The sequence below is a fragment of the Aminobacter ciceronei genome (assembly GCF_014138625.1).
GTDB lineage: Bacteria > Pseudomonadota > Alphaproteobacteria > Rhizobiales > Rhizobiaceae > Aminobacter > Aminobacter ciceronei.
The window spans coordinates 107,195-163,190 of the sequence record NZ_JACJHY010000008.1 but is presented as its reverse complement, the minus strand read 5'-3'; the positions used below and the strand labels follow the sequence as shown (position 1 = coordinate 163,190).

Below are 55,996 nucleotides of genomic sequence, written 5' to 3'. Positions count from 1 at the left end.
ACGCAGGCTTTGCACATAATCGACAGGCGTGTAGCCGGTCGCCGCCTTGAAGCGGCGCTTGAAGGTGCGCTCGGGCAGACCGCTTTCGGCGACCATGCGCGTCACCGGATTGGCGCAGGCGTAATTGTCGGCGATCCAGAGCTGGCAGTTGCCGATTGCCGCATCCTCGTGGCGCCTGGGCTTGGCCATCGCGGCGAAAGGCAACTGGCCGTCGCTGCGGTCGCCGAGCAGGAACACTTTTGCGATGCGCGCTGCTTCCTCCCTGCCGCTGTAGCGCGCGATCAGGTGCAGTGCGAGGTCTTCCCAGGACGACGCGCCGCCGGTGGTGATCAGCTGTCCCTCAGGGTCCATGTCGCAGACGATGCGCTCGGGCCGGAATCGCACCAGGGGATAGTTGTCGCGGAAGATGTCGGCGGCGATCCAATGCGAGGCTGCGTCCTTGCCGTCGAGCAACCCCGCCTCGGCGAGGAAGATCGAGCCTGTGCACACCGAGCAGATGGTGGCGCCGGCGGACAGCTGCGCCCGGACCCATTCCATCTCATCGCCCCATCCGAGCGCCGCGCCACCCTCGAGCGGCAGCGCCAGGTCGGTGACGATCACCACGTCGGTATTCTCTGTGTCGGCGAATGTCGCATGCGGCTGGATCGGTGTGCCGATGGCGCAGGTGAACGCCTCCTTGCTTCGTGCCACGATCTCGGCTGAGATGGGCCGCGCCCTGGTCTGCTGCCCGGTCAGCCGGTCCCAGATCGAGCCCACCGCCGACAGCACCTCGAACAGCCCGTATACCGCCGCCGGTGTCGTCTGCGGCAAGGCAAGCAGGCTGATGCGGAGGGGTTCGGCCTGGGTTTTCATGTGCCATCAGTGGCACGTATGCCTCGTTTTTGTCCAGTATCGCTCTCGCGATCCGACTTCGACGTCCCTAGTGTCCGTCCAAGCCGCCCAGCGGGCGCGAGGAGATCGAAATGCCAGATCACATCAACACGACCAGCCGGCGCCGCTTCCTGCTCTCCGCAGCAGCGCTCGCCGTTTTGGGAGCAACCCAGGGGAGTCAGGCGATGGCCAGCGAAACCACCACAAAGACCGTCCGTTCCAATGGCGTCGAGATCGCCACGGAGGCATTCGGCGACCCGTCGGCGCCGCCCGTGCTGCTGATCATGGGGGCGATGGCCTCGATGCTGTGGTGGCCGGAAGAGTTCTGCCGCCGCATCGCCGCCAGCGGCCGCTATGTCATCCGCTACGACAACCGCGACACCGGCGTGTCGACCAAATTCCCGCCTGGCAAGCCACCCTATTCGATGGACGACATGGCCAAGGACGCCATCGCCGTGCTCGACGGCTACGGCATCGAAAAGGCCCATGTCGTCGGCATGTCGCTCGGCGGCATGATCGCCCAGATCCTGGCGTTGTCGGCGCCCAGCCGCGTCGCTTCGCTGACGTTGCTGTCGACGACGCCCATCGGCCTCGATCTCGACCTGCCGCCGCCGACACCGGCCTATATGGAGCATGCCGCGACGGGCGAAAACGTCGACTGGTCGAACCGCGCCCAGGCGACCGCATTCATCGCCAGCGAGGCCCGGGTGATCGCAAGCACAGCACATGCGCATGACGCGGTGAAGACGCTTGCCTTCATCGAGCGCGACCACGACCGCTCAGGCGGATATCTTTCGGCCACCAATCACTTCATGCTCGAGGGCGGTGAGACCTTGAAGGGCAAGCTTCCCGGACTGGAGGCGCCGCTTGTGGTCATTCATGGCACCGCCGACCCGATCTTCCCGGTCGTCCACGGCAAGGCGATCGCCGATGCGGTTCCAGGCTCTACATATCTCGCCGTCGCCGGCGGCGGCCACGAGCTGCACGAGGATGACTGGGGTATCGTCATCCCGGCCATCGTCGACAACAGTGCGGTGCCTTTCTGAGACGCAGCCATCGTTGCCTGAAGCGCCCGGCCCCGCCGGGCGCGGCTTGGGCCAGACAGCCGCGATCGCGCGGACAGCCGCCTCAACAGGTGCGAAACCCGTTCACGGCACCCGCCGGGGCGGCTATAGCAGGGCATCCTCGATGCATTGGAGCCTGCCATGACCGACACAAGGACCGCCACCACCGACACGGTGCTCGATCGCTTCCTCCGTTATGTCGTCATCGACACCCAGTCCGATGCGAGCTCGCCGAGCCAGCCCTCGACCGAAAAGCAGAAGAACCTCGGCCGCCTGCTCGTCGAGGAGCTGTTGGCGATCGGCCTCACCGACGCCCATCTCGACGAGCATGGTTATGTCTACGCCACCGTGCCCGCCAATACCGAAAAGCAGATCCCGGTCATCTGCTTCTGTTCGCACATGGACACCGCGCCCGATTTCACCGGCACCAACGTCAAGCCGCAGATCCTGCGCAACTATGCCGGCGGCGACATCCAGCTTGTCGGCGACCCGCAGCAGGTCATCCGGGTCACCGAGCACCCCGAGCTGAAAAACCAGATCGGCAACGACATCGTCACAACAGACGGCACCACGCTGCTCGGTGCCGACGACAAGGCCGGCATCGCCGAGATCATGACGGCGGCACAGTTCCTCGTTGCCAACCCCGACATCAAGCATGGTGCGATCAAGCTTTTGTTCACCGCCGACGAGGAGATCGGCCGCGGCGTCGACAAGGTCGATTTCGCCAAGCTCGGCGCTGAATTCGCCTACACCATGGATGGCGAGACCGCTGGCCACATCGAGGACGAGACCTTTTCGGCCGACGGCGTCGACATCACCATTTCAGGCGTCGCCATCCATCCCGGCTTCGCCAAGGGCCGCATGGAAAACGCCATCAAGATCGTTGGCGCCATCGTCGACCGGCTGCCGAAGGAGCTTTCGCCCGAAACCACCGAGGGCCGCGAAGGCTTCCTCCACCCCACTGCGCTGTCGGGCTCGATGGAAAAGGCCTCGCTCAGCTTGATCGTGCGCGATTTCACCGAAGCTGGCCTCGTCGCCAAGGAAAAGCTGCTCGAAGACATCGTCAAGGACGTGATGAAGGCCTATCCCGGCTCGACCTACAGCTTCACGGTCAAGGAGCAGTACCGCAACATGAAGGTGGTGCTCGACCGCCATCCCGAGATCGTCGACAACGCGCTCGAAGCCGTCCGCCGCGCCGGCATGGAGCCGTTGCGCGGCAGCATCCGCGGCGGCACCGACGGCTCGCGCCTGTCCTTCATGGGCCTGCCCTGCCCCAACATTTTCGCCGGCGGCCACGCCTTCCACTCCCCGCTGGAATGGGTCAGCCGCCAAGACATGGAAAAGGCGGTGACGACGATCGTGGAGCTGGCGAAGGTGTGGGAGGAAAGGGCGTAAGGGGGCGCCAGGTTGGTTTTGCGCCAATATCTGCAATCGCCTGCTTATACGTCGCAGTTTGGGCAGATTGCGGATTAGCCCTCAAGACGGTGAAACGAAAAGGCCCGCCGAGCGGCGGGCCGGGCATTTGCGGTCTTGAAACCTAGAACGCCGTGTTGAAGCCAACCGTACCTTTGAAGCCGTTGCTGCCCTCGAAACTGGTCGAAGCCAGCGCTTCGCCGTAGAGGGCGTATTTGCCTCCGGCCCAGCGGTAGGTGCCGCCAATGCCGAGTTCCGCGCCGAAGGAATCGGGCTCGAACGCGACCTTGGTACCCGCCACGTCGACCGCCGTTCCGTCCAGGAATTCGTAGGTAAGATTGGCGATGCCATAGACATGGCTGCGGCTCGCGCCGCCGCCTGCGTCATAGTCCAGCGCCAGGCCGATCCGGCCTTTCAGGCTGTCGCCGGCCACCAGCGACACCTTGGCGCCGAACGGATCGGCGAAATCGTCGAAATCGACGGAGGTGTAGGCAAGCTGGGCCTGCGGGGTCACCGACCAGGTGCCGCCGACCGACAGCTTGCGGCCGGCTTCGATGCTGAAGGCATAGCCAAGGCCTTGATTGCCGTCGACGAGCTTGCCGACGGTGTCGGCGGCAACGTCGCTCGACAGGCGGCTAACAGAGGCCTGTCCGTCGACATAGATGCCGTTGCTGCCATACCAGGTCAGCGTCGCGCCGCCGCCATAGGCAACTGTCGCATTGGTGCCGTTGCCGAGGCTGGAGCCGATGTCGGCGTTGACCCGGCCATATTGCGCATTGATGCCGCCGATCAGCCTGCCTGAGCCGGTTTCGGCGAACAAGCCATCAATGCCTGCCTGTACGAGATAGCGGTTGCTGTCATAGGAGGTGCCAGTGGTCGAAACGCCCTCGACATGGCCATGCGCGCCTTCGATCCGCGTCCAGAAATTGCGCGGGCCGGCCTCACCTCCGGCGCTATCCGTCGCTTCACTCGCCCCGGGCCAGTAGCGGTCGCCGACGCGCTGCTGCAGCGTCGGCAGCTCGGCCAAGCCAAGCAAGACGATCGGATAGTTCTCATAGACCGGCACCGTCGGCGCCAGCGTATCGGTCATGCGCAGGTACCAGTCGCCGTCTGTGGGATCGGCGATGCCGTTCTGGAACAGGCCGTAGAGATAGGCCCCGCCGATCGCCGGACCAGCCAGCACGAAGGCATCGGCGGCGGATGTGCCCGCCACGTCGACAATCTTGATACCGTCGCCGGTCGTTTCCGCTCCGGCGCCGCCGAGATTGGTGACGAAGATTCTGGTCGCACCGGTTCCGAGGATCGAGTTGCCTGTTATGGCGAGAAGATCGGTGGGCGAGGCATCGTTGCCGAGGACGGCCTCGATCAGCAGGGTGCCGCCATTGCTCGTGTAGTTGCCGGCGACAGTCAGCGTGCCGATGCTGTTTCCGGGCGCAATGGTGCCGCCGGCATAGTTAGCGGTGTTTCCGACCGAGCCCACGCCTGCCAGGACGCCGCCGCGCACATCCATGATGCCGCCGAGGACGCCGTTGACGACGAGCATGCCGCCATGGACACTGGTCAGCCCGTTGAAGCCGGTCTGGTTGGCGTTGAAGATGGTGCGGCCGGCGAGCTGGTTGATGGCGCCGCTGCCGTTGATCGGCAGGTCGAAAATGTAGCCGGTTTCGGTGTGGTTGAAGTTGATCTCGGCACTGGCCGCGAGGGTTATCGCCGACGCCTGGAGCGTTCCGGCACCGGTCGCCGCCTGGCCAACCGCGCCGCCGATGTTCAGCGCTGCGTGGCTGCTGGCATGCACGCTACCGACGACAAGGGCCGAGTTGCCGTTGTTCACTACCACCCTGCCGTCATCGGCAAGGGTCAGGGCACCCTTGCCCCTGGTTCCGAGAGTGACCGCGGTCCCGTTGAGCACCGACCCGTCCCCGGAAACAAGGACACTGAAATTTGGGAGGACGCCGCCTGGGCTGGTGGAGATGTTCACGGCCGTCCCGGTCATGACGCCGCCGTCCAGGATCGAGAGCGAACCCTGGTACATTGCTATCGTCGAGCCCGAGTCCCATCGGGATCCTTCGCCGGACACCTCAGCTGTGACCAGTGCGGTGTTGAAGCTGAGGTTTCCAACGCCGCCGAAGGAGGTGTTGCCGGTGATGTCGACCACGCCGCCGTCGCGAACGTAGATGTAGCTGGTGCCGTTAGTGGACGTGAAGCCGCCGGCTTCCAGCGTCGAGCCTTCGCCCATGACGTTGATGGTGGCCGTGCCTTGCGAGCCTGGCGTGTGAACCCTTATGCCCCCCGTCGTCGTGTAAACGGCGCCATTCTCGATGGTCAGGGTCGATTGGCTTCCCGCGCCGCCGCTCAAGTCATTCGGGTCGGTGCCTGTCGCGACCAGCCGGGTGCCCTGACCTGACAACGTCAGGCTCGCCACTTGGCCGTCCCCGCCGGCAATATCCAATTGCGACACGGTTCCACCGGCGGAAGAGCCGAATGTGACGTCGCTGCCGCCAGAGATGAGCGTGTGTCCATCGTTGATGCTGATTGTCGTAATGCCGGAGCCAGCGGCCTCGTTGATGATGAGTTCGCCCCCGCCGACCTTCGAAAGCAAACCCGTGTTCAGGCTGCCAGTGCCCTGGATCTGGCCTGAGAGCGTCAGGCTCGCGCCGCTCGCGACGTTGAAGACCGCAGCCGAACTGTAGGAGAGCGTATTGGCGCCGGTGGCGATCGTGATCGCCTTTCCGGCGATCGCGGGAGGCGGGCTGGTGATCTGGAAACTGGATGTCAGCATGATTGTCGATGCTGCATCAGGGCTCGCCTGGGCGTCCGCTATCGCCTGGTAGAGTTCCGTCTGGTTCGAGGCGACGAAGTTCGCTGCCCTTGCCGCGGGAAGTGTTCCCCCCATTGCCAAAGCGGCAATGCAGACGCCTGAAAGAAGTTTGTATTTGCTGGTTGATTGGGTACCCGGTGCGCCCCCGTTCGCGCAAGACTGCTTCATTCCAATTCCCTGTATGCACTGCCTGAGATTCGTTACATTGACGCCAATTGCAGTTTCTTGACAAGGAAAAGTGGTCTCGTATCTGAGAAAGACTTAATGAAATCTGACCCGCTCGGTACGCAGGCTCTGCGATATTTTCAAATTAGCTCTCGATAATATTATGAATCTCCGATAAATCCGGACGTTCGTTCGCTGTCTCGTAGGTGAAGCTGCTTGAGGATCCTACCTAGATCACGTTCAGCTCGCGGAACGCTCGCCCTTCCGCGATGCGCTGGTAGCCGAAGGCCGAACAGTCGATGGTACGGTAGGTGCCATGGACAAGGAGCTCGGCGAGCGCCTTGCCGACCGCCGGCGCCTGCTGCAGGCCGTGGCCGGAGAAGCCATTGGCGAAAATGAAGTTCTGAACCTCGGGATGCGGGCCGATGACGGCGTTCTGGTCGAGCGCGTTGTAGTCGTAGTGCCCGACCCAGGCTTGCGTCGCCTTGATCGCCTCGAAGGCCGGCACGCGGGTGGCCAGCACCGGCCAGATCACCTCCTCGAACAGCCCCCAGTCGGGGTTGAAATCCGTGGGGTCGGCAGCCAACTCGCCATCCTCACTTTCGGCCCCGCCCGTGATGTAGACCGAACCTTCGGGGCGGACATAGACGCCGGAGGGGTCGACCATCAGCGGCATGTCGGCGAATTTTTCGCGCGCCTCGAAGACGAAGACGTTGCGTTTGCGCGGCTCGACCGGCAGAGCGAGACCGGCCATGGCGGCGACCTTGCCGGCGTTCGGCCCGGCGGCGTTGAACAGCGTGCCGGTTTCCAGCCGCTCGCCGGTGGCAAGCGTCACTGCCGTAACGCGGTTGCCTGAGCGCTCGATGCCCGTGACCTCCGACGTGATCATGTCGATGTTCTTGGTCTTCAGCGCCTTGCGGAACAGGCCGAGCATGGCATGCGCATCGAACCAGCCTTCGCCTGTGCGGCCATAGGCGCCGGCGGAAATACCCTCGGTCGAGATCCAGGAGAAGCGCTTCGCCAGCTGCTCGGCATCCTCGAGCACGATGTCGGCGCCCTCGGCCATCTGGGCCTCGTGGTTGGCCTTGAGAATCGGCAGGCCGTTGTCGCCGGCGAGGATGAGGTAGCCGCCCTCGCGGAAGCCGATATCGGCGTCAGGGCCGAACTCCTCCTTGAGCCGTCGGAACAGGCCAAGCGTGAACTGCGACAGGCGGATGTTTTCGGGGATCGAGAATTGCTGGCGGATCGAGGCGCAGGACAAAGTGGTCGCGGCATGGGCAAATTGCGGGTCGCGCTCGATCAGGGCAATCGAGCCGGTAAAACCCTCCTCGCGCAGATAATAGGCGATCGAGCTGCCGACGATCGCGCCGCCTGTGATGACCACGTCGTGGCGTGCCATGGAGTGTTCCCGTCTGTCTGTGATGGAGGACAAAAGCAGTTACGCCGTCGTCCGGCAAGGACTTGCAAGGGCCAGCATTGCCGGGCAAGAAGACCAGATGCAACATTCCCTGCCCCGCCCGCGCCGCTCGGTGCTGTTCGTGCCCGCCACCAACGAAAAGGCGATCGCCAAGCTTGCGCAGCTTGCCTGCGACACCGTCATCTTCGACCTGGAAGATGCCGTGCTGCCCGAGCAGAAAGCCGCGGCGCGCGACAGGCTGGCAAAATTCTTCGCCGAACGGCCGGCAGGCGCGCGTGAATATGTCGTGCGCATCAACGGGCTGAAAAGTCCGTGGGGGGCGGACGATCTTGCTGCCGCCAGCGGCTGGGCCACCGATGGCGTTGTGCTGCCCAAGATCGAGACGCCGCGTGACCTGCTGGAAGCCAATGACGTGCTCGACGAGGCCGACGCCCCCGACACGCTCAAGCTCTGGGCGATGATCGAGACGCCGCGGGCGCTGGTCAATCTCGCGGCCATCGCCGAGCTCGGCCGCGATCCTTCGGCACGGCTGTCGTGCCTGATCGCCGGGCTCAACGACCTCGCCAAGGACACCGGCGTCAAGCTCACGCCGGACCGCCGCTATGTCCAGCCCTGGCTGATGCAGATGGTGCTTTGCGCGCGAGCTGGGGGGATCGACATGCTCGACAGCGTGTCCAACGATTTCCGCGATCTCGATGCCTTCGCCGCCGAATGCGGCGAGGCCGCCGCCATGGGATTCTCGGGCAAGACCGTCATCCACCCGGCCCAGATCGGCCCGGCCAATGCGGCGTTCTCGCCGTCGGTCGAGGCACTTGCCGAAGCGCGCGCCGTCGTCGATGCCTTCGCGCTTCCTGAGAATACGTCCTCAGGTGTAATCTCGCTCGGCGGCAAGATGGTCGAAAGGCTGCACCTTGCGGAGGCCGAGCGGCTTCTGGCGCGGGCAGCGCAGCTCGAAAGCCTCAGGCACTGAAAGGGACACCGCCATGAAACTCTACCGCTTCCTGACCGGCCCTGACGACGCCACCTTCTGCCACAAGGTCACGGCTGCGGTGAACAAGGGCTGGCACCTGTTCGGCTCGCCGACCTATTCCTTCGACGCCGAAACCAGGACGATGCGCTGCGGCCAGGCGGTGGTGAAGGATGTCGAGGGCGCCGAATACACGCCTGACATCAAGCTCGGCGACTACTGATCTCAGGTTCTGCCGCTATTCGGCGGCTTCCTCCAGCCGCTCCATATCCTCGTCGGACAGGCCGAAATGGTGGCCGATCTCGTGGATCAGCACATGGGTGACGATGTCGCCCAGCGTCTCCTCGTTCTCGGCCCAGTAGTCGAGAATGGCGCGGCGGTAGAGCGTGACGCGGTTGGGGCCCTCGCCAGTCTGTGGGTTCCAGCGCTCGGCGATGCCGCGGCCCTCGAACAGGCCGAGCAGGTCGAACGGCGTTTCCAGCGACAGGTCGTCCATGATCTCGTCGGTCGGGAATTCGGCCAACTGAATGACGACCTCGCCGGTCAGCTGGCGAAACTCCTCCGGCAGATGCGCATAGGCTTCGAGCGCCAGAAGCTCCATCTCCTCGATCGAGGGCGAAAGCTGGTCGTGCCAGGCGCGGGTCTTGTAAATGCGGGCCATTCTTTGTCCTTTTGGGGGGGCATATAGCCTTTTGCCGCCGCGCTTACGAGGCCTTTGCCGCTCGGGCGCCAAATTAGCGGCGACAGCAGAAGGAGAGGAGAGGAATAAATTCTCCTTGAATCGGCTTGACTCTCCAGGGCGCCTCTGGAATCTATAGGAACATAACAGGAACAACTAAGGAAGCAGATCGACATGGCGACCAGCGCCGTGGCGCGGGATGTCGTTTTTGCCTTGCGCCAGAAGATAGCCAAAATCGAGGGAACGCTGGCTGAGAGGCTGGTCTCGCCTGCCGACGGCCAGCCGGTCGCGGGACTGCTGGTCCGCCGCAACGGCCAGGCCTCGGCGCGCGACTTTTTCCTGCCGACGGGTGTCGAGCGGCTCGACGAGGTGCTTGGCGGTGGCCTGCCGAAGGCGGCGCTGACCGAGATTCATGGCAGCGAAACCCGCAATGCCGGTGCCGCCGCGGGGCTGGCGTTGTCGCTCGTCAGCGGCATGCTGAAGCAGCGGTCGCGGTCCAGCGACCTGGTGTTGTGGGTTGGCACGACAGAGATGTTCCGCGAGGCGGGGTTGCCCTACGCACCGGGCCTCGCCAGCTTCTTCGGCATACCGGCCGAAAGCCTGCTGCTTGCCGAGGCGCCGAAGGCCGCCGACGTGCTGTGGATCGCCGAAGAAGCAGCCCGCATCGAGGAGATAGCAGCCGTCGTCGTCGAATTGCGCGGCAACCCGCGCATTGTCGACCTCACGGCGACGCGGCGCCTGCACCGCCGGGCCCAGGACAGCGGCCGGCCCGTCCTCCTGCTGCGCCAGTCGGCCGAGCCGGAACCAACGGCAGCCCCCGTCCGGCTGGTCGTCTCGCCGGCGCCGGCCACCTTGCGGCAAACGCTTCTCGGGCCGCTGGCCGGTTCGATCGCAGCTCCCGCCTTCGCTGTCGAGATTGGCAAGAGCCGCACGGCTCTTCCCGGCAGCTTCATTCTGGAATGGAACCTCGATGCACGCACCCTCGCAGAACGAAGCCCAGAGAATCGTATCGCTGTGGTTTCCCCATCTCGCGGCCGAACGCATCCTCCGGCGCAGGCTGGGGCGGTCCTGGCGTTCAAGCCCGCAGCCGTTGAAGCCGCTGGTGATCAGCCACCGCGAGAACAACACCCAGCGCATCGCCGGCCTCGACGCACGGGCTGAGGCGCTTCGCTTGAAGCCGGGCATGGGCATCGCCGAGGCGCGCGCCATGCACCCCGACATCGATGTCGTCGAAGCCGATCCCGAGGCCGACCGCCGGTTGCTCGAAGGACTTGCCGACTGGTGCGACCGCTACACGCCGCTTGTCGCAATCGACGGTGAAAACGGACTGTTCCTGGACATTTCAGGCTGCGCTCACCTCTTCGGCGGCGAAAAGGCGCTGCTTGCCGATCTGATGGCGCGGTTTTTCCACCAGGGTTTCGACGTGCGCGCCGGTCTTGCCTCGACGCCTGGTGCTGCATGGGCAACGGCACGTTTTGCCACGGGTCAAATCCTGGCCCCGGGCAACGAACGCAAATTTCTCGCGCGCCTGCCGCTGTCGGCGCTGAGGATCGATGCCAGGACGAAGGCGAGCCTGGAAAGCGTCGGGCTGCGCAGCGTCGGCGCGATCATGGACGGGCCGCGCGCGCCACTTGTCCGTCGCTTCGGGGCAGAGCTCATCGAGCGCCTCGACCAGGCGTTGGGTCGGCTCGAGGAGGCGATCTCACCGCGCCTTCCTGTCGCCCCGCTTTCGGTCGAGCGCCATCTCGCCGACCCGCTGTCGCTGATCGACGACATCGAGCGGCTGATCGGCCTGCTTGCTGCCACCCTCAAGGTCGATCTCGAGCGCCGGGAAGAGGGCGCACGCGCGCTCGAACTGCTGCTGTTCAGGGTCGACGGCATGGTCAGCCGCATAACTGTCGGGGCCTCACGCCCCATCCGCGAGCCGGTACTGGTGCGCCGGCTGTTTCATGAGCGGCTGGCGGCACTCGGCGAGACAATCGATGCCGGCTACGGCTTCGACCTCGTGCGTCTCTCTGCCCTGTCGACGGCCCGCTTCGACGCGCGCCAGGCCGATCTTGCCGGCGAGGTGGTGGAGGATGGCGGCGAAGAACTGGCGATCTTTGCCGATCGCATCAGTGCACGCCTTGGCGAAGCTGCGGTGCTCGAAGCGATCCCGGTCGAGAGCCATTTGCCGGAACGTGCCGCCTCCGCCCGGCCCTATGCCCAGGAAGAGGCCCGCAAGGACGGAGCCGAGCGTCCTGCCAGAGCGGCGCAGCAAGCTACCAGGCGGCTCCGGTTGCCCGACCGCCCCATTCGCCTGTTCCGGCAGCCCGAACCAATCGATGTTCCGGCGACCGAGATTCCCGATGGTCCGCCGCTCAATTTCCGCTGGCGCCGGGCGTTGCATCGCGTGGCGCGGGCGGAAGGGCCCGAGCGCATCGCGCCCGAATGGTGGCGCCAGGCGGCCGATGCGCCGACGCGCGACTATTACCGCATCGAGGACGCCGAGGGCCGCCGCTACTGGCTCTACCGGCAGGGCCTCTACAATGCGCAGGCGGTGCCGCGCTGGTTCCTGCACGGGGTCTTTGCATGAACATGGTCGTCGCTGCCAGCTATGCCGAATTCGGCATCCAGTCGAATTTCTCCTTTCTGCGCGGGGCTTCCGCTCCGGAAGAGCTGGTGATCGCGGCGAAATTCCTGGGGCTTTCGGCCATCGGCCTTGCAGATTGCAATACGGTGGCTGGTGTCGTCCGCGCGTGGAAGATGGCGGAGACGGAAGGGCTGGCCTACCACCCGGGATGCCGCCTGGTTTTCGCCGACGGTACGCCCGACATGCTCGCCTACCCCAGGGATCGCAAAGGTTGGGGACATCTGTGCCGCATGCTTACCCAGGCCAATGCCCGGGATGAGAGCGAAAAGGGTGCGCCGCTTCTCTATCGGGAAGATCTTTTCGAGTGGGGCGACCTGCTGTCGCTTGCCATCCTGCCCGACGTCGCGGTCGCCAGGGAAGATGACGTTGCGCTTCTGCGCAGTCTCAAGGAGCGCTTCGGCACTTCCTTGTGGCTCGCGGTCGCTCCGAATTTCGGTGGGGACGACCGCTTCAGGATCGAGCAGGCCGCTACCATGGCCGCCATGGCAGGCATACCGCTGATGGCGACCAATGATGCGCTCTACCATGCACCGGACCAGCGCCCGCTGCAGGATGTGCTGACGGCAATCCGCCTCAGCGTGCCTGTTGCCGAGGTCGGTTTCGAGCTCAAGGCGAATGCCGAACGCCACCTCAAGCCGCCTGTCGATATGGCAAGGTTTTTCCGCAACCACCCGGAGGCCCTGGCCGAGACGTTGCGCTTTGCCGAAAGCCTGCATTTCTCGCTGAGCGAGCTCAAATACAATTACCCCGACGAACCGACGGAATCCGGCCTCGAACCGCAGGCGGAATTGGAACGGCTGGCCTGGGAGGGTGCCAAAAAGCGCTACCCGGACGGCGTTTCGGAAAAGGTTCAGGGCATCATCCGGCATGAGCTCGACATCGTCGAAAAGCTCAATTACGCCCGCTATTTCCTCACCGTCCACGAGATTGTGAAGTTCGCCCGTTCGAGGGGCATCCTCTGCCAGGGGCGCGGCTCCGCTGCCAATTCTGTCATCTGCTTCTGCATCGGCATCACCGATGTCGGACCCGATATCGTCGATGTGCTGTTCGAGCGCTTCATTTCGGAGGAACGTGGCGAGCCGCCGGATATCGACGTCGACTTCGAGCACGAGCGGCGCAACGAGGTGATCGAATTCATCTACGAAAGATACAGCGCCAAGCGCACCGCGCTCGCGGCTTCCGTCGTCACCTATCGCGGTCGCTCGGCGCTGCGCGAAGTCGCCAAGGCGATGGGTCTGTCGGATGACGTCAGGGGCGCCATGTCCGGCTCGATCTGGGGTTGGTATTCGTCGGAACTGGGCGAGAAGGAAGCGACGGCCGGCGGCCTCGACAAGGCCGACCCGGTGACCCGGCATGTCATCGACCGCGCCAATGAGATCATGGGCTTTCCGCGCCATCTGTCCCAGCATGTCGGCGGTTTCGTCATCACCAGAGACCGGCTCGACGAGATCGTGCCGATCGTCAAGACGGCGATGGACGAGCGCAAGATGGTGGAATGGGACAAGGACGACCTCGACGCCGTCGGCATCTTGAAGGTCGATGTTCTGGCGCTGGGCATGCTGACCTGCCTGCGCAAGGCCTTCAACCTGCTTGAGGCGCATTACGACGAGCGTGACCGACATGGCCGTCCGTTCGAGCTGGCGACGCTGCCGCCGGAGGACCCCAAGGTCTATGACATGATCTGCCGGGCCGACACGCTCGGCGTCTTCCAGATCGAGAGCCGGGCGCAGATGTCGATGCTGCCGCGGCTGAGGCCACGCAAATTCTACGATCTTGTCATCGAAGTGGCGATCGTCCGTCCCGGCCCGATCCAGGGCGACATGGTGCATCCCTATCTCAGGCGCCGACAGGGCAAGGAAGCGCACGGCTTTCCCAAACCGGAGCTTGAGGACATCCTGGGCAAGACCCTGGGCGTGCCGTTGTTCCAGGAGCAGGCAATGAAGATCGCTATCGTCGCCGGCGGCTTCACGCCCGGCGAGGCCGACCAGCTCAGGCGCGCGATGGCGACTTTCAAGCGCACCGGCACGATCGGCAATTACCGCGACCGCATGATCCAGGGAATGGTCGACAGGGGCTACCAGCGCGACTTCGCCGAGCGTTGCTTCAAGCAGATCGAGGGTTTTGGCGAGTACGGTTTTCCCGAGAGCCATGCCGCGGCCTTCGCATTGCTCGTCTACGCCTCATGCTGGTTCAAGGCCTACTATCCAGACGTGTTCTGCGCGGCGATCCTGAACGCGCAGCCGATGGGCTTCTACCGGCCGGCACAGCTGGTGCGCGATGCACAGGATCACGGCGTCGAAATTCGCCAGATCGACGTCAACCATTCCGTCTGGGACTGTACGCTCGAGCGTTCGGGCTTCGACCCAAAACGCATCCAGCAACGCCACGCCGAAATGCGGGATGTCATCAGGACCAGCCATGCCGTCCGGCTCGGCTTCCGCCAGATCAAGGGGCTGAGCAAAGCCAGGATGGAGCAGTTTGCTGCGCGGCGTGGCAAGGGCTACGTCTCGGTGCGCGATGTCTGGCTGCGCTCTGGGCTCGATGTCGGCGAGATCGAGCTTCTCGCCCAGGCGGACGCCTTCCGCTCCATCGGCGTCGACAGGCGGGCGGGGCTGTGGGCGGTGCGGGCACTCGATGGCAAGAGTGCCGCCGAGATGCTGCCGCTGTTCGACCGTCCCGAAGTGCAACTGGGCGACAACGAACCAGAAACACACTTGCCGTCAATGCCGCTCGGCGAACATGTCATTCACGACTACCGCTCGCTCGGCCTGTCGCTGAAGGCGCATCCGGTGGCCTTCCTCAGGCACCATCTCGACCGTGCCGGCATTACACCCAATGCCCGGCTCGGTGATGTACCCGACGGGCGGCGGGTCTCCGTCGCCGGGCTGGTGCTGGTTCGCCAGCGACCGGGTAAAGGCAATGCCATCTTCCTCACGCTGGAAGACGAGCATTCGATCGCCAACATCGTCGTCTGGGCACGTGTCTTCGAGCGCTTCCGGCCTGTCATCATGGGATCGAAGTTCATCCGCGTCACCGGCAAGCTGCAGAAGGAATCCGGTGTCATCCATATCGTTGCCGACAATATGGAGGACTGCACGCATTGGCTGGCGACGATGTCGGAGGAACTGCAGGCAACTGCCGACCAAAGCAACCGGCCGATTGCGGAGGGACGGGCCAGTTCCGCCGACAAGGCCGCACGTGACCCGCGCATGCTGCAGAGCTACGAAACGCTGGCCCGCAAGGCGAGCAACGTCATGCCCAAGGGCCGCAACTTTCAATAGCGGATGGAGGGGTGGAAGAGCGCAGGCAAATGGCGAACCGTGCCGGGCGGCAAGGCGTGTGCGTCGATCATTCACTTGCGATGTATCGGCCGGCGGCGTGCCGACGGGAAGCACGTCCGCGCGTGGTAAAGCTGGCGGGCAAATCTCTCTCGAGGTGCCGGGCGAAGCGTTCATTGTGTGATGTGGCATCGGCCCGCAGCAGGGGCGCGCAATCCTGTCCCGGGTTCGAAGGGCAAGGAAGGTCGCGTATCAGGTGCTCGGGCCGGGTTCCCGGTCGCCGATCTGCCGTGCCTCGGAGGGCAGCATGACGGGAATGCCGTCGCGTACGGGGTAAGCCAGCTTTGCCAGCCTGGAGACCAGTTCACCGCGTTCGGCATCCCACTTCAGCGGCCCCTTGGTCAGCGGGCAAGCCAAAAGTTCGAGCAGCTTGACGTCGATGTCGCGTTTGTTGGTCTCGACCATTTCCGGCTCTCCGGCAGCGTTGCCTATTGCAGGCTCGATCCGAAATCCTCGTTTTCGCGAGCCAGCGCCATTTCGGTGATCGCGATCAGCGTCTCGGCGCGGGTCTTGAGATCGGGAGCTTCGAGAAGTGCCTGCTTTTCGGCAGCGCCATAGGGCGCCATCATCGACAGCGCGTTGACCAGTATGGCGTTGTCGGCGCGGCTGACGCTCTCCCAGTCGGCCTCGAGTTCGTTGGCCTGGAGGTAAGTGCGGAAGGCTTTGAGCAGTGCCGGCCGGTCGACTTCCGCGCCGGCCTTGTCCTCGCCGAGATCCGCCGCAAACGAGGTGATCCTGCACTGCCGGAACGGCGTCTTGGCCACCAGCTCCTGGACGATACGGAAGCGGCAGACGCCTTGCAGCGAAATCAGGTAGCGGCCATCACCCGTCTCGGCGAGCGACGTGATGCGGCCGATGCAGCCGACCGGGCAGAGCGCCGGTTCGCCGTCCGGTCGCAGATTGCCGTCGAGCGAGGGCTGGATCATGCCGATCAGCCGCGAGCCGGCCATCGCGTCGTCGATCATCTGGAGGTAGCGCGGTTCGAAGATGTTGAGCGGCATGCGCCCGCCCGGCAACAGCAAGGCCGCCGTCAGCGGGAACACCGCCAGTGTTGTCGGCAGATCGCTGTCGAGCCGGTAATGCGCGTTTCCTGCCTGCATCTTGTCCTCAGCTGCTACTCATCTGGGGTTGTTGCAACCAAACGCAAGGCCGCGGCGCTGCTCGATTACGAAAACAGCAGCGACGACAGCTTGCGACGCGTCGAAAGCGTCACCTCGTCGGTGAAGCCCCAGGCTTCGAACAGCTTGAGCAATTGTGCCCGGGCGCCGTCGTCGTTCCAGGTCCGGTCCGCCTTGACGATGGCCAGCAGGTTGTCGGCAGCCTCGGTGCGCTGGCCCTTGGCGTTCTGGATCATGGCGAGATCGAAACGCGCCTGGTGATCGCCGGGATCCAGCGCCAGCCGGCGCTCGAGCTCGGCGGAATCGCCAAGCGCTGCCGCTTCTTCGGCAAGCGCCATCTTGGTGCGGACGGAAACCAGTGCCGCAGCGGATTTCTTGTCGTCGGGCGCGCGTGCCAGCACCTCGTTCGCGCCTTCTACATCGCCTGCCTCGAACAGGATGTCGGCAAGCGCTGCGATGGCGTCGATGTTGTCGGGCACCTGTTCGAGCACGGCATCATAGATCTGTACCGCAGTCTGCAGGTCGCCAGCTTCGCGCGCTTCGGCTGCTGCCGCAAGCGCCTCGGCGATCTGCGGCTGGCCGCCATCCTTGCCGGCGATCTTGTCGATGAAATCGCGGATCTGGCTTTCGGGCACTGCACCCATGAAGCCGTCCACCGGCTGGCCGTTCTTGAAGGCGATAACCGCGGGAATCGACTGGATGCCGAGCTGGCCGGCAATCGCCGGATGGTCGTCGATATTCATCTTGACCAGCTTGACCCGCCCGCCGGCAGCCTGGACGACGCGCTCGATGACCGGAGTCAGCTGCTTGCACGGGCCGCACCAGGGTGCCCAGAAGTCGACCAGCACCGGCTGCTTGCGCGATTCCTGGATCACGTCGGCGCTGAAGGCCGCCGTCGTCGTGTCCTTGATGAGCTCGGCCACGGGGGCGGCAGGTGCGGTGCCAAACTGGACGTTGGTGGCGTACTGGCTGCCCATGCCGCCGAAGGGATTGCTTTCGTTGCTCATCTTCACTCTTCCGGTATTCGCTATCTTCTGCCGGCGACCTGGCCTGGCCGTCAGCCCACCATGTGGCGATCAGGCCGAGACTTTCAAGATAACAGCATCATGGCCGGTTGCCTCGACGAATCGCAGCAGGTCGGCATTGGCAATCGAGGTCGTCGCTTCGTTGGTCAGCGGGTGGGCGTTGATGACGGCGTTTTCCATCAGCGCGCTGTCGAGCACCAGCTTCACCCTGGCTGAGGTGTCGTTGATCAGCCCGAAGACCGTGACAGCACCGGGCACGACGCCGAGCAGCTCCATGAGCGCCTCGGGCTTGCCGAAGGAGACGCGGCTTGATGCGCCGATCAGCTGGTGGATCTGCTTGAGATCGACGCTCGCCTCCTCGTCCACGGTGACCAGGAAGAAGTTGTCCTTCTTGTCCTTGAGGAAAAGGTTCTTGGTGTGCCCGCCTGATATGGTGCCGCGCAGCGCCTGCGAATCGGCGACGGTGTAGAGCGGGGGATGGTCGTGGGTGGTCACTGAAATGCCGAGCCCAGCCAGATAGGCGAGCAGTTCGGCGCGGGTCTTGGGTGTCATCGAGGCGGTCATCGCAGCTTCCGGGAATTGCCGTTGCGCGAGGTTTATGGGCAAAGCCGGCTTGCTGCACAAGTCCGGCATAGCGCTGACGCAGAGCTTCCCGAGGGGAAACATGGGATTTTCAGCCGCCGCGAAAAAAGTTCAAGACAGAGCGGTTTTTCCCTGTTGCATTCGCCGCGAGCTTCGGCCATATAGCAGCCGTTGCGGCGACGAGCCGCGGCGAGCGGGTGTAGCTCAGGGGTAGAGCACAACCTTGCCAAGGTTGGGGTCGAGCGTTCGAATCGCTTCACCCGCTCCAAATATCCCACGAAAAGGCCGCGGTTTCACCGCGGCCTTCGTCGTTTCTGGAAGGCGGTAAGACCGCGACGCTTCAATGCAGCTTGTTCTCGAAGCACGGTCGAATGGCTCCACGGCAAATGTCCGTATCGTCACCGCGGCCGCTGGATTCGCGTCAGGCGCTCGAAGCGCGACAGAATCATCAGCGCGGTTGCCACGCGGCCGACCCAGAACCCAGCACAGCCTCTACAGGGCCCAACGTACAAGATAGCGTGCTGGCATGAGCCCTCGACAGACCAAGGCCAGTGGCGCCGAACGCCTTGCGGTCTGCTTGGCGAGGTTACGATCCCAGCTAGACGGCCGATGCCTTGGCGGCGCGCAACAGCATGCCGAACAGGTCTCGCGGCTCATCGGGGTCGGCCAAAAGGTCGAGTTCCTCGAACAGGCCGGTGTCGATCAGCTTGTCCCTGACGTAACGCAAAGCGGAAAAATCTTCGATGGCAAAGCCGACACTGTCGAACAGCGTGACCTGCGCGCTGGAGTTGCGGCCCTGCGCCTTGCCTGCCATGACCTGCCACAGCTCGATGACGGGGTGATCGGCAGCCAATTGCTGGATCTCGCCCTCGATGCGGGTCTGCGGCGGGAACTCGACGAAGATGTCGGAGCGCAGCAAGATATCCTTGTGCAGCTCGGTCTTGCCGGGGCAGTCGCCGCCGACCGCGTTGATGTGAACGCCGGTGCCGACCATGTTGTCGGTCAGGATGGTCGCAAGCTGCTTGTCGGCGGTGACGGTTGTGATGATCTGGGCACCTTCCACCGCGTCCTGCGCGTTGTCTGCAATGACGATGTCGAAGCCCATGCCGGCAAGGTTCGCCTTGCATTTCTGCGAGGCGGAGGCGTCGATGTCGTAGAGCCTGAGCTTGTTGACGCCAAGCAGCGCCTTGAACGCCACGGCCTGGAATTCCGACTGGGCGCCATTTCCGATGATGGCCATGGTGTCGGCGCCCTTGGGCGCGAGATATTTGGCTGCCACCGCCGAGGTGGCCGCGGTGCGCAGCGCCGTCAGGATGGTCATCTCGGTCAACAGCATCGGATAGCCGTTGCCGACATCGGCGAGCACGCCGAATGCGGTTACCGTCTGGCGGCCGTCGCGGGTGTTCTTGGGGTGGCCGTTGACGTATTTGAAGCCGTAGAGGTGGCCGTCACTCGTCGGCATCAGCTCGATGACGCCGTCATGACTGTGCGAGGCGATGCGCGGGGTCTTGTCGAATTGCTCCCAGCGCAGGAAGTCCTCTTCGATGTAGGCCGACATCTCGGTCAGGAAACGCTCGACGCCGACCGCCAGCACAAGCTTCATCATGTGGTCGACGCTGACGAAGGGAACGACATTCAGTTTTTCGGTCATGGTCAGTAACTCCTGGTCGGACGGTCCATGATGCGGCGGCCCATCAGGCTCGCCGTCAGGTCGACCATCAGCGTTGCGGTGCGGCCGCGTTCGTCGAGGAAGGGGTTCAGTTCGACAAGGTCGAGGCTGGTGACCAGGCCGCTGTCATGCAGCATTTCCATCACCAGATGTGCCTCGCGGAAGGTCGCGCCACCGGGCACTGTGGTGCCGACGGCGGGCGCGATCGCCGGATCGAGGAAGTCGACGTCGAAGCTGACATGCAGCATGCCGCCTTCGGCCGCCACACGCTCCAGGAAGGCGCGCAGCAGTGGCGCGATGCCATGCTCGTCGATGGCGCGCATGTCGTGGACGGTGACGCCCGCCTCGGCAAGCGCGACACGCTCGGCCGGGTCGACGCTGCGAATGCCCAGCGCGCAGATGCGCTCGGGGCTGACATTGGCCTGAAGCTTGGGAAAATAGCCCTGGAAACCGGACAGGCCGCTGGCATAGGCAAGCGGCACGCCGTGCAAATTGCCGCTGGTGGTGGTGTCGAGCGTGTGGAAATCCGGATGGGCGTCGAGCCAGAGCACGAACAGCGGCTTGCCGAGTTCGCCCGCGCGCCGGGCAATGCCGCTGACGGTGCCTGCCGACATGCTGTGATCGCCGCCGAGGAAGATCGGCATGGCGTCGGCGCTGATCTGGTAGGCCGCCTCGGCCAGGGCCGCCGTCCAGGCCGCGATCGCGGGCAGGGCTTTCAGCGCCTTGTTCGGGTGCTCCAGCGCCGGCCCCGGCACTGGCACGACTTGCCCCATGTCGGCAACGGAATGGCCAAGTTCGACAAGCGCCTCGACAAGGCCTGCGGTCCGGAGCGAGCTTGGTCCCATGTCGCAGCCCCTACGGTCGGTGCCTTCCTGAATGGGTGCGCCAATGATCCGGCAATGCATCTCGATGTCTCCTCGCCGGGCATGGCCCGGTATTGTTTTCTGTTTTCGCGCCAGCGGCCGTTTCATCCTGCGTTTTCGAACTGGCTCTTGCCAGGCAAGGACGGCGTCGACGCTCGAGCGCGCATGCACCACGGCATAATATGCCCCGAGCGTGGCGTCCACCGACGAGTACCGATGTCTGATTGGTGTCGGCGGGCCTCGATCGCGGCCTCGTCGATGCCGAAGCCAACCTGTCGCCATCGTCCGCGAACGTGATGCTGACCGCAGCCGCGCGATGGAAATGCAGGTGCTTCGGCAACTTTCGGTGCCGTCGTCATCCCGTGACCAGGATGTCGCTCAATTCTGCTCGCGCAGGGCGGCGGAGATGGCTTCGAGCCCGCCCCTGAGTTGCGCTGTTGTCGGCCAACCGAAACCGACGCGGAAATAGGTCTTGGGCATTTCGAACCAATGGCCGGGGCCGACATAAGCACCGTGCTTTTCGAGCAGGCCGCTGTAGAAGCGGTCGAGGTCGAAATCGGGACCGACATCGATCCGGGGGAAGCCGACGACGCCGCCTTGCGGCCGGACCCAGTCGACAAGCGGCTCACGGTCGATCCATTGCTGGACGATGTCGCGCCGCGCCTTCATCTCGGGCATCAGCGCGCCGAGGAACTCGTCGCGGCGTTCCAGCATGGCACGTGCGATCGCCTCGTCGATGACGCTGCCGCAAATGCCGATCTGCTCCTTGGCAGCGAGAAACCGTTCGTAGAGCCCGGCGTCCTGGGTAACCAGCCAGCCGATGCGGATGCCGGGGATGCCATAGGCCTTGGACAGCGACGAGACGCTGATGGTGCGCGGGCTGAGCGAGGCGACGGCGGGCAGGCGCTGGCCGTAGCTCAGGTCGCGATAGGTCTCGTCGACCAGCAGGTAACAGCCGTGGCGCTCGGCAAGGGCGATCAGCCCGTCGAGGTCGGCGCGGCTCATGATGGTGCCGGTCGGGTTGTGCGGGCAGGTGACACTGATGTAGCGCGTGTTGGGCCGCAGGGCAGCCGCCACTTCGGCAAGATCGACGGCGAAGCCGTTGTCGAAGTCGAGGTCGATGTAGCTGATGGCGCAGCCGATGGCGCGAGGCGTCTCGATATTGGTGGCGTAGTTGGGCCGCACCACCACGAGGTGATCCTTGTCCGACAGCAGGCTGGTGGCGATGATGAACAGCGCGCCGGCAGCACCGGCGGTGACCAGCACATGGTCGGGAGAGAGCCCGGCATCCTGGCCGGCGATCAACTCGCGCAAGGCCTTGTCGCCGCGATGTTCACCGTAGAACAGCGTCAGGTCGGGCAGAGACAGGCCGATCTCGGACAGCTTCTGGTCGGCAATCGAGCTCTCCGAGAGATTGTAGCGAATACGGTCGTAGCCATATTCCTCCGGCGCTTCCTTTTCGATTACCATCCTGGCGTAGTTCATCTTCGCGCTCTCCCGTGCCACGGCATGCCACTGTGTCGGTGAGCAGTGTTAGTCAGGATCGCCACGGCAAGCCATCCTCCCAGGGGAGGAGGTTGCCGGTACATAAGGGGACGCAGCAAGCGTATGCCGCAGGACGACTATCGCGACGTGGCGGAACTGGTCGGCGCCATCGGCGCGCCGCGGTTTCCGTCGGTCCTGGCCGCCTGGATCCGCAGCCACGTCGCCTTCGACATGATAGCCATCGTCGTCTATCGCGGCAGCCGCCCGCCGCTGCATATCCATGACGACTTCAAGGGCGAGCGGGCGCGCAACGGGCTGAAGCAATATCTGGCGCAGACCTATATCCTCAATCCGTTCTACCAGAGCCATCTCAAGGGAATCGCTTCGGGCGTCTACCGCGTCCGCGATCTCGCGCCCGACCACTATCTGCAGAGCGAGGTCTACCGCTCCTATGAAATCATCATCGCGGAGACGGAGGAGATCGGCTACGTCACCCGCGACTGGCCGCGCGGGCTCGAGGAGATCGACATCGCAGTGACCCTCGACGATGGCGAGACGACGGAGATCGGCATCTACAGCGCCCGGCCCGGGAGCTTCGACGACGCGGCTGTCGAGAGGCTCAACGGCCTGTTGCCGCTGATCGAGACGAGCTTTCGCCAGCACTGGCAACGCATCAAGGCGCGGCATACGGCCAAGCGGCATTCCATCGATGCCGGTTGGGCGGAGGCGGCCTATGAAAGCTTCGGCGCCGAGCTGTTGACCAACCGCGAGCGCGAGGTGGTGGTGCTGGTGCTGCGCGGGCATTCTTCGGATTCGATCGCGGCTCACCTCGACATCTCGCGCGCCACGGTCAAGACCCATCGCAAGCATGCTTATGAGAGGCTTGCCATCTCCACCCAGGCCGAACTTCTGTCGTTGTTCCTCCGGCATGTACGCGACCGCATGCCGGCAGGCTGAAGACTACAGTTCCTCAAGCGCGTCGCCGATGGTCTCGATGCCCCTGAGGCGGGTCCGGCCCGCAGCGCCCGACCGTTCGATGGCGCGGGTGGCGAGCAGGTGGCAGATCGCCATCGCCGAGACGTGGTTGAACAGCGGGCCCGGGGCGAGTGTCTGGCAACGGAAATGCCAGGCCGCACCCGGGCGGTGGGCCACCCCTTCGTCGGTGATGTAGAGCAGTTTCGCGCCGCTTTTCTCGATCGCCGACAGCACCATTTCCATGCGCGCGATGCGGCGGCGCAACCCGAATACCACTGCAACGTCGTCCTTGCCGACGCTGACGAGATGTTCGCCCAGCGTCTGCCCGCCACCCGGTATGGCGACGATGTTTTCCACCACCTGCGTTATCTGCCACTGGAAGTAGTCGGCGAAAGGGTGGCTGCTGCGGAAGCCGAGCACCCAGATCTTGCGGCTGGCCAGCATCGCTTCGACGGCGGCGTCGATCTGGCTGTAGGTGATGGTGGCGAAGGTGCCTTCGATGTTGGCGATGCCTTGAGCGATATGGGCGCCCAGCGATTGCACCCCGGCAGTATCCGTCGAGGTCGTCAGGAACAGGCGCGAGCCGGTCTGCTTTTCCTCGCGCGCATGGCGCCGGGCTTCTTCGTAGTTGTCATAACCCAGCCGTTTGACGAAGCGCGAGTGCCTTCTGCATCCAGATGGGCCCCGAAACCTATGGCATGTCGATGGAAGACCTGACCCAGCCGGCCGAGGTCGAGACACCCGAAGTGTCGACCCGGCAGGCGCAAGCAAGAGCGTAACGATGAGCATGACGTCACATATCCTGTTGATCAATCCCAACAGCTCGCAGGCAACCAGCGACATGATGCATGCCATCGCGCGCAAGACTGCAGCAGGACGGGTAGCCGTGGCGATTGCCACGGCTACCCGCAACCCGCCGATGATTGTCAACGGCCCGCAGCTTGAAGCTGCGGCCGACCAGGTCATCGAGATCGGGTCCAGCCATGGCCAGGACTGCCGGGGCATCATCGTCAGCGCCTTTGGCGATCCTGGACTGGCGGCACTGAGGGAACGGGTCGACGTGCCAGTCGTCGGCATCTGCGAGGCCTCGATGATCGAGGCCGCGCGCGACGGGCGGCGGTTCGGCGTCGCGACGACGACGCCGGATCTTGTCGAGGCGATTGCGGGTCGTGCCCGTGACCTTGGCCTCGACCATCTCTATGCTGGCATCCGCTGCACGGCGGGTGATCCGATCGCGCTTGCCGGCGACGAAAAACTTCTCGGGCAGTCGCTGGCCGAGGCTGTACGCGAATGCATCGAGCTGGATGGAGCGGAGGCCGTCATCATCGGCGGCGGCCCGCTCGGCCAGGCGGCCGAACAACTGCAGCCGACGTTCGACACGCCGATCATCGCGCCGATCCCTTGCGCCATGGAACGCGTGCTTGGACTGTTGCCGACAGGTTGCGGGGTCTTGTTTCCGGTGCCCGCTTGAGATTGGCCGCCACGCTTTCACGGGACGGCGTCCTTAGGGTCTTGGATTCCGCCGTGCAGCTTTGGCGCGACGCTTGCGCCTCAGCCTGGCTTCGAGCATCGACAGCTCGATGCCGACCATGCGCGGTGCATAGGCAGCGGGGCTCAGGCCGGCGGCGCGGAGAATAGCCTTCAATGCGCTTCTCGACATCAGCTGCCGCAGCTTGCGCAAGGTGTCCCACTTGCCGAAGGTCGCGAACAGCGCAGGCAGGTTCTCAACGATGATGGCCTGGGCTTCGGGCGCTTCGAAGACCTGAACCGAAGTGACGCCGTCGCTGTCGAGAACCTGGGCAATCGCGGACCAGAAGCGCCATGCCCCCATGCTCGCCGAAAGCGACGCCGCGTCTTCGACGAGAACACGCATCGCTTCGCGGCGGCGCGCGGGGAAAAATCTCCTGGCGGGGCCGGAGACGTTCACGGCCCCGTCCAGGGTCGGATTGCCGGCAAAGAAGTTGTTGCCGTGCAGCCGATAGGCCGACAGCGGCATGGCGATCGTGGCCGATCCGGCAAATACATGGGCGAGCCGGCAGAAATGGCCGTCGACCGAAAGCCCGAACATGACGTCTGATTTGGCGCGCGGGCGGATGGTTTCGAGCAGGAAACGGCGGAACATGTTTGATGTGCCCGGCGACCACAGCCAGCCGTTTTCGGTGGGTGGATGGGCAACGACGCTGTCGTCGAGCTGGTCGAACTGCGGACCGGAAACCTCAGACAAACGGACGACCAGGAAGGAGCGCCGCAGACTGCCCTTACGCGTGTCGGGCTGCGATCCCCTGAGACCGGTTCCCAATGCTGCGCCAGTCGCATCGATCTCGATCACCGCGCTCGATGTGAAGGCGACGCTCCGTGGCAGCGCCAGATGCGTCTGGACATGCATGGCGGTAAAGTCGGCAAGCAGATAATCGTCGGAATCGACGAAGGTGACGAAATCGCCGCGTGCGACATCCAGGCCTTTCAATGCCCCTGCGAGTGCGCCGAGGTTTTCGTCGAGCCAGATCGTGCGAAACCGCGGGTCGTCCCCGATCGCCGCTTCTATCTCGCGTCGACTGTCATCGGTCGAGCCATTGTCGACGACGATGGCTTCGAAATTGGGATAGGTCTGATGGCGAACCGAGCGGATCGCCGATCCGACGAAGCGGGCGTAGTTCCAGTTTCGGATGATGAAGGAGACGAGCGGGTAGGTCACCGGCTCGGGTGCAAGCTCGCTGAGCGAAAGCCCGCGCAGCGTCAAATCAGACGCTGACGTCTCGAACGACAGCCCGTCCACCTTCTTGTGCACTGACAACTCCCCCGGCAATTGGCTGAGCGGGGCTGGCGCTCTTGGCATTGCACATTGCACGGCATGAGCGCCTTGGCAACAAATTGCCTGCCGGCGTTTCCGGGCCTTCCGTCGCTCTCCCCGAGAGCAAGGGTTATGGCTCCCGCATCGAATTATCTGTTATCGGTTGAACCTACTGTCTGGAGGGCCACCCCAAGCATGAGCGCTTCCGCCTATTTCGGTTGGGCCCTGGTCAACCTGACCATCTGCCTGCAGATCGTCTATCTCGTGCGGGCGCTGCTGCGCCCGCATCGCGAGCCGGCCTCGCGGCTGGCCTGGATCGTGGTCATCGTCGTTGCGCCGGTGGTCGGCGTTGTCGCGTACATCCTGTTCGGTGATACCAATGTCGGCAGCCGCCGTATCGCCCGGCTGCGCGACGCGCTCCAGCACTTGCCCTCGCTTGCCACGATCAACACGACCGATCTCGACGGGCGCGAGCAGCCAAGCGTCCCGGAGCCCTACGCGCCGCTGTTTCGTGTCGGCGAATCGATCAGCAATTATGCGCCGGTCGGTGCAAACCGGGCTCACCTCATGCCCGGTTCCGATGCTGCCATCGATGCGATCATCGCCGACATCGATGCGGCCACCGATCATGTGCACCTGCTATTCTACATCTGGTTGCCCGATAGCAACGGCGTGAAGATGGTCGAGGCGGTCAAGCGCGCGGCGATGCGCGGCGTGACGTGCCGGGTGATGGTCGACGACATCGGCTCGCGCCGGTTGATCCGGTCGCCGCACTGGCGCGAGATGGCTTCAGCCAAGGTCAGGCTGGCGCGCGCCCTGCCGGTAGGGATCGCGCTGCTGCGCCCGCTCAAGGGGCGGGTCGACATGCGCAACCACCGCAAGATCGTCGTCATCGACAACAAGACCACCTATTGCGGCAGCCAGAACTGCGCCGATCCGGCCTTTGCCATCAAGGCGAAGTACGCGCCCTGGGTTGACGTGATGATGCGTTTCGAGGGCCCGGTCGTGCTTCAGAACCAGCATCTGTTTGCCAGCGACTGGATGGCGCAGGTCAAGGAGGACCTGAGCCCGCTGATGCGCCAGCCGCCGCCGTCGGCGCAACCCGGCTTTACGGCGCAGGTCATCGGCACGGGTGCTGCCGTGCGCTATTCGGCGATGCCCGAAATGTTCATCGCGCTGATGAACGCCGCACGGCGCGAGCTCGTCATTTCGACACCCTATTACGTGCCGGACGAGCCGCTGCAGGCGGCGCTGTGCGCTTGCGGCCACCGCGGCGTCGAAACGACCATCGTCCTTCCCCGGCGCAACGATTCCTGGATCGTCGCGGCGGCAAGCCGCAGCTACTATCGCGAACTGCTCGATGCCGGCGTGAACATCCACGAATATGAAGGCGGCCTACTGCACGCGAAAACGCTGACGGTCGATGGCGAGGTGACGCTGATCGGTTCGGCCAATCTCGACCGGCGCAGCTTCGAGCTGAATTTCGAGAACAATATCCTGCTGCACGACGCACGCGTTACCGGCGAGGTGCGGAAGCGGCAGCAGAGCTATATCGAGTCGTCCATCCCCATCAGCGACCGCATGGTCGCCAAGTGGAGCCGGCCGCGCCAGATCTGGAACAACGCCATCGCCATGCTCGGGCCGGTGCTTTAGCCGCGTTCAGTCCAATGCGCGGTCGAGATGGGTATAGCCGCCGTCGACGAACAGCCACTGGCCGGTGGTGTGGCTGGCCTTGTCGGAGAGCAGGAAGATGATGGTGTCGGCGATCTCTTCCGACGTCGTCATGCGCTGCCCGAGCGGGATGCGTCGGGTGATTTCTTCCAGCCGTGCTTCCGGATCATCGAATGTCTTCAGCCACTTTTCGTAGAGCGGCGTCATCACCTCGGCCGGGATGACCGCGTTGACGCGGATGCCATCGCCGCGCAGGGCGGCGGCCCATTCACGGGTGAGTGACAGCTGGGCGCCCTTGGCGGCGGTGTAGCCGCTGGTGCTGCCCTGGCCGGTGAGTGCGGTCTTGGACGAGACGTTGACGATCGCGCCGCGCGATTTTCTCAGCCACGGCAGGCAGTGATGGGCGGTGGTGTAGTAGTGGATCAGGTTGCGTTCGAGCGACTCGCGGAAAGCATCCGAACCGGCCTCGAGATCGATGCCGTCATTGATGCCGGCATTGTTGACCAGCCCGTCGATGCGGCCGAAGGTTCTTGCCACCTGCTCGACAGCTGCGCCGATCTCGGGATCGTGCATCAGCTCGACCTGGACGAACAGCGAGCGCGGCGAAACGGCCTTGAGCTTCGCGGCGAAATCCTCGGCCAGTGGGCTGCGGCCGAAGATGACCGGAATGGCGCCTTCGGCAGCGAGACCGAGTGTGACCGCGCCGCCGATGCCGGCACCGCCGCCGGTGACGATGACGATCTTGTCCTTCAGCCCGAGGTCCATTGTCGTTTCCCTCAACCGCGGAACTGGAAGTCTTCGAGCGTCGCGGGCTTCATCTCGATGGAGAAGCCGGGCGCGGACGGGGGCATGTAAGCGGCGTGCTGCACCACGCAGGGTTCCTTGAAGTGCTCATGCAGGTGGTCGACATATTCGACGACACGGCCCTCGCGGGTTCCGGCGATTGAGACGTAGTCGATCATCGACAGGTGCTGGACATATTCGCACAGGCCGACACCGCCGGCGTGTGGGCAGACGAGCAGATTGTATTTCGCCGCCATCAACAGCACGGCGAGGATTTCGTTGACGCCGCCGAGGCGGCAGGAGTCGATCTGCACCACGTCGATGGCGCCGCGCATGATGAACTGCTTGAACATGATGCGGTTCTGGCACATCTCGCCGGTGGCGACCTGGACCGGGGCGACGCCCTCGCGGATCTTGCGATGGCCCTCGACGTCGTCGGGATTGGTCGGCTCTTCGATGAACCACGGCTTGGCAAAGGCGAGGTCGTGTACCCAGTCGATGGCCTGGCCGACTTCCCAGACCTGGTTGGCGTCGATCATCAGCTGGCGGTCTGGGCCGAGCACCTCACGCGCGATGCGCAGGCGCCTGATATCGTCGGCCTTGTCGCGGCCGACCTTGAGCTTGACGTGGTTGAAGCCGGCGTCGACCGCTTCCTGGCACAGCCGGCGCAGCTTCTCGTCGCCATAACCGAGCCAGCCGGCCGAGGTGGTGTAGCAGGGATATCCCTCGCGCTCGAGGGTCGCGATCCGCTCGGCCTTGCCCGGCTCTTTTTCGCGCAGCATGGCGAGCGCTTCCTCGGGCGTGATGCAGTCGGTGATGTAGCGGAAGTCGATGCAGCGCACGAGTTCTTCCGGCGACATGTCGGCGACCAGCTTCCACACCGGCTTGCCAACCATCTTCGCCCAGATATCCCAGACGGCGTTGACGACGGCGCCGGTGGCCAGATGGATCGCGCCCTTGTCCGGGCCGATCCAGCGCAACTGGCTGTCCGACGTCACGTGCCGCCAGAAGGCGCCCATGTCAGCGGCCACCTTGTCCATCTCCAGGCCGACGACCAGATGGCGCATCGCCTCGAGCGCCGCGCAGCAGATCTCGTTGCCGCGGCCGATGGTGAAGGTCAGACCATGACCCTCGATCCCTGCCGTGTCGGTCTTCAGGATGACATAGGCCGCCGAATAGTCGGGGTCCGGGTTCATCGCGTCGGAACCGTCGAGATGCTGCGACGTCGGGAAACGCAGGTCGAGCACCCGCATGTCGATGATTCTGGTCATGGTGTGGGTCCTCTGGGCACGATCCCGAAAGGCTGGGAGCCTCGAGGGCAAGTTCGTGCGGCTGAAACGAGAGCGGAAGGATTGCCTGGGAGACGCCTCCCGCTCCAAAGGGGTCAGGCAGCGATAACGCGCTGCCTCTGGCTGCCCAGGCCTTCGATGCCAAGAGTCATCGTCTGGCCTGCTTTGAGATAGACAGGAGGTTTCTGGCCAAGGCCGACGCCGGGCGGGGTGCCGGTCGAGATGACGTCGCCGGACTGCAGGCTCATGAAGCGGCTGAGGTAGGATACGACCTGCTGCACCGAGAAGATCATCGTTTTGGTCGAGCCGTCCTGGAAGCGCTTGTCATCGACATCGAGCCACATCTTGAGGTTCTGCGGGTCGGCGATCTCGTCAGCGGTCACCATCCAGGGGCCGGTCGGGCCGAAGGTGTCGCAACCCTTGCCCTTGTCCCAGGTGCCGCCGCGCTCGGTCTGGAATTCGCGTTCGGAAACGTCGTTGATGACGCAATAGCCGGCAACGTGGGACATGGCGTCGGCCTCGTCGATGTAGCGGCCGGGCTTGCCGATGACGACGCCAAGCTCGACCTCCCAATCGGTCTTGACCGAATTGCGCGGGATTTCGACGTCGTCGTCGGGACCGACGATAGCCGAGGTCCACTTGTTGAAGACGATCGGTTCGGGGGGGATGGCTGCACCGGTTTCGGCGGCATGGTCGGCATAGTTGAGGCCGATGCAGATGAACTTGCCGATGCGGCCGACGCAGGCGCCGAGGCGCAGATCCTGCTGAGGCGTGCCGGCTACCAGCGGCAGCGTCTCGATATCGAGGGTGCGCAGGCGGGCGAGGCCTTCGGGCGTCAGAACGTCGCCGGCGATGTCGTCGACGTGGCGCGAGAGATCGCGGACGCGGCCTGATCTGTCGAGGATGCCGGGCTTCTCGTTGCCCTTGGGGCCGTAGCGGAGCAGTTTCATCTGATGTCACCTTGATTGGAAAAAGCCGGAGGCGGCGGACCGCCTCCGGTAGAGTTGCCCAGGATCAGTCGTACAGCACCGCTGCGATTTCGGGCTGATCGATGTTCGACTTGTCGTAGTAGTAGAAGCCGGTGTCGATGTTCTTTTCGACGGCTTCGCCCTTTGCCGCCTTCACGGCTGCCTCGACAGTCTTGTAGCCGATGCCGACCGGGTTCTGGGTGATGGCGCCGGCCATCTGGCCGTCGCGGATCGCCGCCTTCTGCTGGGCGCCCGAGTCGTAGCCGATGATCACCAGCTGGCGGCCGAGCTCCTTGGCGCCGTTGACGACGCCGATGGCCGAGCCTTCATTGGCACCGAACATGCCCTTGAGGTCGGGGTTGGCCTGCAGGATCGCCTTGGTGATTTCGGTCGACTTGAGATGATCGCCCTCGCCATATTCGATGGCGACGATCTCGACCTTCGGGTGGGCTTCCTTCATGCGGTTGACGAAGCCGTCGCGGCGGTCGACGCCGGTGCGGCTGGTCTGGTCATGGACGACAAGTGCCACCTTGCCTTCGTCGCCGATCAGCTCGGCCATCTTGTCGGCGGCGAGGGCCGCCGCCGCAATATTGTTGGTCGAGGCTGTGGCCACCGGGATGTCGCTGTCGACGCCGGAGTCGAAGGCGACGACCGGGATCTTGGCGTCCTTGGCCTGCTGCAGCAGCGGGATAGCCGCCTGGCTGTCGAGGGCGGCGAAGCCGATCGCCGCCGGTTTTTTGGCAAGCGCTGCGGCCAGCATGTCGATCTGACGGTCGACCTGGGTTTCCGAGTCAGGGCCTTCGAAGGTGACTTCGACGCCGAGATCGGCGGCAGCCTTGTCGGCGCCGGCTTTCACCGCTTGCCAGAACTGGTGCTGAAAGCCCTTGGAGATCAGCGGGATGTACATCTTGTCCTGGGCCATTGCCATGGTCGAGCCGTAGCCGAGGATCGTCATGGCGCTGAGAGCGCCAATCACTGTGCGTCTGGTGAACATGTTTCCTCCGATTGAACCTTGGTTGTTGAACTCTGCTGGTGGAGCGCTTTCGCTCTCTTCTTGATGTTGGCGCAGCACCCCGGCGCTGCGCGAAGCAAGCTTGCTCAAAGCCTGCGCCGCCGCAGAATGTCGGTGTAGACGGCGAGAATGATGATCGAGCCGGTGACCACGGTCTGCCATTCCTGGGCGACCGAGAGGATGCGCAGGCCGTTGGCGAGCACGGAGATGATGAGGGCGCCGATCAGCGTGCCGATGATGGTGCCGCGGCCGCCCGACAGCGAGGTGCCGCCGATGACAACCGCTGCGATCGCATCGAGCTCGTAGCCCTGGCCGAGCGCGGGCTGGGCCGAGTTGAGCCGCGAGGCGATCAGCAGGCCGGCGATGCCACAGATCGAGCCGGCCAGCGCATAGACCGCGATCTTCCAGCGGTCGGTGTTGACGCCGGAAAGCCTGACCGCCTCTTCGTTGGAGCCGAGCGCAAAGGTGAAGCGGCCCAAAATGGTGCGCTCGAGGATGAAGCTGGTGGCGATGGCGACCAGGAACAGGATCAGCACGCCGTTGGGGATCGGAAGGCTCGGGATGACCGAGCCGATCAATGAGCCTTGCGAGATCTGGGTGAAGCCAGGCGTGCCGTTGAAGTAGATCGGGCGCGTGCCCGAGATCACCAGCGACAGGCCCTTGAGGATCAGCATCATGCCAAGCGTGGCGATGAAGGGCGGGATCTTGAGCTTGGCGACGAACGTTCCGGACAGCGTGCCACTGGCAGCCCCCGCCAGGATCGCGGCCAGCACGCCGAGGCCGAGCGGCATGCCCCAGAAGGTCAGCACCACGCCGGCAATCACCGCACAGAAGGTCATCAGCGTGCCGACCGACAGGTCGATGCCGCCTGTGATGATGACCAGCGTTGCTGCGATCGCCAGCACGCCGTTGACCGACGTCGCCTGCAGGATGGCGATGATGTTGGACGTCTGCATGAAATTGGGCGAGGCAAAGCTGAACACCGCGACAAGGATGATCAGGCTGGCGAAGGCGAGCAGCCGGTGTTGCGCGCCGGAAAATCGCGAAACGGCAGAGGTGCTCGCCGTGGATGCTGCAGCACTCATTTGGCCTCTCCCTTTGCCGTCTTTTGCTTGTTCTGGTTGGCGGCATCGCCGCGAAGCGTCGCCAAATGCATGATCTCCTCCTGGCTGGCGCCGCCGGGCAAGATGCCGGTCAGCCGCCCCTCGCACATCACCGCGATGCGATGGCTGAGCCGGAGCACCTCCGGCAGTTCGGAGGAGATGACGATGATGGCGCGGCCCTGCTGGGCCAGCGCATTCAAGAGCTTGTAGATTTCGTTCTTGGCGCCGACGTCGATGCCACGCGTCGGCTCGTCGAAGATCAGCACCTCGCACTCGCGCAGCAGCCATTTGGCGATGACGATCTTCTGCTGGTTGCCGCCCGACAGCAGGCGCACTTCCTGCCGGTCCGACGGGGTCTTGATCGCCAACTGGTCGATGTAGCGGGCGGCGACATCGTGCATGGCGCCTTCCCTGAGCAACCCGGCCGGGCCGGCGAAGCGCGCAAGGCTGGCCAGCACGACGTTGTTGCGTACGTCCATGCCGGTGGCGAGGCCGAAATGCTTGCGGTCCTCGGAGAGGTAGCCGATGCCGGCACGCACGGCGTCTTGCGGGATACGGATGTCGACCTTTTTGCCATGCATGAAGATGTCGCCGCCGTCGCGACGGTCGGCGCCGAAGATGGCACGCGCCACCTCGGTGCGGCCGGCGCCCATCAAGCCGGCGAAACCGAGGATTTCGCCCTTGCGGACAGAAAGGCTGACGTCGCGGATGACCGTACCGCGATTGAGGTTCTTGACCTCCAGCACGGTCTCGGACTTGCTGTGGTCGGGAATGTCCGGCCGATCGTCGGTCAATGTGCGGCCGACCATCATCGAGATGATCTTCTCGACTGGCGTCTCGGCAGCCGGCACCGTGCCGATATATTCGCTGTCGCGCATGATGGTGACGCGGTCGGCGATGCGCTTCAGCTCGTCCATCTTGTGCGAGATGTAGACGATGCCGACACCCTCGGCCTTCAGCCTGGCGATGATGGCGAAGAGCTCCGCGATCTCGGCGTCGTTGAGGGCCGCTGTCGGCTCGTCCATGATCAGCACGCGCGAGCGATAGGACAGCGCCTTGGCGATCTCGACCATCTGCTGGCGTGCGATGGTCAGCCCGCCGACCGGGGTGCGCGGGTCGAGCTTTAGATGCATCGAGGCAAAGATCTCGGCGGTATCAGCGTTGAGTTTCGCCTCGTCGAGCAGCAGGCCGCCGGCCTTGCGTGGCTCGCGGCCGATGAAGATGTTCTGCGCCGCTGTCAGATGCGGCATCAGATTGAGCTCCTGATGGATGATGCCGATGCCGAGATCCTGGGCCTGGCGCGGCGAGTTGATCTCGACCGGCTTGCCGTCGAGCAGGATTTCACCCGCATCGCGGCGGTAGATGCCGGCAAGGATCTTCATCAGCGTCGACTTGCCGGCGCCGTTCTCCCCCATCAGGGCATGCACTTCGCCTGACAGCAGCTCGAGTTGGGCATTGTGCAGGGCGCGCACGCCGGGGAACGACTTGCCGATGTCCTTCATGACGACGAGAGCGGTCATGCGCGACCTCCTTCGATGCCGTAGAAGCGGGCGGCTGTGCCGCCCAGGATCGCCATGCGCTCGCGTTGGCCAAGGCCGTCAAGCAGGCGGCCCGTGACCTCGTCCCAGAAGGCGAAGGGGTTGGCCAGTGTCAGCACCGGCCAGTCCGACCCCCAGATCAGGCGATCCGGCCCAAACCAGTCGAGCAGGCTGCAGATCGCCGGGTGCAGCGCTTCAGCCGCGGCCTTGGACGTCGCGCGGCGCTCCGCGGGCAATTCGGTGAGCAGGCCAGACAGCTTGCAATAGACCTGCGTGTGCCCCGACAGCTCGGCCATGCCGAACCGCCACATGCCATGGCGCGGATCGTCGGCAGAAGCGGCGAAGGCGGGCTTGGCAGCATGGTCGATGACGACGGGGAGCTCGGGATGTGCCTCGACGAAACGCCCGAGCGCCTGAAGATGCTGCGGCATCACGAGCGCGTCGAAACGCAGGCCGAGCCGCTTGAGTGCTGCGATAGCGTCCAGGTGCGGGCGGGTGGCGATCCAGTCGGGATCGTCGAGATCCTGCAACATCGGCCGGACGCCCTTGAACAGGGGATCGGCAGCGAAGCGATCGAGCGTGGCAACGCTTTCGGTGGAGGACAGGTCGACCCAGCCGACGACGCCGGCAACAGCCTTGTCGTCGCGGCCCTGGTCGAGCAGGAACTGCGTCTCGGCTTCCGTCGGGGCTGCCTGGACCAGGATGCGTTTGGCGATGCCGGCGACTTCCGCCAGCGGGCGCATCTCGGCTGCGCCGAAGTCATGGTAGATCGGGGCGAGATGGGTGGCGTCAGGCGTCAGCCAACCGTAGTCGCCGCGCTGGAGCGCCCAGTAGTGGCAGTGGCCGTCGATCCTTTCGATCATGGCCGCCGCCCCGTCTAGATGGTGACGCCGCCATCGACCAGGACTGCCTGGCCGGTGACGAAGCGCGACTCGTCGGACAACAGGTAGACGACGAGCGGCGCGATGTCGTCGACGGTCGCAAGTCGGCCGATGGGCTGGCGGGCGATGAAGTCCTTCTCCGCCTGCACCGGGTCGGCGGCAGCAGCGATGCGGCCGCGCAGCGACGGCGTGTCGACAGTGCCCGGGCAGAGCGCGTTGCAGCGCACGCCGCGGCGCACATAGTCGGCGGCCATGCCCTTGGTGAAGCCGATGACGGCCGCCTTGGTGGCGCCGTAGAGCAGCCGGTTGGGGAAGCCTTTGATCGACGAAGCCATGGAAGCCATGTTGAGGATCGACACGGCGCCGGTCTTTTCGGCGCGTTCGAGCATGCCGGGCAGGAACGCCTTGGTCGTGCGGTACATGCTCTTGACGTTCAGGTCGAAGCTGAAGTCCCAGTCTTCGTCGCTGCAGTCCATGATGGTGCCGTTGTGGACGAAGCCGGCGCAGTTGAAGAGCCCGTCGAGCGGCGCCTGGCCGGCGGCGAAGCTTGCCACGGCCTTGCCGTCGCGGACGTCGAGACGATGGGTCTCGATGTTCTTATGCTCGGTCGAAAGCGCTTTGAGCGCGTCGTCATTGATGTCGGTGGCGATGACATGGGCGCCCTCATTGGCACAGGCCAGCGCGCTGGCGCGGCCGATGCCCTGGGCCGCGGCGGAAATGAAAATGCGTTTCCCGCTTAGTCGCATAACCGTCGCTCCTCCCAGCAAACTGCTTGCGCTTCTGTCTATATACGAACATACTATTCATAAATGAACCAACCTTGCAATGGGGAATTGTGAGGAGGGGTCGTGAGGCCGGTCGAGGGAGGATTTCGCATCATGCCAAAAGGGTCGGCAAAGACGGCCAACAGCGTCGACAAGGACGAGCGCTACCGCGCACCGGCACTGGACAAGGGCCTGGACATTCTCGAGCTGCTTTCGGAGCAACCGGGTGGCCTGACCCGGGCCGAGATCGGTGAGGCGATGGGACGTGGGCCAAGCGAGGTCTACCGCATGCTCGAACGTCTGGTGGCGCGCGACTTTGTCAGCCGCTCACCAGAGGGCGACCGCTACGCGCTGACCATGAAGCTTTTCATCCTCGCCCATCGGCATCCGCCGATAAGGCGGTTGGTGGCGCGGGCTCAGCCTTTGATGGATGCATTTTCGGTGGCTGCCGGCCAGTCATGTCATCTGGTAGCGCCCGACCGCGACGCGGCGATCGTGGTGGCGCATGCCAGCCCGCCCGGCAACTGGGAATTCGGCATCCGCATCGGCGCCCATATCGATCTCCTGACCACCAGCTCGGGTCATATCTTGCTCGCCTTCCAGGACCCGCATTCGCAATCCGAGGCAGCTGCGCGCTGGGAAGGCACCAGGCAGGCAAGTGCACGTGAAAAGCTGGAGCCGATCCTGACCGGCTATCGCGAGGCCGGCCACCGCGTCGGCCCGAGCCAGCAGATGCGCGCCATCGACGACATCTCGGTGCCGATCCTCTCGCCTGACGGCTACGCGATCGCCGTGCTGACCTGTCCCTACATCCTGCGGATCGACGACAGGCAGGCCGACATCGACCAGACGCTGGCATTGCTCAAGGACGTCGCGGCCAAGCTGTCGCTGTCGTAGGCGCGGGTTGGACGTTGCTTTGGCGCTGCGTAGCGCAGAGCTCGATGCTACGTACCGGCAGGCGGTTGAGGGCGCGGCTGCGCCCCTTTCAGGGAAAGTTCTGGCTCTCCTAGACCTGCGCCGAAGACGCGGTTCATCCCCCCGGCGGTACCACGCCCTTGCGCACGGCGAAGTCGGCATAGAAGCGGCGTTCCTGGGTCTGGATGACGGCATAGGCCTTCTTGGCACGCTCGTAGAAGGCGAAGCGTTCGATGCCGACCATCTTGGTGGCCGTGCCCTCGATCAGCTTGCCGACCTCACGCTGCACCTCGGGGATCTCGTCCGGCTTGCCGACCACTTCCATGCGGCCGAAGGCGTCGTCGACGAAAGTGTCGACCGGCATCACCGACAGCACCGCCTTCATGACGCTGACGATGTCGCCGTCGATGCGCAGTGGCCGGCCGAAGACGGTCTGCCTCGCCATCGCATCGGCCGGGAAATTGGCATCGGCGATAACAAGGTCGTCGCCATGGCCCATGGCGCGGAGCACGTAGAGCACGTCGGGGCCAAGCAGCGGATCGATGCCAAGGAGCATTTTTGTCACCTGAGATGCGGGTTGCGGATGCGGGGCGGCCTCACCTGAACGCCATAGTTTCCAATCCAGAATTGCAGGCAAGTGCTTGCGCGCGCAAGCTGTCCATCTGACATTTTCGCCTTTCGCGGAAATGCGGAAAACGGACTTCCGCATTTCCGTAACACCCTAGGCGTCGCGGACGAAACCTTCGCTCGCAACGAGAAGGTTGCGCGTGTAGTCCTGCGCCACGTTTCGCGTGGCGAGGTCGCCGGCCTGCAGCCGTTCGACCTCCTGTCCGCCCTGCATCACCATCAGCCGCTCGCACATGTGGGTGATGACGCCGAGGTCGTGGCTGACCATGACGAAGGTCAGCTTGCGGTCGCGGCGCACTTGTTCGAGCAGGTTGAGCACTTCGGCCTGCACCGAAGCATCTAGGGCCGATGTCGGCTCGTCGAGCAGCAGGATCGACGGTTCGAGGATCAGCGCACGGGCGATCGCCACGCGCTGGCGCTGGCCGCCCGAGAGCTGGTGCGAGTAGCGGAAGCGGAAGCCGGAGCCGAGGCCGACCTCGTCGAGCGCGCGCTGGATGCGTTTCTCGGTGTCGCCGAAACCGTGAATGTCGAGCGGTTCGAGCAGCAACCTGTCGACGGTCTGGCGCGGGTGCAGCGAACCGTACGGGTCCTGGAACACCATCTGCACCTGACGATAGAATTCCTTGTCCCTGAGCTTGCCCAACCGCTTGCCGCTGACGTCGATGGTGCCGCTGGAGACGGGCGCGATACCGGCGACGGCGCGCAGCAGCGTCGATTTGCCCGAGCCGGATTCGCCGACGAGGCCGAAGGATTCGCCTTGCGCCACGGTCACGCTGACGTCCTTCAGCGCGACGAAATCGTCGTAGACCACACGCAGTTTGTCGATCGAGAGAGCAGGGGTCACAGCAGCCACTCCGGCTGGCGGTCGAGCACGGGCAGCGGGTGCCGGTCGGCGCCGATCTTGGGCATGCAGTTGAGCAGGCCTTGTGTGTAGGGATGTTTCGCCTGCGCCAGTTCCGAGGCCTTCAGTTCCTCGACGATCTTGCCGGCATACATGACGATGACGCGGTCGCAGAAGGTCGAGACCAGGCGCAGGTCGTGCGAGATGAAGATCAGTCCCATGCCGCGGTCGATCACCAGCCGGTCGAGAATGCGCAAGATGTCGAGCTGGACGGTGACGTCGAGCGCTGATGTAGGTTCGTCGGCGATCAAGAGTTCCGGCCCGGCGATCAGCATCATGGCGATCATCGCGCGTTGGCCCATGCCGCCGGAAACCTCGTGTGGGAAGAGGTCGTAGACGCGTCTGGGATCGCGGATCTGTACGGCCGCCAGCATGTCGAGGGCGCGCTCTCGGGCCGCCGACTTGCCGATCTTCTCATGCGTCCGCAGCGTCTCGACAATCTGGCGGCCGATGGTCATGACCGGATCGAGCGAGTATTTCGGATCCTGCAGGATCATGGCGATGCGGTTGCCGCGCAAAGCGCGGCGCTCCGTCACGGAAGCCTTCAGCAGGTCGATGCCGCTGAATTCCAGCCGCCTGGCCGTGATCTCTGCCTGCTGCGGCGTCAGGCCCATGATGGCGCGACCGGTCTGCGATTTGCCCGAGCCGCTCTCCCCGACGATGCCCAGCCGCTCCTGACCGAGTGAGAAGGAGACGCCGCGTACGGCCTCCACCACGCCGGTGCGGGTGGGAAAGGAGACCCTGAGGTCTTCGACATTGAGCAACGTGTTCATTGGCCACCGCTGCGTGTGTCGAGGGCGTCGCGCAGGCCGTCGCCGAGCAGGTTGAAGCCGAGGCTGACGATGAGGATCGCGGCACCGGGGGCTGCCGCCACCCACCACTGGTCGAGGATGAAGCGACGGCCCGAGGCGATCATTGCGCCCCATTCCGGCAGCGGCGGCTGGGCGCCGAGGCCGAGGAAGCCGAGGCCAGCGGCCGTCAGGATGATGCCGGCCATGTCGAGGGTGACACGGACGATCAGCGACGAGATGCACAGCGGCATGATGTGACGCAGCACGATGCGCATCGGCGAGGCGCCCATCAGCTTGACGGCGGCGATGTAGTCGGAGTTGCGCACGGTCAGCGTTTCGGCGCGCGCGATGCGGGCATAGGGCGGCCACGAGGTCAGCGCGATGGCGATGATGGCGTTTTCGATGCCGGGCCCGAGGGCTGCGACGAAGGCCAGGGCCAGAACCAGCTTGGGGAAGGCGAGGAAGATGTCGGTGATGCGCATCAGCACCGCATCGATCCAGCCGCCGGCATACCCCGCAGCCGTGCCGACCAGCAGGCCGATCGGCGCTGCGATGATCGCCACCAGCACGATGACCTGCAAGGTCAGGCGTGAGCCGTAGATCAGGCGCGAAAGGATGTCGCGGCCCTGGTCGTCGGTGCCGAGCCAGTAGGTGGAGCTCGCCGGCAGCAGGCGGGCGTTCTTGAGGTCGCCGATATAGGGCGAATGCGGTGCCAGAAGTGGAGCGAAGGCGGCGACGAACAGCAGCAGAAGAATGATGCCGAGACCGATGGCGGCAAGCCGATTGGCGGTGAAGCGGCGCCAGGTCACATAGGCGCGGCCAAGCCGGGCCTGCAGGCGCGACTGCGGTCGGTCGGTGAGCAGCCATTCGCGTCGGGTCATGGTCGTGTCGCTCATCGGATGCGCGTCCTTGGGTCGAGCAGGCGATAGAGCAGGTCGGAGAGCAGGTTGAGCGCGATGAACACCGAACCGATGACGATCGTGCCGCCCAGCACCGCGTTCATGTCGGCGTTCTGCAGCGAGTTGGTGATGTAGAGGCCGAGGCCGGGCCAGGCGAAGACCGTTTCGGTCAGGACCGAGCCTTCGAGCAGGCCGGCGTAGGACAAGGCGATCACGGTGACCAGCGGCACGGCGGCGTTGCGCAGCGCGTGGCCCCAGATGATGCGGCGCTCGGACAGGCCCTTGGCACGGGCCGCGACGATATATTCCTGGCTCAGCTCGTTCAGCATGAAGGAGCGCGTCATGCGGCTGATATAGGCGAGCGAGAAATAGCCGAGCAGCGAAGCCGGCAGGATGATGTGGGCGAAGATGTCCTTGAAGGCGGCCCAGTCGCGATTGAGCACCGCGTCGAGCAGGTAGAAGCCGGTGATCGGGGTGAAGGTGTATTCGAACACCACATCGATGCGGCCAGGGCCGGCGGTCCAGCCAAGGCGGGCATAAAACACCAGAAGCGCCAAAAGACCGAGCCAGAAGATCGGCACCGAATAGCCGATCAGGCCGATGATGCGCACGATCTGGTCGGCGAGGCTGCCGCGCTTGACGGCGGCGAGCACGCCGAGCGGGATGCCAAGTGCTGCGCCGATGATGGTGCCGACGGTGGCGAGCTCCATCGTCGCCGGGAAGACGCGGCGGATGTCGGCCATGACAGGATTTGTGGTCAGCACCGAGGTGCCGAAATCGCCCGACAGCACGCCTTTCACATAGAGATAGAACTGCTGGTAGTAGGGCAGGTTGAAGCCCATCTCCTCGCGCGTGCGCTCGACGACATGGGCCGGCGCGCGGTCGCCGACGATGGCGAGCACGGGGTCGATCGGAACGACACGGCCGATGAAGAAGGTCACGGCCAAAAGGCCGAGATAGGTTGTAGCAACGATCACCACGAAACTGGCGATCGCCTTGAGTGTGGCGGAGGCGCGCCTGTCAGCGCGCCTCGCGGGCGTCTGTGTGTCAGCGGTGCTCAATGGTCCGATCCTCTTGCGCGCGCCCCCGGCTTGCCGGAGGTCATGCGCAGACTCGCATGGTTACAGCGGTGCCTGGCGCGCCCCTGAGGACGCGCCGTTGCGAGAGATCATTCCTTGGTCACGGGGGCGACGAAGTTCGAATCGAAGTTCGGCCCGAGCTTGTAGTTCTTGACGTTGCCGCGCAGGCCGGCGACCTCGGTTTGCTGGAAGATCAGCACGAACGGGCTGGTGTCGAGGGCGGCCTGCTGCAACTCCTTGTACATGGTCGCGCGCTTGTCGTTGTCGCGTTCCAGGAGGGCAGCCTTGGTCTTCTCGGTCAGCTCCGGCACGTCCCAGGCGTTGCGCCAGGCCAGCGTCTTCACCGTGCCGTCGTCGGCATTGTTCGGGTTGGAGGTGAAGGTCTCGGCGTTGGAGTTCGGATCCCAGTAGTCCATGCCCCACTGGCCGATATACATGTCGTGGTTGCGGGCGCGGTACTTGGTCAGCGTCTGCTTGCCGTCGCCGGGGATGATCTCGACCTTGATGCCGGCCTGGCCGACTGTCTGCTGGAAGGCTTCGGCGATGCCGGTGACCGGCTGGGTGTTGCGCACGTCCATGGTGACGGAGAAGCCGTCTTTCAGGCCGGCTTTTTCCAGCAGTTCCTTGGCCTTGGCGACGTCGAAGGTGAAGGGGTTCGAGTCAAGCGCGCCGAGCACGCCCTTGGCCTGGTAGGTCTGGCGGATTTCGCCGATGCCCTTGATCAGCGTCGAGCCGATCGCATCGTAGTCGAGCAGGTACTTCATCGCCTGGCGTACTTCGGGCTTTGCCAGGTTCGGGTTCTTCTGGTTCAGGCTGATGTAGTAGACAGTGCCCTTGGGTGCGCTAGTCGTCGTCAGCTCGGCGTTCTTGGAAACGGCATCGAGGTCGCCCGGTTCGAGGTTGCGGGCGACGTCGATGTCACCGGCTTCGAGCATCAGGCGCTGGGTCGCGCTTTCCTTGACATGGCGGTAGATGACGCGGGCAAGCGCCGGCTTGTCGCCGTAATAGTTGTCGTTGCGCTCCAGCACGAGGATCTCGTTGGCGCGCCAGTCGCGGATCCTGAACGGACCCGAGCCGGCATAGCCGGTCTTGAGCCAGCCATTGCCGAAGTCGTTGTCGAACTTGTAGTCGTCAGTCGGTGTGACAGGAGCGACGTGTTCGAGCACCAGCTTGCTGTCCATGACGGCGCCGACGGTGGCGGTCAGGCAGTTGAGCACGAAGGACGGCGCGTAGGACTTGTCGACGGTGAAGACAAAGGTGCTGTCGTCGGCAGCCTTGGCCTTCTCGGTGACGTTGTCCTTGGTCAAGCCGAACTGGGTGAGGATGAAGGCCGGGCTCTTGTCGAGCTTGACGACGCGCTCGAACGACCAGGCGACGTCCTTGGCGGTGATCGGGTTCCCCGAGGCGAACTTTAGGCCGGGTTTGAGCTTGAAAGTGTAGGTCAGGCCGTCGTCGGAGACGGTCCAGCTTTCGGCGACGCCGGGACGCACCTTGGTGGTGTCATTGATGTCGAGACGCACCAGCATGTCATAGGCGTTGCCGAGGAATTCGGCCGGGCTGAGCTCGAAGGACTCGGCCGGGTCGAGCGTGATGGTGTCGTCGATGGCCCATGCCTGGACCAGCGTGTCGGCCGGCGTCGCCGCAAGTGCCGGCGCCGCGAAGACGATCGCCGACAGAGCGGCGCCGGCAAGCATCAGACGGAAGTGTCCGTTCATTTTACCAAGCATCATTTTTCAGTTCCCCAAGTTGACGATTATTTGTTGTTAGGCTGCCGTTTCGTGCCAGGCCGAGCGCAAGACCCTCAGCCAGTTGTCGCGGCAGATTTTCGCCAGATCGTCGTCACCGTAGCCCGCGCCGCTGAGGGCGGCAACGAGGTTCTGCAGGCCGGCGGCATCGCCGATCTCGGCCGGCACGGTGGCGCCGTCGAAGTCCGAACCCAGCGCCACGCCATCGATGCCGACATGTTCGACGAGATAGTCGATATGGCGAATCATGTCCGATAGCGGCGTGTCGACGCTCTTCAGCCCGTCCTCGCGCAGCATGGTGACGGCGAAGTTCAGGCCGACAAGGCCGTTGCTCTCACGCACCGCTGCAAGCTGCTTGTCGGTCAGGTTGCGGCTGATCGGCGTAATCGCATGAGCGTTGGAGTGGCTGACGACCAGCGGCTGGTCGCTGAGCTTGGCCACGTCCCAGAAGCCTTTCTCGGTGATGTGGGCAAGGTCGATGGCGATGCCGATGCGATTGCATTCCTTGACCAGCCTCTTGCCGGCTTCGGTCAGGCCGGGGCCGGTGTCGGGGCTCGACGGGAAGGCGAAGGGCACGCCATGGCCGAAGACGGTGTTGCGGCTCCAGACAGGGCCGAGCGAGCGCAGGCCGGCGGCATAGAACACGTCGAGTGCGGCGAGATCGGCGTCGATCGCCTCGCAGCCTTCCATGTGCAGCACGGCTGCAAACTTGCCTTCGGCACGCGCAGCGTCGATGTCGGCGCCTGTGCGGCAGATCTTCCAGCCGCCGGCGCGCTCGATCCTGAAGGCGATCGAGGCCATGTCGAGCGCAATGTCGAGCGACGGGGCGCGTTCGAGCGGCTTGCACAGCGGAATGGCGTAGTGGCCGTTTTCGTCGCGCAGCTCGTCGGGCATGCTGGCCGAGGTGATGTAAATGGCGCAGAGGCCGCCGGCGAGGCCGCCCTTTGCGGCGCGCGGCATGTCGATGTGGCCCTGGCGGGTGCCCTCGATGAACTCGGCCACCGGATCGGCGCCCTTGGCGGCGTTCTGCCACAACCGGAAAAGGACGTCGTTGTGACCGTCGAATACTGCCTGCATTACCCACTCCTGTAAGTGGAAGGCAGTTGAAGGATGCCGGGCGGGGGGAGTCAACATGTGCCAACGGGCACCCGATGGGTCGAAGCCGCGGTTCCGCTGGGGAAGCCCTATCCAGGACCAACACTAAGCCATGCCTGGACCACTCGCGCCTGAATCGGCCGCCACGGTCCTCAAACAGGCTCTATATGAGGGGTTGACCGCCCTCGGCTGCCGCCGGGGCTGACGCAGCGGCAGTGATTGGCTCTGGCTGGACGTTGTGCGCTGGCGCTTTTTTGTGCAGGCGGGTCGGGTGCGGTCGATGAGCCGTGCATCACATTGCCAATCCAATCACAGGACATACTCATTATGACAGAAGGCAGTCTTCTTGATCATGCACTCGTGCGCCTCGACGAGGCGGCAAAACACCTGAACGTCGACGCCGACGTGATCGAGAAACTGAAGTTCGCCCGCGAGACGACCAAGGCACGGCTGATGATCCGCATGGACGACGGCTCGCGAAAATCGTTCCTCTCGTGGCGCTGCCGTTATGACGACACCCGTGGCCCGACCAAGGGCGGCATCCGTTTCCATCCGGAATCGACCGCCGACGAGGTCGAGATGCTGGCGTTCTGGATGACCTTCAAATGCGCCGTGATGAACCTGCCCTATGGCGGCGGCAAGGGTGCTGTGCAGGTCGACCCGCGCAAGCTGTCCAAAGCCGAGTTGGAGCGCCTGTCGCGTGCCTACATGCAGGCCTTCGCCCGCATCATCGGGCCCGACCGAGACATCCCGGCACCAGACGTCTACACCAACTCGATGATCATGGGCTGGATGGCCGACGAGTACGCCCAGATCGTCGGTCAGGCTTCGCCCGCCGTCATCACCGGCAAGCCGCTGGCGCTGGGCGGCTCGCTCGGCCGCGGCGACGCCACCGCGCGAGGCGGCTTCTATCTCGTGCGGCACCTCGCCGACGAACTCGGGCTCAAGGGCAGCCTGCGCATTGCCGTGCAAGGCTTTGGCAATGCCGGCCAGCATATCGCCCGCCTGCTTGCCTCGGACGGCCACAAGATCATTGCCGTGTCGGATTCGGAAGGTGCCGTGCATGCATCCGACGGCCTCGACCTCGACCGCCTGTTTGCGGCCAAGAACAGCGCCCGTTCGGTGACCTCGACCGCCGGTCAACACGGTCATGAGCTGCTTGCCGGCGACGCGCTCGTCGGCGTCGACTGCGATATCCTGGTGCCGTCGGCGCTGGAAAACATGATCCGCGTCGACAACGCCGACAGCGTCAAGGCGCGCATCGTGCTCGAGCTCGCCAACGGTCCGGTGACCTCGGAAGCCGACGCCATCCTGGAAAAGAAGGGCATCGTCGTGCTGCCCGACATCCTGGCGAACGCCGGCGGCGTCACCGTCTCCTATTTCGAATGGGTGCAGAACCGCCAGGGCTTCTACTGGCAGATCGAGGAGATTCACGACCGGCTGCGCGCCATCATGGAACGCGAGGGCCGCGCCATCTGGGACGTCGCCAGCAAGAAGGAGATCTCGGTGCGGACAGCCGCCTATGTGCATGCGCTCGGCCGTCTCGCTGAGGCGATCGAGGCGCACGGCACGCAGAGCTACTTCGACAGCTGAGCCACGCCGAGGTGTAGCGCCGGGCCATTCGGCTCGGCGGTCCGTCTTTCATCTTCATTTGTCAGGCCGGTGCCCTGCTCTGGCCTGCTATTTTCCGGTTGAAGCGCCGAATTGGTGCGATTAGGGCTATTGCCGGAAAATCCCCACAACCCTTGCCTTCCAGGCAGATCCGGCGGCCCGATTATGTCCTTCATTCCCGATTGGTCGACCATCATCCAGTTCGCGATCGCAACCTTCATCATCGCGATCACGCCCGGACCCGACATGACCCTGTTCGTCGGCCGCGCGTTGTCGGAAGGCCGCAAGGCCGGCTTTGCCTGCATGGCAGGCGCGATGACCGGCATCGTCATCCACACCACGCTGGTGGCGCTTGGCCTCTCGGCCCTGATCGTCGCTTCGCCGCAAGCCTTCATGGCGCTCAAGGTCGTCGGTGCCGGCTACCTGGTCTGGCTCGCCTTCCAGGCGATCACCAAGGGTTCGGCGTTCTCGCCCGACACCACCAAGCGTGCGCCGCGCTCTGTGTTCCAGAACTGGGCCACCGGCCTCGGCATCAATCTGCTCAACCCGAAGATCATCCTGTTCTTCATGACGTTCCTGCCGCAGTTCGTTTCGGCCCACGACACCAACGCGCCGGGCAAGCTGTTCTTCCTCGGTGCGATGTTCATCGTCCTGTCGCTGCCGGTGACGGCGCCGATGGTGATTGCCGCCGACAAATTCGCCGGGCTGCTCAAGAAGAGTCCGCGCGTGACGCGCATCGTCGACTATCTGTTTGCAGGGGTGTTCTCGGCCTTCGCGCTGAAGATTCTCACGGCGCAGGCGAAGTAGGGGTATTCCTGAGCGCGCCGGCGAAGCGGCCGGTGACGAACCAGTAGGCGATGCCGCCGACCAAACCGCTGCCGATGATCGACACCGGCCAGAGCGGATCGCGATAGGCGAAGCCGCCGTCGCCGCTCTGGTAGGCGACGCCTATGAAGACCAGCGCCACGAAGCCGCCGGCAAGGGCGTAGAACAGCCAGTCGCGCTTGCCGAGCAATTCGGCGAGCAGCATGACGACGACTGCCGGCACGAAGCCGAAATAGGCGACGAACAGCGCGATGAACGGAATGGTGAAGACCATCGAGCCGCTGGCTACCTCGGGCGGTATGTCGGTGGCTATCAGGCCCGCAACGCCAAGGAACACAACGTTGAGGAAGGCGCTGGCGGCAATGGACGCCGCGGCATAGCCCAGCACCATGTGGGCGAATTTGCCGAGATAGACGAGGACGCGGCTCACGCCTCGCCGTGTCCCGCGATCATCATCGCCTCGAGCGCCAGGCGCTCGCTCTTCTTCATGCGCTCGGATTCCGACTTGAGCTGGCCGCAGGCGGCGAGGATGTCACGGCCGCGCGGGGTGCGGATCGGCGAGGCATAGCCGGCATTGTTGATGTAGTCGGCGAACTTCTCGATCGTTTCCCAGTCCGAGCACTGATAGTTGGTGCCGGGCCATGGATTGAACGGGATCAGATTGATCTTGGCCGGCACGCCCTTGAGCAGCTTGACCAGCGCCTTGGCATCTTCGAGGCTGTCGTTGACGTCCTTCAGCATCACATATTCGAAGGTGATGCGGCGGGCGTTCGACAGGCCGGGATAGTTGCGGCAGGCGTCGACCAGATCCTTGAGCGGGTACTTCTTGTTGATCGGCACCAGCAGGTCGCGCAGGTCGTCATTGGTGGCGTGCAGCGAGATCGCCAGCATGACGCCGATTTCCTCGCCGGTGCGGAAGATTTCCGGCACGACACCCGAGGTCGACAGCGTGATGCGGCGCTTGGACAGCGCCAGCCCGTCGCCATCGGAGGCAATCAGCAGCGCCTTCTTGACCGCCTCGAAATTGTACAGCGGCTCGCCCATGCCCATCATGACGATGTTGGAGACCTTGCGGCCCTCGGCCGGAACAATGGCGCCGGCGGGCGTGTCGCGGTCGGGGAAATCGCCGAGCCGATCGCGTGCCGTCATCAGCTGCGCCAGGATCTCTTCCGCCGTCAGGTTGCGCACCAGCTTCTGGGTTCCGGTGTGGCAGAACGAGCAGGTCAGCGTGCAGCCGACCTGCGACGAGATGCACAGCGTGCCGCGGCCTTCCTCGGGGATGTAGACGGTCTCGATTTCAACCGGGCGACCGGCGCCTCGCGGCGGGAAACGGAACAGCCACTTGCGCGTGCCGTCCGAGGAAATCTGCTCCTCGACGATCTCCGGCCGCGCGATTGTGAAGTGCTTGGCGAGCTCGGCGCGCAGGTCCTTGGAGATGTTGAACATGTCGGCGAAGTCGGAGACGCCGCGGACATAAAGCCAGTGCCAGAGTTGCTGGACACGCATCTTGGCCTGGCGTTCGGGGACGACGCCTGATGTAACGAGCGCTTCGGCAAGCTCCTCGCGGGTGAGGCCGATCAGCTCGCCCTTGACGGGCGCGGCCGCACGGGCGCGCAACGCGTCACGGGTAGCATCGGTGGTAAGGTCGAGCGAAAGGGTCATTCGGGCTCAGCTAGCTGCAGATATCGGCAAATGTAGGATTTTGGCGCGACATATCACAGGTCTGGCGCTGCGTCACGTTTTGGCGGCCATGCATTTGTGCCGCAGCTTTGCAGTCTGTTAGGCAATGGCTGGGATGCTGGCCCGATGAGCAACATCTTTAACGTTGTCCTGGTGGCGCTCGTCGTCAATCTTGCGGCGTTCGCTGCCTTCTGGCGCGACAAGTATCTGGCCCGCGCCGGCGGCCGGCGCATCCCCGAGAAAACCCTGCTCTGGCTCGCCTTCGCCGGTGGCAGCCTGGGTGCCTTGTCGGCCCAGCACCTGTTCCGACACAAGACCCGCAAGGAGCCGTTCCGATCGCGGCTCTACACAATTGTCATCGCGCATGCGGTCGCCATTGCCGTACTGGCGATCTGGCTGATCGCGCCGCAATGGGCCTCGGGGTTGCTTGATGCGCTGAGCCGGCCGGCCGTGTCCTAGGCCGAAGATGTTTCAGGCGGTTGGGCGGAGCACCAGCCGGTAGCGCTGCTCTGGCCGGCCGCTGCGTTGGTGTGGCACCGGTTCGCCCAGGCGCCGCCAGCCGAGACGTTCGTAAAGCCGGACGGCGCGCTCATTGTCCGAATAGACCGCGAGTTCGGCCGCATCGAAGCCGCGCTCGCGCAGCAGCGCTGCGATGCCGGCCAGCAATTCGACTGCCGCGCCCTTGCCCCAATGGTTCGGGTCGACGCCGAAATAGTGTAGTTCCACGTTGCCATCTCCCGGCATCGGCGCAATGGCACCGAAGGCAACAGCGGTCCCATCGGTGGCCTCGGCGATGGCGAGCAGAGCCCGCTCCGAGCTGGTGAGCACCCGCGAAATGATCGGCCGCGCCTCGTCGAGCGTCGCCACATCAGGATCGTTGTCGCGCACCGCCGTCGCCCGCGCCCAGATGATCGCGGCCCGGTCGAGATGGCTACTGGTCCCGTCAATGATCCTGTGCATCTGCAGACCCCGGCTCCTGTCGCAAAAAAGCCGGGCGATCGGGCCGCCCGGCTTTCGAAAACCTGTCTTGCGTCTGCGCTTACTTGCAGGTGGTGATCGACGTCAGCGCCGCCGAAATGCCCTTGAGCGAGAAGACGTAATTGGTCGGGTTGCCACGGCCTGATTTGGCCGAGACCTTCATGTCCGAGCCGCCCTTCATGGCGCTGATCAGGGCAGGTTCCTCGGCTGCGTTCTCGACCCAGGCCGACTTTCCCTTGGTGAACATCGAGAACGACTTGTCGCCAATGGTGACGGTGACCTTGGAGTTTTCCTGGAAATTGTAGCCGGCGATGAACTGCGGCTCGAAGGAAACCTTCTGGCCGGGGCGCTGGCTGACGAAGAAGAACATGTCGCCATGGTCGAGCGTCGACGGCTGCTTGTCGGTCGGCACCGTCAGCACGTAGCAGACCTTGCCGTTCTGCGCCTGGTAGCTGTAGGTGCCCCAGGCGTTGTGCTGGCCGATCTTGGTCGCCGACTGGGCGAGCGCCGGCATTGCCGACACTGCAAGCACCAGACCCGAAATTGTAGCTATCAAACCGCGCATCGTTTTTCCTGTAGTTCAAATGGAGCGGGGCAGGCCGACTGCGCGCCCGCCCGTTCGCTTCATTTTGATTTAATCTGGGTTACCAAAGGGTGAATGCTTTTCAGAAAGGACATTCATCGCATGGAACCCCGCCGAACTGCCCATCGTGGACGGGCACCTTGTCCCTGACGTGGTTGAAAACCACGAAAACGGCAAGAGTTTGACTTTTCGTTTCAGGATGAAACAAGCGGGCAGCGCTGTCATTGGTCCTGTGACAGCGCTTCCTTCGCGGCAATGCGGTGGGCCGGTGTCATGTGCGCCCGGACCGCCGTGATCGCAGCGGTCAGCACGGCGATGTCGTCGGTGAAGCCGAGGCCCAGTATGACATCGGGAATGGTGTCGACCGGCAGGATGAAATAGCCGAGCGCCGCCAACAGGATACCTTTGGCTCGCAGCGGCGTGTCCTTGTCCAGCGCGCAATAATAGGCCGCCACCACCTCTTCCATGAAAGGTACGTGGCGGGCAGCGCGCTTGGCGGTGCGCCAGAACTTCTCGCGCACCTCGGCTTCGCTTGCCGGAGCGCCGTTCACGCCGCCGCGAAAGCCGTCAAAGCCGGGGAACTTCACCATCCAGACAATCTCCTTTGCCCGAACTCTATCTTCTCACGCTTGCCGGAAACCGGTTCCGGTTTCGGTGCCAATGCGCGATCAAAGATGTGGGAAGGTTCGGTCCCCTCTGCAAGATGCCGGCCTCAGGAACCGAAATAGCCGTTCATGCGCTTGGCCAGCTTGAAATCCAGCTCGGTCAGCCCGCCGGCGTCGTGGGTGTTCAGCGTGACGTCGACCGTCTTGTAGACATTCGACCAGTCGGGGTGGTGGTCGAGCTGTTCTGCCGCCATGGCGACGCGGGTCATGAAGGCGAAGGCCTCACTGAAGTTCTTGAACACGAAGCTGCGCGACATCGACAACCCGTCGGCGGCGAGTGTCCAGCCGCCGAGCGCGTCGAGCGCTGCCTTCAGCTCCTGCTGTCCAAGTTTCTCTCTGGCCATTTCATGCTCCCGTGATATGCGAAGTGTTCACCAGCATAGCGCGGGATCGATGAGCGAGAAGCCGGTAAAATCAATTCTGTTCGTTTGCCTCGGCAACATTTGCCGTTCGCCCCTTGCCGAAGGTGTGTTTCGGGCCGTGCTCACCGAGCGCGGGCTAGATGGCGAATACACAATCGACTCGGCTGGCACGGGCGGCTGGCACGCGGGTTCGGCCCCGGATCCGCGGTCGATCGCGGTTGCGGCCGAGCATGGCATCGACATCACCGCCCAGCAGGCCCGCAAGGTTGTGGCGCGCGATTTCGAGCGCTTCGACCTGATCCTCGGCATGGATCGCTCCAATGTCGACGATCTCCGGGCGCTTGCGCCGGCGAGCTTGGCCGAGCGTGTCGAGCTTTTCATCGGCCAGGCCGTGGGTGGACCACGCGACGTGCCCGATCCCTATTACGGCGGGGAAGACGGCTTCGCTGCGGTCTACCGCATGATCCGCGACGCTTCGGAGGCGCTTGCCGACCGGCTGGCAGCGCGGGCGTCGACGCCATTCAGCGGCCAGGCTTCCTCGACGATGTAGGGGCCGCCGCCGACCGAGTCGCGCGACGACATCAAGACGAAGCGGCCGACACGGAAGGGCACGGTGGCGAAGTTGCCGCGCGCTGACAGATAGTGTGCGACATCGAGCGGGCTGGTGTTCCTGAGCCGCGCCAGCGTGACATGCGGGGTGAACTTGCGCGGATCCGACGGCAGGCCGAGGCGCTTGCTGATGCGCTCGATTTCGGCCTGCAGCGCGTTCATCTCCGGCGACGGTGTGACGCCGGCCCAGACCGCATGCGGCTTTTTCTGCCCGAAGGCGCCGACACCCGAAAGCGTGAGCTGGAAGCTCGGACGGTCGACACGGTCGAGTGCTTCGACGATCTCGTCGGCGACGTGGCCTTCGATGTCGCCGAAAAAACGCAAGGTGAGGTGGTAGTTTTCGACGTCGATCCAGCGGGCGCCTGACAGGCCGCCCCTGAGCAGCGACAGCGATAAGGCGGCATCACGCGGAATTTCGAGGGCGGTGAAAAGTCGCGGCATGGCCAGGCTCCCTTCCTCGAATCGCAGTTCGTAGGGCTCAGCGAATCATCGATCGCTGCGCCGGGCAAGGGCTTTGTTCAGCGCCTGCTGTTTCGACCACGCAACGAAATCGGATGTGTTGCAACGATGCATGACGACGTTCATTTGCCGGCAACTGCCTTTTCGACAGTCGGCAGCGCCTTTGCGACCATGCGGTCGATACCTTCTGCTGTTGGGTGCATGCCGTCCTCCAAAAGCAGTTTCGGATCACCGGCGACGCCATCGAGAAAGAACGGATAAAGCGTCACGCCGTACTTCTCGGCCAGCCTCGGATAGATCCTGCCGAATTGTTCGCCATAAGCGTGACCGAGATTTGGCGCCGCAACCATGCCGGCCAGCAGCACCTCGATCTTTCGCTCCCGGAGCCGGGCAAGCATCTTGTCGAGGTTCTGCTCGACGAGCGCCGGGTCGATGCCGCGCAGCATGTCGTTGGCGCCGAGCTCCAGTATGACCAGCTGCGTTCCGTCGGGGACGGACCAGTCGAGCCGCGACAGGCCGCCGCTTGTGGTGTCGCCAGAGACGCCGGCATTGGTAATCACGACATCGTGACCATTGTTGCGTAGCGCCTTTTCGAGCTTTTCGGGAAAGCTCTCGCCGGGATTGAGGCCATATCCGGCCATCAGGCTGTCGCCAAAGCCGACGATCTTGAATGGTTCGGCCCAAACCGGGGCAATGGTCGTGAAAAAGGCCAGAGAGACGGCAAGGAATGCGAAGGTCAGATGTTTCAATGCCATGTTTCAAAACCCATATGACGGAAAAATTCACGCCTCTTAGATTTTCATATAGGACAGATTTGCCGTGACAGAAGCAGTCATCGAACTGAGAGACGTGTCGTTGACGCTTGGGACGGGGGCTTCTTCAGTGCATGTGCTGAAGGGCGTGAGCCTCGATGTCGCCGCCGGCGAGGCCACCGGCATCGTCGGCCCTTCCGGTTCCGGCAAATCGACGCTGCTGATGGTTCTGGCCGGACTCGAACGTGTCGATGGCGGCACGGTCAAGATCGCCGGCGAGCTGCTCAACGGCCGCAGCGAGGACCAGATCGCGGCGTTTCGCGGCCGCAACATCGGCATCGTCTTCCAGTCGTTCCATCTGATCCCCAACATGACCGCGCTGGAAAACGTCGCCGTGCCGCTCGAACTGGCCGGCAAGCGCGACGCCTTTGCCATCGCTGAACGCGAGCTCGCGGCCGTCGGCCTCGCCGACCGCGTCACGCACTATCCGGGCGAGCTTTCGGGCGGCGAACAGCAGCGCGTGGCGATTGCGCGTGCGCTGGCGCCGGAGCCTGCCATCCTCATCGCCGACGAGCCGACAGGCAATCTCGACCAGGCGACAGGGCGGCAGATCGCCGACCTCCTGTTCGCCAAGGCCGCCGAACGCGCCATGACGCTGGTGTTGGTGACGCACGATCCAGCACTCGCCGCGCGCTGCGACCGGCAGGTGGCGATGCGCTCCGGGCGGATCGAGACGGCGACAATTGCGCCTCTGGCCGAGAAAGTCCGGGCATGATTTTCGCTTCTGAGCACCCCCCTCTGGCCTGCCGGCCATCTCCCCCGCAAGGGGGGAGATCAGCCTTCGCCGTCGTCTCAGCCAATATTCGAGGCCGCAAGAACGGCGGCAAGGACGCCGCCTCCAATCTCCCCCCCTGTGGGGGAGATGCCCGGCAGGGCAGAGGGGGGCAACGTAGAGCGCCAGCGTTGCGGAATGAGGCATTCGGATCGCAGGTGCTCCCATGCTGAAGGACCTGCCTCTCGCCTTCCGCTTTGCCGCGCGTGAAATGCGTGGCGGCCTGCGCGGCTTCCTGATCTTCCTGACCTGCATCGCGCTCGGCGTGGCGGCAATCGGCGGCGTCAATTCGGTGGCGCGGGCGATTACCGCCGGCGTTGCCAGCGAGGGTCAGGCGCTGCTCGGCGGCGACATCCGTTTCCAGCTGATCCAGCGCGAGGCGACCGACAAGGAAAAGACCTTCCTCGAAAGCCTCGGCACCGTCTCGCACAATGCCGGCATGCGCTCGATGGCGCGGCTGGAAGACGGTTCCGACCAGTCGCTTGTCGAAGCCAAGGCGGTCGACGACGCCTATCCGCTTTACGGCCAACTGGTGACGGAGCCGGCGCTGCCCCGCGCCGAACTCTTTGCCGAGCGCTCGGGCATCTTCGGCGCGGTGGCCCCCGATCTGTTGTTCGAACGGCTCAACCTCAAGCTTGGCGACCGCATCAAGCTCGGCAGCGCGACCTTCGAACTCCGGGCAAAGCTTGTCACCGAGCCTGACGCGGTCTCCGACGGCTTCGGCTTTGCGCCACGCCTGCTGGTGTCGATGGAAGGGTTGAGCACTTCCGGACTGATCCAGCCCGGCAGTCTCGTCGAACACGCCTACAAGCTGCGCATGCCTGTCGGTACCAGCGAAGCCGAAGTGGCTGATGTGCGCGAGCGGGCGAATGCCGAATTCCCCGAGGCTGGCTGGAGCGTGCGGACAAGGACCAATGCCGCGCCGGCATTGTCGGCCAACATCGAACGCTTCACCCAGTTCCTGACGCTGGTCGGCTTGACCTCACTGGTCGTTGGCGGTGTTGGCGTAGCGAATGCCGTGCGCGCCTATCTCGACGGCAAGCGTGGCGTCATTGCCACCTTCAAGAGCCTGGGCGCCTCGGGCGGCTTCGTACTGACAGTTTATCTCATCCAGATCCTGCTTATTGCAGGTCTCGGCATCGCCATCGGCCTGGCGCTCGGCGCGCTGATGCCGTTTGCGGCGAGCGCAGCACTCCAGTCGGTCATCCCGGTGCCGGCCGAAGCCGGCGTCTACCCGGCGGCACTTGCCATGGCCGCTCTGTTCGGCGTCCTGGTGACGCTTGCTTTCGCCATCCTGCCGCTCGGCCGTGCCCGCGACGTGCCGGCCACCGCGCTGTTCCGCGAGATGGGTTTTGAAGGTCGGGGCCTGCCGCGGCTGGTCTACATCGCAACCGCTTTGGGCATCGCCGCCATACTCGCGGCGCTCGCGATCTGGTTCGCCGGCGACCGCCGCATCGCCACCATTTTTGTCGGAGCGACGATCTTTTCGTTTCTGGTGCTGCGCGCCGTGGCCGTTGCGGTGCAGTGGCTGGCGCGGAAAAGCCCGCGTGTGCGCTCGACCGCGCTCAGGCTCGCCGTCGGCAACATCCACCGCCCCGGCGCTTTGACGCCGTCCGTGGTGCTGTCGCTCGGCCTCGGGCTGACGCTTCTCGTCACGCTGGCGCTGATCGACGGCAATCTGCGCCGCCAGATATCAGGCAGCCTGCCGGAGCGGGCGCCGAACTTCTTCTTCGTCGACATCCAGCCTGACCAGGTCGACGACTTTGCCAGGCTGGTTGCGACAGAGGCGCCCGGCGGCAAGCTGGTGCGGGTGCCGATGCTGCGCGGCCGTGTCATGGCGCTCAACGGCACCGACGTGCAGAAACTCAACGTACCGCCGGAAGGCGCCTGGGTGCTGCGCGGCGACCGTGGCCTGACCTATGCCAAGAACCTGCCGGAGAATTCGACGCTGTCGCAAGGCACGTGGTGGCCGGCCGACTATTCGGGCGAGCCGCTGGTGTCATTCTCGGCACAAGAGGCGGGCGAACTCGGCCTCAAGATTGGCGACATGGTCACCGTCAACGTGCTGGGCCGCAACGTCACGGCCAAGATCGCCAATTTCCGCGAAGTGCAGTGGGAATCGATGGGCATCAACTTCGTCATGGTGTTTTCACCCAACACCTTCGCCGGTGCGCCGCACAGCTGGCTGGCGACGCTGACCGAAGACAAGGCTGTCCCTGCCGACGAGGCTAAGATCCTGAACGCGGTGACGCGCAGCTATCCGGCAATCACCACCGTGCGGGTGAAGGACGCGCTCGACGTCGTCAACCGGCTGGTCGCCCAGCTCGGTACTGCGATCCGTGCCGCTGCCGGCGTGGCGCTGATCGCCTCGGTGCTGGTGCTGGCCGGCGCACTTGCCGCCGGCAACCGTGCCCGGGTCCATGACGCGGTCATCCTGAAGACGCTCGGTGCGACGCGGCGGACGTTGATATCGGCGTTTTCGCTGGAATACATGCTGATCGGCCTCGCCACCGCCATCTTCGCGCTCGCCGCCGGCGGGGTCGCGGCCTGGTTCGTCGTCGCGCGAATCATGACGCTGCCATCGTCCTTCCTGCCGGAGGTGGCGGTTGCGACGATCGTCTTTGCCCTGGTGCTGACCGTCGGCTTCGGTCTGGTCGGCACCTGGCGGGTGCTCGGCCACAAGGCGGCGCCGGTGCTGCGCAGCGAAT

At 64.3% G+C, this 55,996-nt stretch carries 52 protein-coding genes, 1 tRNA gene and 1 pseudogene (2 of these 54 cut by a window edge); 18 read left to right on the top strand and 36 right to left on the bottom strand.

What is annotated here, in order from left to right; translation table 11 throughout:
- On the bottom strand, nt 1–852 hold the 5' portion of the coding sequence (locus HNQ95_RS10820) for a GlxA family transcriptional regulator (RefSeq protein ID WP_154386273.1). Its footprint begins 165 nt before the window's first position; 852 of the gene's 1,017 nt are visible here — the first part of the coding sequence; it begins with the start codon at nt 850–852; its stop codon lies beyond the left edge, outside the window.
- Nucleotides 853–1,055: 203 nt separating this feature from the next.
- Between HNQ95_RS10820 and HNQ95_RS10815 the strand changes: the two genes are divergently transcribed.
- The gene (locus tag HNQ95_RS10815) at nt 1,056–1,916 is read left to right on the top strand and encodes an alpha/beta fold hydrolase (RefSeq protein ID WP_182574065.1); all 861 of its coding nucleotides are present in this window, start codon (nt 1,056–1,058) and stop codon (nt 1,914–1,916) included.
- A 159-nt stretch (nt 1,917–2,075) separates the two neighbouring features.
- Nucleotides 2,076–3,329 (top strand): peptidase T, encoded by a 1,254-nt coding sequence (gene pepT, locus HNQ95_RS10810; protein ID WP_154386274.1) that lies wholly within the window; start codon nt 2,076–2,078, stop codon nt 3,327–3,329.
- A gap of 142 nt (nt 3,330–3,471) precedes the next feature.
- Here pepT and HNQ95_RS10805 read toward each other — a convergent pair whose 3' ends face one another.
- Both HNQ95_RS10805 and HNQ95_RS10800 read right to left on the bottom strand, forming a co-directional pair.
- On the bottom strand, nt 3,472–6,240 hold the full coding sequence (locus tag HNQ95_RS10805; RefSeq protein WP_182574046.1) for an autotransporter family protein: 2,769 nt from the start codon (nt 6,238–6,240) through the stop codon (nt 3,472–3,474).
- Between the two features lie 319 nt (nt 6,241–6,559).
- Nucleotides 6,560–7,729, bottom strand: a complete 1,170-nt coding sequence (locus HNQ95_RS10800; protein WP_154386276.1) for an NAD(P)/FAD-dependent oxidoreductase — start codon at nt 7,727–7,729, stop codon at nt 6,560–6,562.
- 97 nt (nt 7,730–7,826) lie between these two features.
- Between HNQ95_RS10800 and HNQ95_RS10795 the strand changes: the two genes are divergently transcribed.
- Nucleotides 7,827–8,717 carry an HpcH/HpaI aldolase/citrate lyase family protein gene (locus HNQ95_RS10795; RefSeq protein ID WP_154386277.1) on the top strand — a complete coding sequence of 297 codons (891 nt, stop codon included), beginning with the start codon at nt 7,827–7,829 and terminating at the stop codon, nt 8,715–8,717.
- A 13-nt stretch (nt 8,718–8,730) separates the two neighbouring features.
- On the top strand, nt 8,731–8,937 hold the full coding sequence (locus tag HNQ95_RS10790) for a DUF1737 domain-containing protein (protein WP_067955933.1): 207 nt from the start codon (nt 8,731–8,733) through the stop codon (nt 8,935–8,937).
- A gap of 15 nt (nt 8,938–8,952) precedes the next feature.
- Here HNQ95_RS10790 and HNQ95_RS10785 read toward each other — a convergent pair whose 3' ends face one another.
- Complete coding sequence (locus HNQ95_RS10785) at nt 8,953–9,375, bottom strand: metallopeptidase family protein (protein ID WP_067955935.1); 423 nt, start codon at nt 9,373–9,375, stop codon at nt 8,953–8,955.
- A 192-nt stretch (nt 9,376–9,567) separates the two neighbouring features.
- Here HNQ95_RS10785 and HNQ95_RS10780 point away from each other — a divergent pair, with 192 nt between their 5' ends.
- The 3 genes from HNQ95_RS10780 to HNQ95_RS10770 are packed head-to-tail and all read left to right on the top strand — an operon-like array spanning nt 9,568 to nt 15,306.
- Nucleotides 9,568–10,554: an ImuA family protein gene (locus HNQ95_RS10780; RefSeq protein ID WP_182574045.1), complete on the top strand. Its 987-nt coding sequence runs from the start codon at nt 9,568–9,570 to the stop codon at nt 10,552–10,554.
- Nucleotides 10,496–11,968, top strand: coding sequence for a Y-family DNA polymerase (locus HNQ95_RS10775; RefSeq protein WP_182574044.1), 1,473 nt, complete (start codon nt 10,496–10,498; stop codon nt 11,966–11,968). The genes HNQ95_RS10780 and HNQ95_RS10775 overlap by 59 nt, the downstream gene beginning before the upstream one ends.
- Nucleotides 11,965–15,306: an error-prone DNA polymerase gene (locus tag HNQ95_RS10770; protein ID WP_182574043.1), complete on the top strand. Its 3,342-nt coding sequence runs from the start codon at nt 11,965–11,967 to the stop codon at nt 15,304–15,306. Before HNQ95_RS10775 ends, HNQ95_RS10770 begins: the two co-directional genes overlap by 4 nt.
- A 249-nt stretch (nt 15,307–15,555) precedes the next feature.
- Here the strand turns inward: HNQ95_RS10770 and HNQ95_RS10765 are convergent, their stop codons facing one another.
- From HNQ95_RS10765 to HNQ95_RS10750, 4 genes are all read right to left on the bottom strand, one after another.
- Entirely contained in the window at nt 15,556–15,768 is a 213-nt protein-coding gene (locus tag HNQ95_RS10765; protein ID WP_067955941.1) for a Trm112 family protein, read from the bottom strand.
- A gap of 23 nt (nt 15,769–15,791) precedes the next feature.
- Nucleotides 15,792–16,463 carry an LON peptidase substrate-binding domain-containing protein gene (locus HNQ95_RS10760; RefSeq protein WP_067955943.1) on the bottom strand — a complete coding sequence of 224 codons (672 nt, stop codon included), beginning with the start codon at nt 16,461–16,463 and terminating at the stop codon, nt 15,792–15,794.
- A 65-nt stretch (nt 16,464–16,528) separates the two neighbouring features.
- Entirely contained in the window at nt 16,529–17,488 is a 960-nt protein-coding gene (trxA, locus tag HNQ95_RS10755; protein ID WP_182574042.1) for a thioredoxin, read from the bottom strand.
- A gap of 69 nt (nt 17,489–17,557) precedes the next feature.
- Nucleotides 17,558–18,070, bottom strand: coding sequence for a prolyl-tRNA synthetase associated domain-containing protein (locus HNQ95_RS10750; RefSeq protein WP_182574041.1), 513 nt, complete (start codon nt 18,068–18,070; stop codon nt 17,558–17,560).
- Nucleotides 18,071–18,281: 211 nt separating this feature from the next.
- On the opposite strand from HNQ95_RS10750, the gene HNQ95_RS10745 reads away from it, so the two are divergent.
- Nucleotides 18,282–18,356 (top strand) — tRNA-Gly (locus tag HNQ95_RS10745).
- A 330-nt stretch (nt 18,357–18,686) separates the two neighbouring features.
- Here the strand turns inward: HNQ95_RS10745 and ocd are convergent.
- The 3 genes from ocd to HNQ95_RS10730 form a co-directional block, all read right to left on the bottom strand.
- The gene (gene ocd, locus HNQ95_RS10740; protein ID WP_067955947.1) at nt 18,687–19,739 is read right to left on the bottom strand and encodes an ornithine cyclodeaminase; all 1,053 of its coding nucleotides are present in this window, start codon (nt 19,737–19,739) and stop codon (nt 18,687–18,689) included.
- Between the two features lie 2 nt (nt 19,740–19,741).
- Nucleotides 19,742–20,662, bottom strand: coding sequence for an arginase (gene rocF, locus HNQ95_RS10735; RefSeq protein ID WP_182574040.1), 921 nt, complete (start codon nt 20,660–20,662; stop codon nt 19,742–19,744).
- A gap of 336 nt (nt 20,663–20,998) precedes the next feature.
- Entirely contained in the window at nt 20,999–22,105 is a 1,107-nt protein-coding gene (locus HNQ95_RS10730; RefSeq protein WP_182574039.1) for an aminotransferase class I/II-fold pyridoxal phosphate-dependent enzyme, read from the bottom strand.
- A 123-nt stretch (nt 22,106–22,228) separates the two neighbouring features.
- On the opposite strand from HNQ95_RS10730, the gene HNQ95_RS10725 reads away from it, so the two are divergent.
- Entirely contained in the window at nt 22,229–23,062 is an 834-nt protein-coding gene (locus HNQ95_RS10725) for a helix-turn-helix transcriptional regulator (protein WP_182574038.1), read from the top strand.
- 3 nt (nt 23,063–23,065) lie between these two features.
- Here HNQ95_RS10725 and HNQ95_RS10720 read toward each other — a convergent pair.
- Nucleotides 23,066–23,740: pseudogene (locus tag HNQ95_RS10720) on the bottom strand (MurR/RpiR family transcriptional regulator); the annotation flags it as partial.
- A gap of 127 nt (nt 23,741–23,867) precedes the next feature.
- Between HNQ95_RS10720 and HNQ95_RS10715 the strand changes: the two are divergent.
- Nucleotides 23,868–24,551, top strand: a complete 684-nt coding sequence (locus HNQ95_RS10715; protein WP_182574063.1) for an aspartate/glutamate racemase family protein — start codon at nt 23,868–23,870, stop codon at nt 24,549–24,551.
- Between the two features lie 33 nt (nt 24,552–24,584).
- Here HNQ95_RS10715 and HNQ95_RS10710 read toward each other — a convergent pair whose 3' ends face one another.
- Complete coding sequence (locus HNQ95_RS10710) at nt 24,585–25,868, bottom strand: glycosyltransferase family 2 protein (protein WP_182574037.1); 1,284 nt, start codon at nt 25,866–25,868, stop codon at nt 24,585–24,587.
- A gap of 198 nt (nt 25,869–26,066) precedes the next feature.
- On the opposite strand from HNQ95_RS10710, the gene cls reads away from it, so the two are divergent.
- On the top strand, nt 26,067–27,524 hold the full coding sequence (gene cls, locus HNQ95_RS10705; protein WP_182574036.1) for a cardiolipin synthase: 1,458 nt from the start codon (nt 26,067–26,069) through the stop codon (nt 27,522–27,524).
- 6 nt (nt 27,525–27,530) lie between these two features.
- On the opposite strand, the gene HNQ95_RS10700 is transcribed toward cls, so the two are convergent.
- The 8 genes from HNQ95_RS10700 to HNQ95_RS10665 all read right to left on the bottom strand — a co-directional run bounded on the left by HNQ95_RS10700 (nt 27,531) and on the right by HNQ95_RS10665 (nt 35,862).
- A complete protein-coding gene (locus HNQ95_RS10700; RefSeq protein ID WP_067955962.1) occupies nt 27,531–28,307 on the bottom strand; it encodes an L-fucose dehydrogenase in 777 nt (258 codons plus the stop codon).
- An 11-nt stretch (nt 28,308–28,318) separates the two neighbouring features.
- Nucleotides 28,319–29,596 (bottom strand): L-fuconate dehydratase, encoded by a 1,278-nt coding sequence (locus tag HNQ95_RS10695; RefSeq protein WP_182574035.1) that lies wholly within the window; start codon nt 29,594–29,596, stop codon nt 28,319–28,321.
- A gap of 113 nt (nt 29,597–29,709) precedes the next feature.
- A complete protein-coding gene (locus HNQ95_RS10690; RefSeq protein ID WP_067955966.1) occupies nt 29,710–30,564 on the bottom strand; it encodes a fumarylacetoacetate hydrolase family protein in 855 nt (284 codons plus the stop codon).
- Between the two features lie 64 nt (nt 30,565–30,628).
- Nucleotides 30,629–31,576 (bottom strand): ABC transporter substrate-binding protein, encoded by a 948-nt coding sequence (locus HNQ95_RS10685; protein ID WP_182574034.1) that lies wholly within the window; start codon nt 31,574–31,576, stop codon nt 30,629–30,631.
- Between the two features lie 104 nt (nt 31,577–31,680).
- Nucleotides 31,681–32,679 carry an ABC transporter permease gene (locus HNQ95_RS10680; RefSeq protein WP_067955967.1) on the bottom strand — a complete coding sequence of 333 codons (999 nt, stop codon included), beginning with the start codon at nt 32,677–32,679 and terminating at the stop codon, nt 31,681–31,683.
- Entirely contained in the window at nt 32,676–34,217 is a 1,542-nt protein-coding gene (locus HNQ95_RS10675) for a sugar ABC transporter ATP-binding protein (protein WP_067955968.1), read from the bottom strand. The genes HNQ95_RS10680 and HNQ95_RS10675 overlap by 4 nt, the downstream gene beginning before the upstream one ends.
- Nucleotides 34,214–35,098 (bottom strand): amidohydrolase family protein, encoded by an 885-nt coding sequence (locus HNQ95_RS10670; RefSeq protein ID WP_182574033.1) that lies wholly within the window; start codon nt 35,096–35,098, stop codon nt 34,214–34,216. Before HNQ95_RS10670 ends, HNQ95_RS10675 begins: the two co-directional genes overlap by 4 nt.
- 14 nt (nt 35,099–35,112) lie before the next feature.
- The gene (locus tag HNQ95_RS10665) at nt 35,113–35,862 is read right to left on the bottom strand and encodes an SDR family oxidoreductase (protein ID WP_067955972.1); all 750 of its coding nucleotides are present in this window, start codon (nt 35,860–35,862) and stop codon (nt 35,113–35,115) included.
- Nucleotides 35,863–35,994: 132 nt separating this feature from the next.
- Here HNQ95_RS10665 and HNQ95_RS10660 point away from each other — a divergent pair, with 132 nt between their 5' ends.
- Entirely contained in the window at nt 35,995–36,777 is a 783-nt protein-coding gene (locus HNQ95_RS10660; RefSeq protein WP_182574032.1) for an IclR family transcriptional regulator, read from the top strand.
- 133 nt (nt 36,778–36,910) lie between these two features.
- On the opposite strand, the gene HNQ95_RS10655 is transcribed toward HNQ95_RS10660, so the two are convergent.
- The 7 genes from HNQ95_RS10655 to HNQ95_RS10625 all read right to left on the bottom strand — a co-directional run bounded on the left by HNQ95_RS10655 (nt 36,911) and on the right by HNQ95_RS10625 (nt 43,914).
- Nucleotides 36,911–37,351, bottom strand: a complete 441-nt coding sequence (locus tag HNQ95_RS10655; protein WP_067955975.1) for an RbsD/FucU family protein — start codon at nt 37,349–37,351, stop codon at nt 36,911–36,913.
- A 165-nt stretch (nt 37,352–37,516) separates the two neighbouring features.
- Nucleotides 37,517–38,266 (bottom strand): ABC transporter ATP-binding protein, encoded by a 750-nt coding sequence (locus HNQ95_RS10650; RefSeq protein ID WP_067955977.1) that lies wholly within the window; start codon nt 38,264–38,266, stop codon nt 37,517–37,519.
- Nucleotides 38,263–39,096 carry an ABC transporter ATP-binding protein gene (locus HNQ95_RS10645; protein WP_182574031.1) on the bottom strand — a complete coding sequence of 278 codons (834 nt, stop codon included), beginning with the start codon at nt 39,094–39,096 and terminating at the stop codon, nt 38,263–38,265. The genes HNQ95_RS10650 and HNQ95_RS10645 overlap by 4 nt, the downstream gene beginning before the upstream one ends.
- Nucleotides 39,093–40,010 carry a nickel transporter permease gene (nikC, locus tag HNQ95_RS10640; protein WP_154386295.1) on the bottom strand — a complete coding sequence of 306 codons (918 nt, stop codon included), beginning with the start codon at nt 40,008–40,010 and terminating at the stop codon, nt 39,093–39,095. The genes HNQ95_RS10645 and nikC overlap by 4 nt, the downstream gene beginning before the upstream one ends.
- A complete protein-coding gene (locus HNQ95_RS10635; protein ID WP_182574030.1) occupies nt 40,007–41,074 on the bottom strand; it encodes an ABC transporter permease in 1,068 nt (355 codons plus the stop codon). The genes nikC and HNQ95_RS10635 overlap by 4 nt, the downstream gene beginning before the upstream one ends.
- A 107-nt stretch (nt 41,075–41,181) precedes the next feature.
- Complete coding sequence (locus HNQ95_RS10630; protein WP_182574062.1) at nt 41,182–42,819, bottom strand: ABC transporter substrate-binding protein; 1,638 nt, start codon at nt 42,817–42,819, stop codon at nt 41,182–41,184.
- Between the two features lie 36 nt (nt 42,820–42,855).
- Nucleotides 42,856–43,914, bottom strand: coding sequence for a dipeptidase (locus tag HNQ95_RS10625; RefSeq protein ID WP_182574029.1), 1,059 nt, complete (start codon nt 43,912–43,914; stop codon nt 42,856–42,858).
- Nucleotides 43,915–44,259: 345 nt separating this feature from the next.
- Here HNQ95_RS10625 and HNQ95_RS10620 point away from each other — a divergent pair, with 345 nt between their 5' ends.
- On the top strand, nt 44,260–45,525 hold the full coding sequence (locus HNQ95_RS10620; protein WP_067955989.1) for a Glu/Leu/Phe/Val family dehydrogenase: 1,266 nt from the start codon (nt 44,260–44,262) through the stop codon (nt 45,523–45,525).
- A 183-nt stretch (nt 45,526–45,708) separates the two neighbouring features.
- The gene (locus tag HNQ95_RS10615; RefSeq protein ID WP_067955991.1) at nt 45,709–46,350 is read left to right on the top strand and encodes a LysE family translocator; all 642 of its coding nucleotides are present in this window, start codon (nt 45,709–45,711) and stop codon (nt 46,348–46,350) included.
- On the opposite strand, the gene HNQ95_RS10610 is transcribed toward HNQ95_RS10615, so the two are convergent.
- A complete protein-coding gene (locus HNQ95_RS10610) occupies nt 46,331–46,798 on the bottom strand; it encodes a hypothetical protein (protein ID WP_182574028.1) in 468 nt (155 codons plus the stop codon). The two genes, HNQ95_RS10615 and HNQ95_RS10610, sit on opposite strands and share 20 nt — an antisense overlap.
- Nucleotides 46,795–48,030, bottom strand: a complete 1,236-nt coding sequence (gene rlmN / locus HNQ95_RS10605) for a dual-specificity RNA methyltransferase RlmN (RefSeq protein ID WP_182574027.1) — start codon at nt 48,028–48,030, stop codon at nt 46,795–46,797. The genes HNQ95_RS10610 and rlmN overlap by 4 nt, the downstream gene beginning before the upstream one ends.
- 144 nt (nt 48,031–48,174) lie before the next feature.
- Here rlmN and HNQ95_RS10600 point away from each other — a divergent pair, with 144 nt between their 5' ends.
- Nucleotides 48,175–48,507 (top strand): DUF1294 domain-containing protein, encoded by a 333-nt coding sequence (locus HNQ95_RS10600; RefSeq protein WP_182574026.1) that lies wholly within the window; start codon nt 48,175–48,177, stop codon nt 48,505–48,507.
- 12 nt (nt 48,508–48,519) lie between these two features.
- Here HNQ95_RS10600 and HNQ95_RS10595 read toward each other — a convergent pair whose 3' ends face one another.
- The 4 genes from HNQ95_RS10595 to HNQ95_RS10580 all read right to left on the bottom strand — a co-directional run bounded on the left by HNQ95_RS10595 (nt 48,520) and on the right by HNQ95_RS10580 (nt 50,618).
- A complete protein-coding gene (locus tag HNQ95_RS10595; RefSeq protein WP_182574025.1) occupies nt 48,520–49,008 on the bottom strand; it encodes a GNAT family N-acetyltransferase in 489 nt (162 codons plus the stop codon).
- A 79-nt stretch (nt 49,009–49,087) separates the two neighbouring features.
- Nucleotides 49,088–49,591, bottom strand: coding sequence for an invasion associated locus B family protein (locus HNQ95_RS10590; RefSeq protein WP_067956001.1), 504 nt, complete (start codon nt 49,589–49,591; stop codon nt 49,088–49,090).
- Between the two features lie 239 nt (nt 49,592–49,830).
- A complete protein-coding gene (locus HNQ95_RS10585) occupies nt 49,831–50,199 on the bottom strand; it encodes a YkvA family protein (RefSeq protein WP_182574024.1) in 369 nt (122 codons plus the stop codon).
- A gap of 122 nt (nt 50,200–50,321) precedes the next feature.
- Nucleotides 50,322–50,618 carry a 4a-hydroxytetrahydrobiopterin dehydratase gene (locus tag HNQ95_RS10580; RefSeq protein WP_067956005.1) on the bottom strand — a complete coding sequence of 99 codons (297 nt, stop codon included), beginning with the start codon at nt 50,616–50,618 and terminating at the stop codon, nt 50,322–50,324.
- A 49-nt stretch (nt 50,619–50,667) separates the two neighbouring features.
- On the opposite strand from HNQ95_RS10580, the gene HNQ95_RS10575 reads away from it, so the two are divergent.
- Entirely contained in the window at nt 50,668–51,186 is a 519-nt protein-coding gene (locus HNQ95_RS10575) for a low molecular weight protein-tyrosine-phosphatase (protein WP_067956006.1), read from the top strand.
- Here the strand turns inward: HNQ95_RS10575 and thpR are convergent.
- Nucleotides 51,090–51,686 (bottom strand): RNA 2',3'-cyclic phosphodiesterase, encoded by a 597-nt coding sequence (gene thpR, locus HNQ95_RS10570; RefSeq protein WP_067956007.1) that lies wholly within the window; start codon nt 51,684–51,686, stop codon nt 51,090–51,092. The genes HNQ95_RS10575 and thpR overlap by 97 nt on opposite strands.
- Nucleotides 51,687–51,826: 140 nt before the next feature.
- Nucleotides 51,827–52,459 carry an arylesterase gene (locus HNQ95_RS10565; protein WP_182574023.1) on the bottom strand — a complete coding sequence of 211 codons (633 nt, stop codon included), beginning with the start codon at nt 52,457–52,459 and terminating at the stop codon, nt 51,827–51,829.
- Between the two features lie 64 nt (nt 52,460–52,523).
- Between HNQ95_RS10565 and HNQ95_RS10560 the strand changes: the two genes are divergently transcribed.
- Both HNQ95_RS10560 and HNQ95_RS10555 read left to right on the top strand, forming a co-directional pair.
- Nucleotides 52,524–53,231: an ABC transporter ATP-binding protein gene (locus HNQ95_RS10560; RefSeq protein WP_182574022.1), complete on the top strand. Its 708-nt coding sequence runs from the start codon at nt 52,524–52,526 to the stop codon at nt 53,229–53,231.
- 223 nt (nt 53,232–53,454) lie between these two features.
- Nucleotides 53,455–55,996, top strand: partial view of an ABC transporter permease gene (locus tag HNQ95_RS10555; protein WP_154386300.1) — the 5' portion only. 2 nt of this gene lie beyond the right edge of the window; 2,542 of the gene's 2,544 nt are visible here — the first part of the coding sequence; it begins with the start codon at nt 53,455–53,457; its stop codon straddles the right edge of the window (only 1 of its three bases is visible, at nt 55,996).

Bases quoted from the DNA above. Each gene is read 5' to 3' on its own strand.
- HNQ95_RS10815 (WP_182574065.1), top strand. From the start codon at position 1,056: ATGGCCAGCGAAACCACCACAAAGACCGTCCGTTCCAATGGCGTCGAG.
- pepT (WP_154386274.1), top strand. From the start codon at position 2,076: ATGACCGACACAAGGACCGCCACCACCGACACGGTGCTCGATCGCTTC.
- HNQ95_RS10805 (WP_182574046.1), bottom strand. From the start codon at position 6,240: ATGGGGGGAACACTTCCCGCGGCAAGGGCAGCGAACTTCGTCGCCTCG.
- HNQ95_RS10800 (WP_154386276.1), bottom strand. From the start codon at position 7,729: ATGGCACGCCACGACGTGGTCATCACAGGCGGCGCGATCGTCGGCAGC.
- HNQ95_RS10795 (WP_154386277.1), top strand. From the start codon at position 7,827: ATGCAACATTCCCTGCCCCGCCCGCGCCGCTCGGTGCTGTTCGTGCCC.
- HNQ95_RS10790 (WP_067955933.1), top strand. From the start codon at position 8,731: ATGAAACTCTACCGCTTCCTGACCGGCCCTGACGACGCCACCTTCTGC.
- HNQ95_RS10785 (WP_067955935.1), bottom strand. From the start codon at position 9,375: ATGGCCCGCATTTACAAGACCCGCGCCTGGCACGACCAGCTTTCGCCC.
- HNQ95_RS10780 (WP_182574045.1), top strand. From the start codon at position 9,568: ATGGCGACCAGCGCCGTGGCGCGGGATGTCGTTTTTGCCTTGCGCCAG.
- HNQ95_RS10770 (WP_182574043.1), top strand. From the start codon at position 11,965: ATGAACATGGTCGTCGCTGCCAGCTATGCCGAATTCGGCATCCAGTCG.
- HNQ95_RS10765 (WP_067955941.1), bottom strand. From the start codon at position 15,768: ATGGTCGAGACCAACAAACGCGACATCGACGTCAAGCTGCTCGAACTT.
- HNQ95_RS10760 (WP_067955943.1), bottom strand. From the start codon at position 16,463: ATGCAGGCAGGAAACGCGCATTACCGGCTCGACAGCGATCTGCCGACA.
- trxA (WP_182574042.1), bottom strand. From the start codon at position 17,488: ATGAGCAACGAAAGCAATCCCTTCGGCGGCATGGGCAGCCAGTACGCC.
- HNQ95_RS10750 (WP_182574041.1), bottom strand. From the start codon at position 18,070: ATGACCGCCTCGATGACACCCAAGACCCGCGCCGAACTGCTCGCCTAT.
- ocd (WP_067955947.1), bottom strand. From the start codon at position 19,739: ATGACCGAAAAACTGAATGTCGTTCCCTTCGTCAGCGTCGACCACATG.
- rocF (WP_182574040.1), bottom strand. From the start codon at position 20,662: ATGCATTGCCGGATCATTGGCGCACCCATTCAGGAAGGCACCGACCGT.
- HNQ95_RS10730 (WP_182574039.1), bottom strand. From the start codon at position 22,105: ATGAACTACGCCAGGATGGTAATCGAAAAGGAAGCGCCGGAGGAATAT.
- HNQ95_RS10725 (WP_182574038.1), top strand. From the start codon at position 22,229: ATGCCGCAGGACGACTATCGCGACGTGGCGGAACTGGTCGGCGCCATC.
- HNQ95_RS10715 (WP_182574063.1), top strand. From the start codon at position 23,868: ATGACGTCACATATCCTGTTGATCAATCCCAACAGCTCGCAGGCAACC.
- cls (WP_182574036.1), top strand. From the start codon at position 26,067: ATGAGCGCTTCCGCCTATTTCGGTTGGGCCCTGGTCAACCTGACCATC.
- HNQ95_RS10700 (WP_067955962.1), bottom strand. From the start codon at position 28,307: ATGGACCTCGGGCTGAAGGACAAGATCGTCATCGTCACCGGCGGCGGT.
- HNQ95_RS10695 (WP_182574035.1), bottom strand. From the start codon at position 29,596: ATGACCAGAATCATCGACATGCGGGTGCTCGACCTGCGTTTCCCGACG.
- HNQ95_RS10690 (WP_067955966.1), bottom strand. From the start codon at position 30,564: ATGAAACTGCTCCGCTACGGCCCCAAGGGCAACGAGAAGCCCGGCATC.
- HNQ95_RS10685 (WP_182574034.1), bottom strand. From the start codon at position 31,576: ATGTTCACCAGACGCACAGTGATTGGCGCTCTCAGCGCCATGACGATC.
- HNQ95_RS10680 (WP_067955967.1), bottom strand. From the start codon at position 32,679: ATGAGTGCTGCAGCATCCACGGCGAGCACCTCTGCCGTTTCGCGATTT.
- HNQ95_RS10675 (WP_067955968.1), bottom strand. From the start codon at position 34,217: ATGACCGCTCTCGTCGTCATGAAGGACATCGGCAAGTCGTTCCCCGGC.
- HNQ95_RS10670 (WP_182574033.1), bottom strand. From the start codon at position 35,098: ATGATCGAAAGGATCGACGGCCACTGCCACTACTGGGCGCTCCAGCGC.
- HNQ95_RS10665 (WP_067955972.1), bottom strand. From the start codon at position 35,862: ATGCGACTAAGCGGGAAACGCATTTTCATTTCCGCCGCGGCCCAGGGC.
- HNQ95_RS10660 (WP_182574032.1), top strand. From the start codon at position 35,995: ATGCCAAAAGGGTCGGCAAAGACGGCCAACAGCGTCGACAAGGACGAG.
- HNQ95_RS10655 (WP_067955975.1), bottom strand. From the start codon at position 37,351: ATGCTCCTTGGCATCGATCCGCTGCTTGGCCCCGACGTGCTCTACGTG.
- HNQ95_RS10645 (WP_182574031.1), bottom strand. From the start codon at position 39,096: ATGAACACGTTGCTCAATGTCGAAGACCTCAGGGTCTCCTTTCCCACC.
- nikC (WP_154386295.1), bottom strand. From the start codon at position 40,010: ATGAGCGACACGACCATGACCCGACGCGAATGGCTGCTCACCGACCGA.
- HNQ95_RS10630 (WP_182574062.1), bottom strand. From the start codon at position 42,819: ATGCTTGGTAAAATGAACGGACACTTCCGTCTGATGCTTGCCGGCGCC.
- HNQ95_RS10625 (WP_182574029.1), bottom strand. From the start codon at position 43,914: ATGCAGGCAGTATTCGACGGTCACAACGACGTCCTTTTCCGGTTGTGG.
- HNQ95_RS10620 (WP_067955989.1), top strand. From the start codon at position 44,260: ATGACAGAAGGCAGTCTTCTTGATCATGCACTCGTGCGCCTCGACGAG.
- HNQ95_RS10615 (WP_067955991.1), top strand. From the start codon at position 45,709: ATGTCCTTCATTCCCGATTGGTCGACCATCATCCAGTTCGCGATCGCA.
- rlmN (WP_182574027.1), bottom strand. From the start codon at position 48,030: ATGACCCTTTCGCTCGACCTTACCACCGATGCTACCCGTGACGCGTTG.
- HNQ95_RS10600 (WP_182574026.1), top strand. From the start codon at position 48,175: ATGAGCAACATCTTTAACGTTGTCCTGGTGGCGCTCGTCGTCAATCTT.
- HNQ95_RS10595 (WP_182574025.1), bottom strand. From the start codon at position 49,008: ATGCACAGGATCATTGACGGGACCAGTAGCCATCTCGACCGGGCCGCG.
- HNQ95_RS10590 (WP_067956001.1), bottom strand. From the start codon at position 49,591: ATGCGCGGTTTGATAGCTACAATTTCGGGTCTGGTGCTTGCAGTGTCG.
- HNQ95_RS10585 (WP_182574024.1), bottom strand. From the start codon at position 50,199: ATGGTGAAGTTCCCCGGCTTTGACGGCTTTCGCGGCGGCGTGAACGGC.
- HNQ95_RS10580 (WP_067956005.1), bottom strand. From the start codon at position 50,618: ATGGCCAGAGAGAAACTTGGACAGCAGGAGCTGAAGGCAGCGCTCGAC.
- HNQ95_RS10575 (WP_067956006.1), top strand. From the start codon at position 50,668: ATGAGCGAGAAGCCGGTAAAATCAATTCTGTTCGTTTGCCTCGGCAAC.
- thpR (WP_067956007.1), bottom strand. From the start codon at position 51,686: ATGCCGCGACTTTTCACCGCCCTCGAAATTCCGCGTGATGCCGCCTTA.
- HNQ95_RS10565 (WP_182574023.1), bottom strand. From the start codon at position 52,459: ATGGCATTGAAACATCTGACCTTCGCATTCCTTGCCGTCTCTCTGGCC.